This window comes from Actinomadura sp. NPDC049382, from assembly GCF_040677125.1.
GTDB classification, from domain to species: Bacteria; Actinomycetota; Actinomycetes; order Streptosporangiales; family Streptosporangiaceae; genus Spirillospora; species Spirillospora geliboluensis.
In genome coordinates this window covers 1-52,506 of the sequence record NZ_JBFARO010000017.1, presented here as the reverse complement: position 1 = coordinate 52,506, position 52,506 = coordinate 1, and the positions used below count along the sequence as shown (strand labels likewise).

Below are 52,506 nucleotides of genomic sequence, written 5' to 3'. Positions count from 1 at the left end.
GTCCGGGGCACCCTCGGCCTGGAGGTACCGGTAGCAGCGTGCCGCGTTCGCCTCGTACTGCGGGCCTTTCTTGACCGCGCTCTCATGGTGGAGCGCGTACACGCTGCCCATGTGGCGGACCGGCTCGGCGCCCAGAAGCGTCTTGTGCGCAGCCATCCATGCTGCGTCCTCGAAACCCCAGCCGAGGAACGTCTCATCCTGCCCGCCATGCGCCCACCAGGTGGCTGGTGTGGTGACGTACACGCCCGAGCAGGCGCCGTCCACGACGAGGTGGTTACACCGTTCGAGTGGGGTGCCTGTCTGGAATTGGCGGGTGCCGTCCACTCGGAGGGAGCGGTACTGGTCGTAGGGCAGGTGGACGAAGCGGGAGTAGCGGGCCTGCTCGATCGCTTCGAGGAGCGGGCCACGCTCGGGGAGGGTGTCAGCGTCGGCGAGGACCGCGACGTCGTAGCCGCCGGCCTCAGCGAGCCGGACCGCCTTGTTGCGGCACGCGGCGAGACAGAACGTGGCGTGGTCGGTGTCGACGTCCACCACGTCGGCGTCCGGGAGGAGATCCCGGTACCGGCGGACCGTGAGGTCGTGGGCGTAGACACGGTGAGGCTGCTCGCGCCACGGGATGCCGACGAGGACGCGGGTCATTGCGGCGGCCCGTAGTCGCCGCGGCGAGCAAAGCGGCGTAGGCCGAACCATGCGCCGAGAGGCGTGCGGTAGTTACACACGCCGATCATCCCGTTGCTAACGCCCCATCGTCCGTTCGTCTGGTGCTCGAAGCGGAGGTTGCCGATCTTGTAGTACCTGCCCGGCTGCATCGGAGTGTCACCCACTGCGATCACTGCTCCCCTGCCTCGTGGGTGGCCCACTCGACTGACCGGGCATGCTCCAACAGACCGAGAGTGTCCCAGCGCATCATGCCGTCAGCAGAGACCTGCACGAGGGCGCGTTCACCGTCGCCGTCAACGATCTCGGCGAGGACAACGAAGCGGTTCACGTACGTGGCAGTGCCCTCGTGGTCGCTGACGGCCTTGGAGATCGCGCCGTGGAGGTCGGACTGGAGGCTGGCGAAGTCGTCGTCCTGGGCGGTCACAGCAGTCCCGCCGAGCGGAGCTTCACGGCTGCGTCGATCTCGTCGGCCGTCACGTCCTCGACCGGGGCTCCGCAGCGTGGGCAGCCCGGCAGCAGGCGGATCGGCGTAGGAGAGCCCCACACGTGGAGTTCTTCGCCGTCGTCTGTCGGTTCGAGGTGGCCTTCGCGGGCGCACGCATCGGCTGCGGTCCGGCGGGCGGCTTCGCGTTCCTCGGCTCTGCGTTCCGCGTCCAGGCCCCGTTCGATGCGGCCGATGGTGGCGTAGTCCGGTACCCGTCTCGGCCGGTCAGCGATACGGCGCAGGAGCCGCTCAGTGAGGCTCATTGGCCTCCTGCCGGGCGGCAAGGAACCCGAAGCGGTCCCGCGTTGCCCTCGCGTCCGCGAGCGCGTTGTGGAGCCCTTCGTCCTGGCGTGGCAGGTCCAAGTCGGAGAGGCCGAGGCGGGCGGCTTCCTGCTGAATGTCGTTGGTGAACATCGGCAGGCCCTCCGGGAGCCGCACCATCGGGCCCCAGAGTTGGCAGAGGACCACGTGGTCGTAGGCGGCGTAGTCGGCCCACAGTTCGACGTTCGGGGCGGCGAGGAGGAACTCGCGGACCTCGTTGCGGATGACCCACTTGGGTTTCACGCGGGTGTCGTCGGTGTCGAGACACCCGTCGCTGACCTGAGCTGCGTTGATCTGCGGGGACGGCTTGTAGCCGCGCAGTGGGAGGTGCGGCCACACGTTCTGCTTCAGCCAGCGGTTGCGGAGGATCTTCTCCACGGGCATGTCGGAGTTGACGGCGTAGTACTCGCGGCCGTCCTCGCAGACGATCCCGATGGAGATCAGCTCGATGGTCTCGCCGTTCTCCAGAAACTCCGTGTCGTAGAAGTAACGGGTCACGACCGGTCCTCCGTCAGCTTCCGTATCAGTTCCTCGGGAGGACGGCGCGGCGGTCGACGCATGCCGCTGGTGATGACAGCACCCATGACCGCGATCAGTTCGTCCACGCGGCGGCGTTCGTAGTCGAGGTCGGCGCGGAGCGTTCGTGTGTCGGACGCTCCGCCGTAGTGGCGGGCGAGGGCTTCCAGCAGGGCGCGTGCCTCACTGTCGCCGAGTTGGAGCGTCGGCGCGAGGTCGCGGGGCGGCTCGTCCGGCAGATCCTCCCAGCGGTACACGCCGGCGCTGCCGTCCACCACCCGGAGGATTCGGCGGGACACGTCGTCCGCTACCTGGATGAGGGCGATCTCCAGGAACATGCCGGGGAGGTCTTCGCGGATGTAGGCGCGGATCACGAGCGGCCTCGCCGGAGTTCGTTCATGAAGCCGGGCGGCAGGTTGCCGCCGTGCAGCAGCGCGTACCTGAACCCTGCGTTGATGCGCTGCCAGTCCACCGCGTTGAGGATGTCCGCCAGGGAGGCTGGCTGCGTCTGTGCCGGGCTGACGTTGATGCTCGCGTGCTGGCGGGCAGCCCGAGTGAGTTCCGTTGCGTGGGCCCTGTTGTAGCCGAGGCTACGCAGCGCGGACAGCGCGCCGGCCTTGCTGAGTTCGCCGCGCCGCATCCTGCCCAGGACCGCTTCGGCCTGCTTGCGTCTGGCCTTGGCGATGATCTCGGTGACCTTGGCGCGGGTCTCCGGGGAGTCCGGCGCGGGAGGCATCCGGCGGAACTCGAAGCCGTTGAGTGTCTGGCGGATCAGGACTGTCTCGCCGAACTCCTCAACGACATCGTCGAGGGGGCGGTCGAGGAGTTCCGCAGCGACAGCAGCCGCACGGGCACACCAGACGCCGGGGAGGACGCGCGTGGTGAGCGGGTTGCTCTTGCTCCAGCCGTTCACGACCCGCTCCCCTGGGAGCCGGTGATGATGGCGCACACCATCTGCATCGCCTGCTGCTCGGTGAACCCGGCAGCGACGAACGACTCGTACGCCTCATGCAGCTGCGCGGCGCTCGCAGCGAGTTCCGTGACCGGGTCCGCAGGCATGTTGTCGCTCACCGCTGCCCCATCGCCTTGGACGCAGATGCGTGGGCTCGCTTCGCGGCCCGCTCGATCTCCTCGGTGTCGATCTCAGGCACGAACCGGATGACCACCTCGCCTACAGCCGAGGGCTCGTTGTCCAGGTCGGCTTGGATGACGAGGTCGTCCGGGAGGGGCGCGGCAGTCTGGACCATGTCGCGGACCTGTTCCTCGTCGAACCCGGCTTCGAGGAGTTCATCGCGGTACGCGGCGAGACGCTTCGCTGTGGTGCGTGCGTCGTCCACGGTGTTGAGCTTTTTCAGAGCGTCGAGGGGGCGGAACGAGCCGTCGTCCGTGGGTTCGGTCATGGCTGTGCCTTCCGGGTTGGAGTGGGTTGGGCCCGGCCTGTGTCCAGCGCCACCCACTCCACGGGAGCGGAACACAGACCGGGAGAACGGAGACTTTTCAGGGTTGACACTGAAAAGGCAGGTCAGGCAGAGGCGGCGGGCTCATCGATGCTCTCGGCCTCAATGGTGTCCGCTGCCTCTCGCAGGAACGCGACGAGGTTCCTCTGGAAGCCGGGCAGGTTCATATCCGCTGAGACTGGCAGCGGTCCGCCGTCCGCCGGACCGACCTTCACGTTGACGGGCACGTCGACCTCACCGTGGCCTATCTCGTATTCACCGCACGTGATAGTGATCGGCATCGTCTTGTTCACTTCCGCCATGCCGCGTCCGCCTTCAGTAGTTCGAGCCGACGCGGTGGTGGCCGATGTGCTCCACGCGGGGCGGGTCCGTGAGACGGCCCCAGTACGCCCCACGAGCCCGCCCATCCGCGAACAGGCCCTTCCCGAAGCGGGACTCGGACCAGTCGCCCTCCGGCCAGTCACGCGCGAACGTGGAGCGCGGGACCAGGCACGGGTTCCCGGTGAAACACGCGCGGTGCTCGATCCACCAGTGCGTCCCATCCGTGCACTCGGTGAAGACCTGGCCCTGCGCCTGCAACGCCCCGATCAGGCCGCCGTGGGCGTGCTCGTTCGCGAACCACGGCTGCCGCAGCAAAGCGATCTGCGTCAGGTACGGGTGGGAGTCGAGGACGCTGGCAAGGTCGTCCAGGTCCACGTCAGCGGTGAGGACAAAGTCCTCTTCCCAGAACACGAACTTGTCGGTGTCGAGGCCGCGGGCGACGTCCCACACCTTCTGCATCGCGCGCCAGTAGCCGCACGGGCCGTCACCGACCGGGATCACCGGGGCCGCGTACTGCTCGGTGAGCCAGGCCCGGTACACGTCGTCGCCGGAGTCGTCCACAATCAGGCCGTCGCCCACGCCGAGGAGGTGCTTCCCGACAGAGGAGATCGCTTTCGTGACGCATTCGGGGCGGCCGTTCGTCAACACGATCAGCGGGACGGTCACGGGGTCACCCCGATCCGTCAGGTCACTCGTGCCGTTCGAACTCGTAGATGTGGGCACCATCATCGGTGACCGAACCAGTCTCCCGGTACAGGGCGATCCGGAGGCTCTCCGGGTAGGTCGACGGGGTCAGGTCCGTGGTGAGGTCCACGATCGCGGGTTCGGGCACTTTCCAGAACCGGGGAAGGTCGCGAGAGCAGAACCGCTGCCCGTCCACGCTGCCGCCTCGCAGTTCGAGCAGGTATGGCTTGTCCGCCCACTCTTCCCGGTTGAGTTCGTGGAGGCTCGTCACTGTCGCCACCCCGGCTCGTAGTCAGGATGGTCCGAGTACGTAGCAGCGAGAGCCTCCACCGCAGCGAGGAGACCCGCCGCGAACCCGTCCTTGTGATCCGCGATCTTCGCCTGCGGTAGAGCAGACCACTTCACGTAGGCGTCCACGATGCTGCGCTTGGACTTGACGTCCTCCAGCACCCGCGCCGGGTCGTGACGTGCGATGTGCCGGGCGTCCGCCTCGTTCAGTTCGGTGACCTTCAGGTATTTGCCCTGTGAGTACAAGGCCCAACTCATGTCGTCGCGCCGGTCCTGCTGACGTACGCTCCAAGAGTCTTCGATCGCCGCCGCTGGCGAATAGGCCGTATCCCGCGCCGCCTGCTCGTCTTCGTCCAGCCGCGCCCGAAGAAAGGCCACGATTTCTGAGGGGCTGCTCACGCCTCTATTGTCCCAGATCGGGCAGGGTTTCACATGTTGATCGGCGGCGCGGCGAGCGCCCTCTTCATGCCCTCCGCCAAGCTCACCTGCGGGATGTACACCTCGTGCAGCAGGGTCGGGTCACCCACCCGGTACGCCACCCCAGCAGGACGGTCCGGCAGGTACTCGAAGCGCGGGTCGTAGCCAGCCTCGGCGCAGAACATCGCCGCGAGCTCCGCCATCGAGGTGCCGACCCCGGTGGAGATGTTCAGCGGCCCGTCATGCTCGGCGTCTACCGCGGCCAAGACCGCACCGACGACATCGTCCACGTGGACCCAGTCCCGGACCTGCTCGCCGGTCCCCCAGATCACGAACGGGTCCTCACGGCGCCTCGCACGGTCCCTGAACGCCCCGAACGGGAACGACGCGGACTGGTCCTCCCCGTAGCCGGAGAACGGGCGGACGACTGTCACAGCGCCGCCCAGGGCGCGGTACGCGGCGGCAAGCCGCTCACCGGTGAGTTTCACGTGCCCGTAGATCGCGTCCGGCTGCTCCGGCTCATGCAGGTCGATGTCGTCCTCACGCAGCGGCCGGGACCGCCTTGCGCAGTCCCGCTGTAGCTCGATCGGGTACGCGGCGCTCGAGCTGAAGTACACGACCCTGCCGGGGCGGGGGCGGGTGCGGGCTGCCCACTGGAACATCGCGCTGTCGAGCTCCAGTCCGCCGGCGCCGACCGTGAGCGCCCTGCCGTCGATCGCTGCGCGGTGCGGGGCGACTGCAGCGCAGTGGATCACCACATCGAACCGGCTGCGGTCGCGGCGGAACAGATCGAGCGCGTCCTGGCCGTCGCGGATATCGACCCCGACGACGACGTCGCCGCGGTCTTCGAGCGTCTCAACGAAGTGCCGGCCGAGAAACCCCGAGGAGCCGCTGACGAGAACCTTCACGCGGCCTCTCCGATCAGCGCGCGGAGCTTCGCGATGTCGGCAGGCATGTCGTGCTCGTACCAGTGCGCGTACACCAGCCGGTCCGCCTCACTCGCGTCGGCCGCGTTGACCTCGCGGTACCTGGCGTCGTCATCGGCCTTCCCGGCAAGCGGGTGGCAGTGCTCCACAACCACGTCCGGGAGATACCGGATCCGGCTGACCGCGTGACCAAGGTCGTACACCTGGTTGTCGGCCCACAAATGCTTCACCGGAGCCGGGACCATCGCGCCGAGCACCTGGACGATGTCGGACGTCTGCGCCCACTGCGTCGGAAGCCGCTCGCCAGCTAGGAGATCGTTGCCGTACACCCAGCCTGTGCCGAGGGTGCGGAGCGCCGCGAGGTAGTGCGCGTCGAACCCGAGGGTTCGGGGGCGGTGATCGTCTCCGAGGAAGCCGACCGCGAAGTGGTGTGGTGCGTGTTCGACCGCGACCTTGTTGAGGGTGGGGACCATGCGGAGCCGCGGCCCGACCGTCAACTCGATCCCACGCTCGCCGCACACCTGCTCGTAGCCGGGGAGGGCGGGGTCATCGTCGTCCGCTGCGACGAGCAGCCCGGACACGCCGGTAGTCGTAGCGGCCCATGCGTCGTGGAGGGCGGCGATGTTGTGGGGGCGTCCACGGGACGGGACGATGAACAGCAGGTCGACGTCGGGCACCCATCACCATCCCGATGTTGTGGCCGTGTCCTGGCCGGCGACACCCCTCAGCGATCGGCGGCCAGGACACGGGTTTGCGCGGTCCAAATGGGGGCTCCAGCACCGCGCGGGGGTGCGCACCACAGGGAGGGTGCGCGGGCACACCGGCGGGTCCTCTACTTGTGACCAGCGGCAGGGCCCGGGTGTGCGTCTAGGGGGGCGGCCGCTAGGCCGCGAGATCTGACTCTGCCTGCCGTCGTTCCTGCAGCCACAGCGGGCACGCAGCGGCGATCTCTGCGCGTTCCTCAGGCGTGGATGGGACGTCGTGGCCGTGGCGAAGTTCCCGTTCGATCACTCGCAGGTCGTCGAAGTCGTAATACATGACCTGGCCGACCTTGCCGAGGCGGCGGGCGCCGTAGTGCGTGACCCAGTACCGGATGGTGGAGGGGGATCTTTCCAGCCGGTCGGCGGCCTGCTTGGAGGTGACCGGTCGGACGCCGCGTTCCAGGGGCACGATCACCCCCTGAAACAGCAATGCCCCCGGGAGCTGACTGCTCCGGAGACATGATTCACACACGTTAAGGCTCCCTATGCTGGCGCAGGTCAGGCCGCTTCGCAAGTTAACGACGCCCGGAACGTCTTTCGCTCGGCTCCGGCGCTGGCATACCGTTCGGGCGTGGACGCTCGCACGTCAGCCGTTCTCACACTCGGCTTGTACTTCTCCCTCTACGGGCATGTCCGGCGACCAAGGTCGGATCGGCTACGCGACGAGGGCTGGGAGACGTACAAGAAAGGGTGGGAGATCAGGTTCCGGCTTCACCCAGAAGACCTCGGGTTCGTCCAGTCGCTGATCTCCCATGCCGGTTACCGGCCGGGTCGCCCGTTCCTGAAACGTTCAAGGATGATCCAGCCCGTTTACGGGGCTGAAGCGGCCCGGGAGATTCTGCGGGCGGCTGGGCAGTAGCGGGGCTTAGGGTTCTTCCGCGAGTTGCGCAAGAGCACGAGCAGCCATAGCGATGATGTCCCGCTGGTTCGAAGGCAGCTTCTCGATCTCCGCACGCGCCTTGTCGAACTCGCCTTGGAACGCCCACCCCATCGCTGCCTGCGCGGTCAGGATGAACCCGGACTTCTCAACGGCGGCTCCGATCTCGCGGGCGGCATGCTCCGCCGCTTCTTGGAGTTGCTTCGCCCAGTCGGGCATGTCATCGGCCACGGCTTCTCCTGTTCTTGCGGCGGCGCGCGTACTCGCGGCCGTTGACCTTGAGGGGTTTCGGGTTCCCTGCCGGGTTGCAGGCCCGGCAGGTGCGGCGGTGACGCCGGTAGTCCTCGCCGTAGATCAGCGGCGCAAGGCTGACATGCGCACTCCTCACGTTGGCGCTGAGCCGTATCCCGATGGCTTTGACCGTCGGGCGGAGGCCCATCCACGCGTCGATGATCCGTCGGCAGAGATCTGCCCACTCGTCGATCGTGTGGCATGTGACCCGGTCCACTGTGGCGCGTACGGGAAGGTCAGGTGGCGGACCCGGTGAGACGCGCATGGCGTCCTTGCTCACGGTGAAGTCACGACCGACCCAGCCGTCTATCGCCGCGTCGATCGCGGACAGGGTCTCGTCCGGGTCGTTCATGCTCGTCCTCCCGTGCCGTCGTGGAGCGCGCCGCCGCCGGCCAGGACCACGCGCTGCGGGTCGGCGCGGCGGCGTTCCCTGTCCGCCTTCCGCTGCTGCGCCTGCTCCTCCTCCACCATCAACGACCGGAGCCGAGACCCGAGGTACTGCTCCCGGCAGTGGAGACATTCGACGTGGTCGGCGAGGCCAGCCGAGCCGTCGTGGCGGCGGAGGTCGCGTTCCCCGCACGCCCAGCACGTGACGATGAGGTCGTGGTGGAGGGGTGTCTGTCCGAGGATCTTCAGGGCGCGGTGGTGGAGGTTCAGGATTTCGCGGCCAGCGTCCGCGCCCGACAGGGCGGTGTAGTACTGGATCCATTCCCCTGCCGGGTCCACCCACCCGGTCGCGTCGTCGGGGAGGTGCTCGGCTCTGGCGAGGTCCATGCTGCGGGTCATGTCCTGCGGGTCGAGACCAAGGAGGACATCGACGTGCGCGACGAGCATCCCGGACGCAGCCGTGACGGCGGTGCTGACGGATGGGGCGGTCAGGTCGGTGAGGCGGGCGACGGCGCGGACCCGTTCGTCCCACGACAGGACGATCTCCTCGACCTGCCGGAGCAGCGCGTCCACGGCGAGGTTGATGGGGACGGGCGCGGTTCGTCCGCCGCCGGACACGCGGGGCCCGTCCGTGCGGCCCTTGTCGCCGATCCGGTCCCTCAGGTCCCCGTACCGGGCGGGGAGGTCTTCGAGGCAGTCCCGGATCCGGTCCCGGCACGGGTCGCAGAAAGTGCGGTACGTCTGCGCGGGGACGATGACGCGTTCCCCGCCCGAGCCGGCGGCGGTGATGCGGGCTGCGCAGTGGTCCCCCCGAGCGCAGTCATGCAGCCCCTCATCCCCCGTGATGTGCTGGTCAATGCTCATGGTTCCCCCCATGTGTCCGTCCGGATGGGCAGTGCCCGGTCAGCCCTTCACCTCGGCGCGCTTGATGCTCGACCGCCACGTCGCCACGACCTTCACAACCGTGGTGCCGGGGATCTCAGCGCGCATCGCCTCCTGCACGAAAGCGGCCAACTCGTCCAAGGTCATGCCGTGCTTGGCGTCAGCGGCCTCGGCGCGCACGGTCTTCTCGGTCGTCACCGCATCGCTCAACTGAACTCCCCCTCGCTGAAGTCGTAGCCGTCGGCTACGAAGTCGTACTCGTTGTACTGGTCCCGGGGGCGGCGGATTTGCGCGTCCTCGGTGAGTTTGATCAGGTCGTCTCGGTCGACCCGCGCGCCGTACTCGTCGTAGACCTCGCCGAGAGTGAGGAGCCGCAGCCACGACGCGCGGTCCTGGACGGAGAAGCCGACACCGGTTGGCTGGTATTCGCGGTAGGCGCGGTGCAGGAACCGCCATCCGCCTGCGTTCTGACCGAGGTGGATCTCCTGTTCGCGGGCGCAGTGATCGCATGCCCGGTCGCAGGCCGACATGCGGAGGTAGTAGTTGGTGCTCACTGCTACTCCTCGCGTTGCGGGGTGAACGTGGTGTGGGTCCAGTCCGGGAACTCCGGTGACGGGTCGAACCGGCACACGAAGCCGTGATGCATAGCGATCAGATCCGCCTGGGTGGCGTTCGCTGAGTGGATCGTCACCTCATGCCGGGCCGGGCCAGCAGCGAGAGCGGCGTCGAGGAGGCCCATCTCGTAGCCGGCGGTGTAGGCGCCGTCGTCGTACGGGCCACCCTTGGAAGCGACCACCACGAACGGCATCAGCAGACTGTGCTCAGCGGGTTCTTCGGTCATCACTTGCCTCCTGTGAGTTCGTGGGTGACTGTGACGCCGGGCCCGCACACCGGGCACTGGGTAGACAACCCGGCAACGATCGGGGCATTTCGGATCGCGAGTTTGGCGTGACCGCACGACAGGCGCAGAGCAGTCAGACGGTCGTCGGAGATGGCCCTCGTCCAGCCCATCCCATCGTCGGCACCGAGCGCCTCACAGACGCGGCGGGCAGCGCCGTCTCGGGCGGACAGCGGGACGAACCGGTCGGCGGCGGCTAGGGCCTCAGTGATGGCGTTGAAGATCAGCGCGTGGCGGCGGTCGCTCATGGGGTCACCTTCGGCGTGGGTGGGGTGGGGTACCAGACGCGCCGCGAGTGCACGTACGCGGCCTGCCGCTCTACCTCGGCGGGGTACCGGGTGGCGAGGCTGCGCAGGATGAGGCGGCGCTCGTCGTCGGTGAGCCGGTCGAGGGCATCGCGGAGCGTGGTCACCGGGGCTCCTCAGCGGTGGGCGTGGACGTAGATGCAGCGCTTGCCGAGGCACAGCCCGGCGGCCCACTGGTCTCCCCAGCGCGTCGCCGTAATCGGCGTGAGGTGGAAGCGCCAGCGGCGGCGGTCGAGCCAGACGTTGCGGTGGCCGAACGGCTGGGCGTGGCCGATGAAGACGGCCTTCCAGTGCCATGCCTTGTCGCCGCGCCAGATGGTCTTGACGTGGCGGGTGGTGTCTCCGGTGCCGATCACGGGGTCTCCTTGGGCTGCTCGGCGTCGAGGGCGGCTTCCACGTCGGCGACTCGCACGGCTTTCTCGGCTTGTGGTCCGGCGAGGAGGGTCTTCCAAGCGAGGACGTGCTTGACGCGGCGCACGGCGGCTTCGGCTTGGTGGCGTGCCTCGCCGACCTGCTTCAGCTCCCGCTCGCGCTGTCTGACGATGGCTTCCCAGTCGATAGGGGCGGCCCGTTCCGCGCCGGGGGCTTCCTGTTCGGCGTCGAGGGCGGCGAGGACGTCCACGGTCCAGATCTGGTACTCGTTGGCCGGGCCGGGGCCGCGCCAGCAGAGCGCCCGGACGCGGCGGACGGCGGCCTCGGCGGCGAGCCTGCCCCGGCGCTCGGTGGCGATGGCGTCGCGGGCCTGGGCGAGGGCGCGCTCGGCCTCCTCAGCGCGCCGCTTGGCGATCTCCTCATACAGGTCCGCCGCGCGCCCGGCGTGCTCCCACCAGCCCTCCAGGTCGCCGTCGTCCGCCGCCAGCCAGGCGGCCGCGATCTCGCGAGAGAGCTCCTTGCGAGCCTCTGTGCGGCCCGTGGGGGCGCTGGGGCCCGTGGGGCCGTCACCGTGTGCGGGTCGGGGCGTCACGGGCGCTCCTCCGGGGGAAGCGCGGCCTTCAGGGCGGCGCTCGCGGCCTTGGTTTCGCGGTCGAGTTCCTCGAACAGCTCGCGGTTGGCCTCGTAGGCGTTCGGTTCACGCCCTTCTGTGGGCGTGGTCGGGTCAGGCATGGGTGGTCTCCATCCAGGAGTCGGGGTCGCAGTTCGGGGCGCACTGCCGGATCCCCCCACGCGGGTCCGGGACATCCCCGTCGTGGCGCGGGATCAGATGCACGTGCAGATGATCGATGGACCGTCCGGCGGCCTTGCCGTCGTTGATGCCGATCGTCCAAGCGTCCGGGGTGCCGTACTTCGCCTCAACGAGGTTGCGGGCGTAGGCGAGCACCCCGTACAACTCGGCGGACTCGTCCCCGTTCAGGCCGAAGAAGGACTCGACGTGCCGTTTCGTGACCACCTCGACGTGGCCCGGCGTGGCGGGGAAGGCGTCGACGCGGATCCACCAGGACGCGGACTCGCCGAGGATCTCGTGTACGGTCCGGTCACAGAACAGGCAGTCACGCACTGGTCTCCTCCTCGGTCGTCTCACGGGGCATCACACGGGCAGTGAGGGTTCCGTTCCGGACCTGCTGCCGCTCCGCGTCCGTCAACGGGCGCACCGGGCTACCCGCGTGCCCGCAGCAGCAGTCCGCTGTCTCGCAGCCGAGATGGTCCTTGTCCCGGCAGGATGTGCAGATCACCAGCGCTCCCTCGTGTCGAGCCAGTTGGTCAAGGTGTCGCGGAGCCTCTCCACCTGCGCCCGGTCAAGGACCACCTGCGCGTATCCCGGCTGCGGCCCCCCGTACGTGGTCTCGTCCTCAGCGACCGACAGGCGCACGAACTCCACAGGCGGGCCGTCGTCGGTGAGGGTGCCGCGCACCTGCGGGTGGCAGTGGTTCGGGATCGCGGCCACATCCACGCCCCCGCCGCGCGGGCCATCCTGGGACGGGTTGACGTGCGACCCCTGATAGACGAGCGGGGGCGGGTTCCCGCACGTGCATGCCTGCTCGGTGCGGCGGTAGAAGATGCCACCGGCGACCATCACCGCGCCGTCCGGCCAGTCGTCCCCGGCGGGCATGCGCTCGTACACGGCGCAGTGCGTGGCGTGGTCGTTGTCGTCGATGGTGAGCCACGTCGAGTAGATCGACATCAGAGGAGTCCTCCGATCGGTGTGACGTCGGTGGCGGAGAGCTTGCACAGCACCGGCCACGCGTACGGTTTCGGGCCGGTGCCGTGGTTCCTCGGCTGACGCGGCGGCCGGTTCGCGGCGAGCAGGAGGATCGCGGCGTGGCACAGGTCCGGTTCACCCGGCTCCGGGAGACGGCACCAGCACGCCAGGTCCCGGCCAGCGAGTTCGGTCCGCGCCCACTCCAGCAGGACCACGTCGTCGTACAGGTCCCGCTCGTACAGGGCGAGGGCTTCGAGGAGGGTGTGGACGGCGCCGCCGCACGCGCGGCACGGCTTACCCACCCGGTGAAGGTTCCGGTACTGGGACTGCTTCAGGCCCGGCGCGGCACGGCCGACATATACGGCGCCGGCGGGGACCGTGCCGTGGAACAGGTCCCCCTCGACTCTCACACGCCGCGGTCCAGGCATCACCTGCGGGCTCACGAGTCCGCTCCCGCCAGCACAGCGTCCGCCGTCCGGTCACCCGCACGAAGATTCGGCACCGTCACCCGTGCGAGCCGGACCGCCTTCTCCTCCGTGAACAGGTGCGACCGCTCCCACTCCACCGTCCGCTGGAACGGGCTCGGCTCGGGCGCCCACACGCCCTCCACCGACAGCACCTGGGCGCCTCGGCGGACCATCCACCGGCCCTGCTCATCGCACTCCACCGTCACCGTGAAATCCGCGGCGTGGTGATGGTCGGCCGGGAGGCACGACACCTCGTAGCGGGTCACACGGACCGTGGGCATCGGCATTCGCACGTCAGACATCCGCGGATCCCTTCGTCAACTCTCGGAGCTCCGCGAGGGCGGCGTCGCGTTCTCCACGCGGCACAAGCACCTCGCGTTGGCCGTAGGGGCGTCCGTTAGCGGCACCGACCACGCCTGCGTCCTCAAGCAGATCCAGCAGCCGTCCAGCCTTAACGAACCCGACCCGGACACGACGCTGGATCAGGTCAGCGCTCGCCCGCTGCCAATGGATCGCCATCCGAGCGGCGTCCAGGAAGAGGCTCCTGTCCGAGCCGACATCGACCTTCCTCAGATCTGTCATCGGTGCTTGTCTCCTTCGAGGGGTTGGTGGGCGTCGTCCACGCCCTGAGAAAGGGGGCTCATGCGGCCGTCCCGAACAGGTCGAGCTGCTCTCGTGGCGCGCGGCCGGTGTCACACGGGCGCAACTGGTCAGGGGCGCCGGGCTCGACGCCGTACAGCTCGCTGAGGCGTCCCCAGACGGCGTCCTGCCACGGCACCGCAGCAGCGACGCCGAGGACAGCGGCGCCCATCAGCGGCGGCACAGAGTCCGCGGCCTGCTGGAAACAGGAGGTGCGGGACCCATGCCACGGGTAGTCCCGGGGGAAGCCCTGCATGAGCCCGGCCTGCCACGGCTCCAAGTAGCCGCCGGGCTTACCCAGGTCGGTTCGGAACCACGACCGGGCCGTGTACGTCAGGCCCGGTGCCGGGGCGTCCGCCGAGAACTCGTTACCGCCAGGGGTCTTCCGGTCCCCGCGGGTGTTGACCCGCACCCCCGCCGGCCAGCCGAGCGCGGCAGCCATCGACACCCGCGGGAACGGCGTCAACATTTGCGAGGCGGGCTCCTCGATCGCGAGGTTCCTGCCGGTGCGCCACCACGACCGGATCGGCATGCCGGTGAAGTCGGGCGTGTACTGGCGTGCCGCTATCAGGAACCGGCGGGTCCGGCGGGTCGGGAGACCGAAGTCGTCCGCCCGCAGCGTGACCACATGGCAGGACTCCCAGTACTCCGTCGCAAGCGAGGCAGCGAAGTCCCACCAGATCCGTTCGACGGCCGGGACCTGCTCGGCCACGATCCATTCCAGGCCATCGATCTCCAGGGCGAGGCGGAGGGTTTCCAGGACCAGCGCGGACCGTTCGTCCGCCACCTCCCGATAGGTGGCCGTGTACGGGTCGTCACCGACCTTGGGCTGCATGAACAGGGTTTGGGCGCCGCCCAGCACAATGTCGAAGTCGGCGCGGCCCGTGCGTTTCCCCGAGTCGGCGTAGGTCGGGCACGGCGGCCCGGACACCCAGCCCGTCACGCCGTGATGCTGGTACGGGTTCACCGACCGGATGTCACCGTGCAGACGGGGATGGCCCGCGGCAGTGGCGGTCGCGCACGCGTCCCGGTTCAGCTCGATCCCAAGCGTCTCACCAAGGTCGAGCATGCGGGCGGCCTCGCTGAACCCGCCAGGGCCGGCGAACCCTTCCAGGACGCGGCTCATGCCGACACCTCCGCGGGCTCCGGGTCCGCGAGGTACATCTCGGCGGTCCGCAAAGCCGCGGCCCGCTCCCCCGCCCGCAGCCGGGCACCGGTGTCCTCCGCGGCGGCGACCCGCTCAAGCAGAGCCGCCGCACGCTGGTGCGCCGCGAAGTCCGGGCAGGCCGGGCCGTGGGTGAACCGGGCGATCGCCGCCGCGGCGCGCAGGTTGTTCGCCAGAGTGTCCGGGGCCGTGATCACGCGGCATCACCGCCCCGGCGGAAGCGGGCCGGGAACCTGCGCACCGGAATCCCCGCGGCCTTCGCGACCCGCAAGCAGTTCTCCGTGCCGTACGACCGGCCCAGCGGGAACCCCACCGCCACATCCGGGCGCGGCGTCATCGCGGTCATGAGCTGGTTCCGGCGCGGGCCGGCGCCCGGGCAGTAGTCCGCGAGGAGCCCAGGGTGGAACACATCACCGGGCGGCTTGCGGCGCCGGTGCGGACGAGGCGGGCAGTCCAGACCGCAGTGATCCCAGTCCGCGGGCACCGGGTCCACGACCAGCCGCCGGCCGCCACGCTCGAACCATTCCGCTTCGCTCTCGCAGAAGTCGTGCACGAGCTGGTCGGCGCCGCCGGGGCAGGCACCGTGCCGGATCAGGATCTCCCGCGCGTCCGTGGCGTAGATGACCTCGTACAAGCTCTCACCGATGAGGGCCGCGTCCGTGTGGTGGCGGGACCCGGTGGCGAGGATGCAGAACACGTCGCGGGTGGTCACGCCGCGTCCCGGATCAGGTCGGTCGCCGCAGCGTTCACCTGCTCCGGGTCGATCCCGAACCCGGTCAGCCACGAGTGCAGCCACTCACCGACCGAGCCGCCGTCCTCCCAGTCCGACCACAGGTCCCGGGCGACCTCCTCGGCCGTCTCCGGTGCGACGGTCTGTAGCGCCTTCAGCAGCTTCACGATCCCGAACAGGTTCACCATCAGGTTCGTCGCGGCGCGGGTCTCCTCGGCCGTCTCGGTGTCGAGCATCCGCTGCCAGTTCAGCTGCGCGACCACGGTCAGGTTCCGGGCCAGCGCGTCCGCCGTCACCTCCGACTCGTGGAGCGGGTACGGGGCGATCGTCTTCAGCAGGTTGGTGGTCATGAGATCTCCAGTTCGTTGAGGAAGCCGGGTCAGTACTCCAGGTCGTCCGGCTCCGGAAGTTGACGGGTCGGGGGCAGCGAGTACGAGCCCGCAACCCCGGAAATCACGAAGGCGATGAACGCGGCGGCGGCGAGGATCGCGGTCACGGTCGCCTCCCCGGCTTGTGGGAGTCGCAGCGCCACCCGCACGCGAAGAACCGCGCCCGGCCACCACACGCACCCTCACGGGCAGGGATCGGGCACACACCCGGCACCACCCGAATCACGGGCCTCTGCAGGGGCGTCATGCGATCTCCTCAAACAGCGAGTCCTGCCCATCCGGCACAGGAGGAGGCTTCGGGACACCCAGCGCCCGAGCACGCTCACCCGGATCGGTAGTCCGCCAGCGGGCGAGGCGCCCGTAGTCGTGCGACAGGTCGACAGAGATGCCGTGGCGGCCGTAGACATCGGCCACGAGGGCAGTGGTTCCTGTGCCGCCGAACGGGTCGAGCACGACCGCCGGGCAGGTCGGCGCAGTCGATTCGGGGCACGCGCAGGCGTAACCGACGATGCGGTCCGGCTTCGCGATGCGGGCTGCCCATTCGTCACGGCCGCCGTCCATGGTGGAGCGGCGCCGTGAGCCGTTGCGACTGTCGGGATTGTTGTCGCCGCCGAGCAGGCCAGGCTTGTCGACGACGGGCCGGCGTCCTTCACCGCATGCGGCACAGATGCCGGACGGCGACCAGCCGAGGACGATGCTCTGGATCAACGCTGGCGGAAATGCAGCGAAGTGCTCGGTGTCGAGATGCTCAGGGACCCGGAGCGGCTGAGTAGCGACCTCCCACACCGACCCCGGCAGAGCACCGAGCGGGTGCTGCCCGTGGTAGTCGCCCGTCCCAGTCCGAACGTGGTTGACGTTCCGCGCGTTGAAAGCGCTCCGGCCTGCCCTGCGCCGCGGCGCAGCGTGCGGCTTGCGGATCTCGTCGACAGCGCTGAAGTAGTACGGCTCCTTGGTCAGGTGCACCCAGTCCTCGTGGGAGCGCCGCACCCTGTCCGTCACCGACTCTGGCATCGCCGAAGGCTTGTCCCAGATGACAACCGCCCGGGCGATCAGGCCAAGGTCGTCCACCGCGCCGATCCGGTACCGCTCCGGCAACAGCATCAGTGACTTCTCCGGCATGTCCTTCGGCCGGACATAGCGCGGGCTGGCCGCGCGCCACGTGTACCCGTCCGACGAGCCCCGCCAGGCGCCGCGGGTGCGGTTGGCGTACTTGTCGCCGAGCAGCACGAACATCGACCCCGACGGCTTCAGAACACGCGCCCATTCGCGGGTGCAGTCCAGCAGCACCGCGATGTACTCCTGCGGTGTGGGCTCGGCGCCAACCTGCCCGTCGTAGTGGCGGCCGCCATCGGTGTAGGACCGGAGCCCCCAGTACGGCGGTGAGGTGACGATGAGGTCCACGGACTCGTCCGGGAGCGGCAAGCGCCGGGCGTCGGCACGGATGATCGAGGCGGTCACGCGGCACCACCCCGGACAGCCGCGACCACAACCAGCGGGCAGTCATGCGGGTCAGCGCAGTCATGGCGTGCACCGCAGAACAGACGGCCCTCGATCAGGTCCTCAATGTGGTACTGGCACACCGGCTGCGGAACCACGTGCTCGTGGACGCACCCTGCGAGCGGCGCCTCGACCGCTTGCCTCCGGCACGGCTCCGACGGGCTCTCGTAGGTGAGGCAGGTCTTGTGCATCATGCGGCGTCACCCGCCGCCAGCTCCTTGATCCGCCCCGACCGGCCCTCAGCCGCCGCACCGATCACCTGCGGCCAGTCCGTGAGCGCCAGCCAGTTCTTCGCCATCAGCCGGGACGTCCACAGCAGCAGTTCCCGCCACGTCCGCACGTGGCTGACGTCCACGTCGTAGCCGCCGGCGTCCGGGTCCGGGTTGCACCGGTCGTGGTACAGCCGCCACGGCACCATCTCCGGGAACGTCAGCAGCTCACCGATCCTGTGAACCGTGCCGGTCCCGTGGACCCGCTCCCACTCGGCTTTCGCCTCCCGGTACGCCTGGATCTCACCGAACCGGATCTCCAGACACCCGGCGCCGTCATCGATCCGGCCGCCGCACACGTCGCAGAGGAACTCCAACTCGACCGCGGTCATGACACAACTCCGTGAGGGGTCCAGTTGTCCCGTGCGGCCATGTCGTCGATGCGGGAGTAGTGGCCCTGGAACGCGAGCGTCGCCAGCCCCTTCGGGCCGTTCCGGTTCTTCTCGACGTACATGTCGATCTCCCCGGCGCGCGGCGACTCCGGGTCGTACACGTCATCGCGGTTCAGCATGATCACGATGTCGGAGTCCTGTTCGACGCTGCCGCTCTCCCGCAGGTCAGCGAGGATCGGCTTCTTGTCCGCGCGGCGCTCCACGTCCCGGTTCAGCTGCGACCCGACGATGATCGGGACCTCGAATTCCTTCGCCAGGAGCTTGAACCCGCGGGAGTACTGCGACACCTCCACCTGCCGGGACTCGACCTTCTTCGGCGACTCCATCAGCTGCAGGTAGTCGATGACCGTGAGCGCCGCCGGGCTGCCCGTGCGGCGCATCTGCCGCAGCGACGCCCGAACGTGCGGGATCCCCATGGCTGGGGTGTCGTCGATCACCAGCGTCTTCGCTGACTGCAGCCGGTCCAGCGAACGGGCGAGCCGCTCCCAGTCGTCCTCCGTCAGCAGCTCCGGCTCCAGCAGATGCTTCAGATTCACCTTCGCGTCATGCGACACCAGCCGCGCCATGAACTCGTCAGTGGACATCTCCAACGTCCCGACGAACACCGGCAGGCCGAGCTTCACCCCCACGTAGTGGGCGATGCACGCCATGGCCACGCTCTTCCCGACCCCCGGCCGCGCCGCGATCGTGATGAGCTGCCCCGGCCGGAACCGCGGCACCAGCCGCCCCAGGTCCGTCCACCCCGACGCCACCCCGCGCTGGTCCCCGCCGGCCTCCAGCGACTCCATGAACGGCATCGCCATGTCCGCGACCGACCGCGCCACCGACGGTGTCGACGTTGCGGTCGCTTCATCGAGGAGCTTGTTCGCGATGTCCGCGGCGTCGTCCGCGTCCGCCGCAGCCGACGCGTACGCGAGCTGCGTGATCCGCGGGCCGGCGACCGCGAGGCCGCGGAGCTTCGCGACGTTCCGCACCTGCGTGATGTACGACCCGACCGCGTTCACCATCGGGACCTGCTCCACAAGCCGGTGCAGGTACATGCCGTCCGGGACATGCTCGGGACCGTCGGCCTGCCTCGGCAGCTCCGCGCGGACCGTGACCGGGTTCACCGGCTCACCCCGCCCATACGTCGCAAGCAGCGCCCGGAAAATGATCTGGTGCGCGGGCCGGAAGAAGTCATCCACCCGCAGCATCTCGGCGACCTGCCCGGCAGCGTCCGGCGACAGCATCGCCGCACCCAGCGCGCACGCCTCCGCCTCAATGTCGTTCGGCGGAAGCTGCTCGAACCCGCCCTCGTCGTCGTGGGTCACCGGGACCTCCGACGGTCCGCGCCGTCGAGGATCACCACGGTCGCACCGTCAGCGAGCCGAGACGCGATCCGCTCCCCCAGCGTCGCCCGGAGCGACTGCGCGTTCGACGTCGTCACGACCGGGCGGCCGTTTGCCCACCGGTCATCCACGACACCGAGCAGGCACTCCAGCTCCCACTCGTTGACCCGCCCGGCGCCCAGGTCGTCGAGGCCGAGGACGTCGGCCTGCCGCATCTGGTCCAGGCGGGCCCGGTCCACCGGCGGCGCGATCGTGTCGCGCCACTCCGCCGAGGCGGCGAACATGATCCGGCCCTCGAACCCGGCCGCGACCGCCCGCTCCAGCACCTCCCACGCCGCCCACGTCTTGCCCGACCCGGTCGGGCCACCGAGCAGCAGGTTCCCCGCGGTGCCGGTCAGGAGCCGCGCACCCCACGCCGCAACGTCGGGGTGAAGGTCGCCCGTGTCACGGAGCCGCTGCGGGCGCTGCTGCTGGATCAGCGACAGGCGGTGCCGGCGGCGCTCTTCCAGCCACTCGGCATCGGCCTCAGCCTTGTACAGGCTCATATGTAGCTCTCCTTGTCGTAGGAGTCCCGGGGCGGCACGTAGGAGCCGGACGTGGGTGCCGGGGGGAGGTTGATTTCGTCGTTCCAGCGCTCGCTGTTCAGCCAGCCGCTGGCGTGCTTGATGTGTTTCTTCTCGCGGTTCTCGCGGGTGACGAGGTCGCGGTACCGCTCAGCCCCGGCGATGATCACGAAGGGGGCGGCCTTCTTGACGGCCTTCGCCCACGCCTTGCGCGCGTCGGCCTTGCTCGAACCGTTCGGGTAGATCGACCAGAACTTCACCCAGTCGGGGTCGTCGTCCGAACCGGGCGTCGGGAACTTGGGCGGGGCAGGCGGCGACGGCATGCCGGGGAGTGCGTCCGAGTCGGAACCGCCCTCTGAGCCCACCCCGTCCGTGTCCTTCGTCGGCGGAGCCGGTGAGGAAGAGTTCTTGGGGTCAGGGGTTTCAGGGGTATGGGGGTCCCTGTAACTACTACCGTTACCTTCCCCTATCCCCTGTGAACCCTCACCCGAAGGGTTCGTCTTAGGGTTGCCGGAAGGGTTAGTGGAACCCTTAGGCGGAGGGTTACCGGAACCCTTATCGAGCGCCCGTTCAAGATCCGCGATGAAGTCCGCCAGGACAGCCCTGACGTGCTTGGACTCGCTCTGCTCCACCGGGATCCGGTGAAGCTCGTAGAGCAGCTCCGCGAGGATCGTGGGCGACTCAACGAGGGTCGCTGCTTCCCGCGCCGACTTGAGCAGGTTCGGGATCTTCCAGATGCCGTCGTGCCGGATCAGCGACCGGATGAACACTTCCTCGGTGTCCTCGTCGACCACGATCAGCGGCCGGCCCGGCTCACCCGAGGCCCCTTCGGGGGACCCTTGCCCGAAGGGTTGCGCCAACCCTTCCAAGTCCTCCTGAACCTGAGCGGCCGTGAGCCCCTTCGCGGAACGTGCCCACCGCCGCATGCGGAGACTGAGCACTCCGCAGAAGCTCAAGTCCCGCTGCGACAGCAGGAAGAAGTACATGCGCTGCTCGCGCGGGGAAAGGGCGAGGAACGCCTCGTCGTTCCAGATGGAGGCGAAGATCCTCGCTTCGTTGCGGCCAGCCATCAGGTTGGGGATCCCTCCAGTGAGATCGCGGATGAAAATGTGAAGCCCATGCCATGCCTAGCCACGGCCTTGCCACGCCGAGCCCGAAAGTGCCGGGCCGTACCTGGCCTTGCCTTGCCTTGCCTTGCGTTGCTTTTGTGCTTGTCAGGCAGCCGCGTCTGGCTTCGCTGTGACCCCGTGACGCTCCAGAAGTTCGGTCAGCCGGTCGACGCGCTCGGAGATCTCCGCAACGTCAGCCGAAGTGTCGCGGCGGAGCGCCTTGATCTCGGCCTGTCGCTGCTCGTCCCGGGCCTCCAGCCGGCGGATCATGTCGGCGTGCTGGCGGAGGCTCATCTCCAGCCCGTCGATCCGCTTCCGCTCCTCGGGGGTGAGCTTCGATCGGTCGGCGCTGGCGGCCTTGGAGACGGCCTTGCGCATCTGCCTTCGGGACCGGTGGTGGTGACCGACCGCGAGGCGCTCGTGTTCGTTCGCAGCGGCGATCCGGTAGCCGGAGCCGCGGACGGTGGCGAGGGTCCTGTGGTCGGCCTTCTCCAGTTCGGTGATGCACCGGTAGATCGGTGACCGGTCCGAGCGGAAGTCCCGGCCGAGGATCTCGTCCAGGTCGTCGTAGGTCAGCACGGTCCCCTCATCGAGGGTGGACACGCGCTGGTAGATGAGCTGCCACTCGGGCAGATCACCCTTGGGTTCGAACGGCTTCACTGTTCCTCCCGATGGTTGTAGATCCCTGCCTCGCCCAACCCCGCTGGGCCATGCGGCGCCTTGCTCTGCCGAGCCGCACCCCGCCGAGGAGTGCCCCGCCGAGCCACACCCAGAAGGGGCGTGCGTGGGCGCCACGGACTCGAACCGTGGTGTCTGCCAGCCGCCCGTTGATCCCTCGCCTCGCCAAGCGGTGCCCCTCCCGGCCCCGCCAGACCACGCCGTACAACGCCATGCCAAAACCCGCCCGACCTCGCCCAGAGAGTGGGCGTCGCGGACTCGCACCGCGATGTCTGCTGGTCGCCCTCCATGCAGTGCCGATCCCAGCCGCACCCGGTCGAGCCACGCCTAGCCAATCCCGGCCTTTGACGGCCAAGCCGAACCGCGCCACGCCCGGAACTGCGCGAGCGCCGGGACCTCGAATCCCGGTGGTTGCCGATCGCCCGTTGATCCCTGCCTCGCCAGGCCCAACCTCGCCTGTCCGCGCCAAGCGGTGCCTGACCCGACCAAGCCCGTCCTGGCCGTGCGTGGGCGCCGGAGCCTCGCACTCCGGTGGCTGCTGGACACCCGGTTATCCCAAGCCCTGCCGTGGCGAAGCGAGCCATGCCCTGCCCCGTGACGCCGCGCCACTCCCAGCCATGCCGCTGGCTACCCCGGGGGCAGCGGAAGGCCGGGGCCCGAAGCCCCCGACCAACCGCCGTCACCGGCCCAAGCCCCGCCCGGCCTTGCCACGAAGTGCCGCGCACAGCCGAGCCATGCCGCTCCCAGCACTGCCGTGCCCTGCCCAGGGAAGCCAAGGTCAGAGCTCCTCGACCTCAGCGGCGAACCTGCCGAACATCGACCGGAAATCCCCGAGCCCCTCCATCTCCCCCGCGAGACGCGCGACCTCCTTGAACTCGTCCGGGTCGATCGCCTTCGGGTCGATCACGATCTCCGCCTCGATCGCCCACTCCCGGAAGATCGGACGGCACCGGTCGACCTTGTTCCGCTGCACCGTCACCGGGCGGATGTCGACGAACTGGGACTCGCCGCCGCCCCACAGGCCCTCGACCGTCCGTGGCCCGTCGTAGATCAGCGGGCATTGGAAGTCCGCGATGGACACGCCGCGCTCGATCTTCTTGCCGGCTTTGTTCAGCCGCGCCCCGCCGACCAGTGACCGGAAGAGGTTCTGGCCGGGGATGTACGGGCCGACCACGTCGTCGAAGTACAGGGACCCCTCGAACTCGACACGCGCGATCTCCATACGGTCCTCGTCGGTCTTGGTCCGCTTGGAGTTGAGCGCCTTCAGTCGCTTCGCGTACGGGTTGAGGGGCGACGCCAACTGCACGTTGTGCAGCAGCAGCGGCCTCGTACCAGTCGCCGTGAGTCGAACCTTCATGCGATGATTCCTCCTGTCGATGGAGCGGGACCCTGGACTTTCCGGGGTCCCGTTTTCAGTTGGTGAGCTCTCCGCCGTGCCCCTGCCTCGCCTTGCCAGGCCCCACCCCTGCCAGCCATGCACCGCCTTGGCTGATCGAGCTTGGACTCTTCGATTACACGACCCACCATAGCGACATCGGATCGCGATGTCATGTCGTCATCTAATGCGGCGATCAGGTATCGTGAACTAAGGACGGGGGGCGGGATCGGGATGTGACTTAGGGACTTCGCCATGCCAACATGGGGGTCGTGGACGTGAGCGCAGAGATCGTCAAGGAGGCCAGAGCCTTCAGGCGCGCGGATGCCGCGCTTGCGCGGCACCGTGAGCGGCTTGCCGAGCTGTTCCGGAAGGCTCGCGAGGAAGAGGGCATCGGGCCGGCTGACCTGGCCCGCCTGGTTGACTACCTCTACACGCCTGACCACATCAGCCGGATCACGCAGCCGAAGAAGCGCTGACATCACGCAACCTCCCGCTGCTTGATGAGGTCGGTGCGCTGCTTGCGTGCCTGCCGCCGCTCCGACACGCAGAACTTGCAGTACGGCACGAGCCCGTCCCCGCGGGTCCTGTCAGCGTGGAAGTCGTTCTTGCGCGACCGAACCTGTCGGCAGCCGGGGCAGTACTTCTCTGACCTGCACACGATCAATTCGCCGAACGGGATCTGGTCCCCCACGACCACGTCCACCGGCTGCTCCAGCGGCACGACCGTGAGCCGCAACCCGTTGGCGCGGAGATAAGCGTCGAACGCACCGAGCATCGGGGCCCGGCGGCCTGCCTCCCAGTTCCGAATGGTGGAGGCGGCCAGGCCGGTGTCGGCGTGGATGTCTTCGGCGGTGAGACCGAGCTCGATGCGGCGGCGGGCGGCTTCGAGGACGATCGGGTGCGGCGCGCTCATGCCGCGCCCTTTTCACGCCGACGGCGCATCACGTTCTTACGCGCCGCCGTCCGCTCCTCCGGGCCCATCCCGCCCCACACGCCGTGCTGGCGCGGCTCCCGGTACGCCTCCTCCAGGCACTCAGCCATCACGGGGCAGCCGGCGCAGACCTGCTTGGCTTTCCGCTCCCGGATGGCGCGGTCGCCGGCGCGTTCACCTTCGGTGCCGAAGAACAGGGTGAGGTCGGCACCACGGCAGTTCGCGGACTCCTGCCATGCCCAGTCCGACCTAGTGAACGCGGACCTTCCAAGGCGGGCGGCCTCCTGGCTGACGGTCATCACGCCACCTCCGTCGTCGCGTGGGGGAACTCGCGGACACGAAGGTCACTCGGCCAGTACTTGGGGTCGCCGCCCTTCGGGTCGCCCTGTGCGGCGACTCTCTGTCCGCCCCAAAAGCAGTCGCTCGCCCATACCGAGCCGAGCTGCTTCACGAACACGGGCACGTTCGCGTCCTGGCAGAGCGTCACGATGTTGCGGGCCCACTCGATTCGCATCGGCCGGGCACCGCCGCCGGACTCGCCGCCGACGATGGCCCAGTCGACTGACGCGAGTTCCAGGCCGTGGAGCGGCGCGAGGAGCGGCTCCAGCGACAGGAACCGCACTGCCGCTGGCACCTCACCAAGGTCGTCCACGCGGTGCATCTGGGTGTCGTCCTCCACTGACACGCCCATCCACACGTTCGGTGGCCACTCCAGTTCGTGCGCGATGCGCCGCAGCCGTGTCGACCTCTTCGTCAGCACCTGGTAGGTGTGCTGCGGCGTATCGGCCATCACGGTGAACACGCGGCGGATGAAGTCCTTGGGGACGCGGGCGTGGAACAGGTCCGACATGGAGTTCACGAAGACCGTGCGGGGCTTCCGCCACCGATACGGCAGGGTGAGCGCGTCATCGTGGACGGTGAGGCCGAACCCGGGGCCGGAGGTGCGGGGGTCGCCGTCGTTCTGGTACTTCGCCTGGCCCATGCCCTTGAGGCGCTTGGCCATCTTGAGGGCGTAGCAGTTGTCGCAGCCCTTGGAGATGCGGTCGCACCCGGTGGTCGGGTTCCACGTCTCTTGGGTCCACTGAATTCCGGTGCTCATGAGGGGTTCTCCTGGTTGAGGGGTTCGGTGGCGGCCACGAAGCTCTTGCAGCCGCAGCGGGTGGCCTTCGGGCCGGACGACACAGAGCAGCGGGTGCGCTGCCCCGTCTTGGAGATGTCGTGCAGCACCAGCACGTGGCCGCACATGCAGGGCTGGCCGGGCCGGGCAGGCGAGCGGTCACCCTCGGGGGCCGGTGCGCCTCCCGCCTGCCCGGTGCTGGTGGTCTCGCCCGCCGCGGTGAAGCCGGCACGCGGCGGGCGAGACGACTGGGGGCCGGTCACTACACGGCCTCACGCGACGGCACCTCACGGGCGGCGGCGTTGACGCCGTCCTCCAGGTACCGGATCACGTCCTGCGGACGGTGGCCCAGCTCAAGCATCGTCACGGCGGTGTCCTTCGTGGCGCGCAGCCGCAGCAGCGCCCGACGCAGGGCCACGTTCTCCTCACGGAGTCGTTCCAGATCGTTCACGATGGGCTCCACTGCGGAGAGGTGGACGGTGACGTAGTCGGGGTGCCGCTGGTCGACGGTGATGAGGACGGCTCCTCGGACGGCGAGGCCGTGCGGGCAGGTGTCGGCGACGCGGGCGGGCGCGAAGTGGCAGCCGGGGTCGGCGTCTGCTGCGACGAGGGCGTGGCAGTGGTCGGCGACGGGGACGGTGTCCGGGACCGGTGCCGGTCCGCTCTCGTCCGGGACGGACGCACCGACGGCGACCACACCGACGGCGCCGGCTCCACCGCTACGGGCTCCTCCGACACCGCCGACGGCACCGCGCTTGGCCCGGTGGGGGTGTGACCGCCGAGGGTGTACGTGGCGTACCCGACGGCGAGTGCTGCGATGAGGATCGCCACCACACCCGCGATGGGCAGGAACCGGGACCGGGCCGGGCGGCGATGCCGCGCACCAGTGACAGGCCCGAACGCGTCCACCGCCGTGACGTCGTCCGCTCGGAGCGCGGGGATGATGTCCGTCTGCTCGAACTCCGGGCCGCTCATGTCCGCTCCCCCTCGAAGTCGAGGACAGGCGCGATCGGTTTCGCGAGCCGGGTCTTGATGAGCTCGGCGGCTTGCGGGTCCCGCTCGATCAGCAGCGCGCGGAATCCCTCGGTGACGGCGGCCTCGGCGGTAGTGCCCGTGCCGGCGAACGGGTCGAGGACGACACCGTTCGGCGGGGTGACGAGCCGGACCAGCCACCGCATGAGGGCGACGGGTTTGACCGTGGGCCAGGCGGTTCCGTCCGGCAGCTTGGGGCGCTCGGACGCGGGGGCCTTGGCCTCGTAGCGGAAGGTCGGGAAGAACCGGGAAGCGCCGCCTGTGTCGCCGAAGCCGGGCTTCAGGTCATGCTGGGCATTGATCGGGCTGTATGCGCCATGTTGGCCACCTGCGCCACGGCTTCCGCCGAGGCTCGTGGTGATGCCGCTCTGCCGGTCCAGTTCGGCGACCGGGCAGCCGTCCACGCATCCTGATGCGCAGGCGTCCCCGACGACCTCGCCGTCCACCATGATGGGCGGATGACTGAGGACGACGTTCGTGGGCCAGCGGCCAGCCTGATGTGCCGAGTCCGTGCGGGCACCGGGCCAGTCGCCGTAGGCGTCACCGTTCCGGTTGGAGTCCAGACCGACTACGGAGGCGCACTTGTCTCGGTAGTCCTGCCCGGCTGCGGTGCGGCATCCGTCGATGTTCAACGCGCCGGTTCCGTGCTCCAGCACGTTGGCGGCGACCGTCCCCGCGAGGGGGCGGCGTGCCAGCCACCAGTGCTCGGCAGCGGGCTTGAGCGCCGTGCCCCAGCCGTCCCAACGGGCCGCCTCCTCGGTGGCGGGAGCGGTAACCGGCGCGCTCCATCTGTCACCGTAGCCGTGGCCGCCCTGATGCCCGTGCGGGACGAGGTGGCTGCCGTCGGTTCGCCGCCCGGCACCGTCTTGGGCGAAGTCGGCGGCGACGCCGATCACGGGCCGTTCGGCTCCGGCCGCCTTGTCGATGGCCTTCCCCACGTCGTGGCTCTTGGGAAATCCGCTCCCAAAGAGATGGGTCACACAGTCGCGGATCTCCAGCCCGGCGTCCTCCACGGCCATCGCGGTCCAGTGGGAGGTGCGGGGCAGCGCCCACACCAATGCGTGCCCGCCCGGCTTCAGCACCCGCACCGCTTCGGCGAGCCGGTCGGCGTGCCAAGCGATCCACCGGCCCCGGCCGCCGAGGTCACCGTCCCAGTCCCGGCCCATGAAGCTGATGCCTGCGGGCGGGTCGGTGACGACGGCGTCCACGGACGCGTCGGGCAGGGTTCGTAGGACGTCCAGGCAGTCACCCAGGTACAGGGCGACGGCGTCGTCTTCCCAGTAGGGGGCGGTCATGTGATCTCCCCCCGGTCACCGATCGGGCGGAGCTGAGCCGTAGGCGCGGACGGGTCGCCCTGCCGCAGAGCCCGGAGTTCCGAGCGTGCAGCGGCCAGGTCGTAGTCGCACTGCCGGACCTGCTCCCGCAGTCGCGCCACCTGCAGCCACCACCCAGCCCCGGCGATGTACGCCACCAGCAGGCAGGCGAGGACAACCGCAGCGGTCAGGGACCACCACACGACCGCAGCGACCAGGGCCAGCAGCCCCGCCAGGAGGACCGTGTTGAGACGGCGCGGGTGCCGGGCGGCGGTGTCCAGGGCCTGGTTCACCGGGCGAGGGATACGGACACTCATGCCGCATCGCCCCCGTCCCAGGAGTGGCGCAGCAGCCCCAGGTCGTAGGCCCACGTCGGCCCGAGCGTCACTGCGTCATGGCAGCAGCGGCAGAGCGGCACCATGTTCGACGGGTCGGTGATCGAGCCTCCGCGTGCACGGGTGAGGGGTTCGTGGACGTCGTCGGCGAGGCGCCCGCAGCCCGGTGCGGCGCAGCCTGGCGCGTCACCGAAGGTGGCGGTGACCACCTTGCGGCGCTCGCGGTTCTCGGCGCGGCGCTTCCTGCTCACCGGCGCCAGCGGCGTCACGCGCGCCAGGCTGGCGGCGGCCTCGATCGGGGCGTGCCGCTCGAGCGGCTTGCGCACGGTCAGCCGGGTGCGGCGCGGCAGGGGCTTGTTGCGCTTCATGACGCCTCACCCCCGCAAGCGCGCTCGAGCGGAGTCCCGTGGTTCGCGCACGCGGGACCGCACCACCGGCACAGGTCGCCCGGCTCCTCGTCGGCGTAGCGCAGGTGCTTGCAGCCAGGGCAGCGGACGGCCGCATACGGGTCCGCGGGAGGGGCGTAGGTCGCGTCGTGGGTACGGGCGGTCATGACTCGCCGCCCTCGATGGCCGGCTGGACCAGCGATGCGATCAGTTCGGTGAGTTCACCGTTCTGCCACGCCTTCGCGACCTGCTCGGCAGCGTCGTCCGTCAGGATCGTCATCGCGTACGGGTCGCCCTCCTGCACCCGCAGGCCGGGGACCTCCTCCCCCGTGGCAGGGTCGGCGGTACTGCCCGTCGCGCGGGCGAACGCAACCATCCGGGCGGCAAAGTCCGGGTTAACGCGGGTGACGGTGACCTGCTCGACCGCATCGGGGTGGGTCGCCAGGACCCATTCCAGGAACGCGTCCTGGTTCACGATGTCGGCGGTGAGCTTGCCCTTCGCGAGCGTCACCGACCCGATCTTTGTGCCATCAGGGAGGACCGCAGAGTTACGGTCCTTGACCTGCCAGCCGTCCCGGATCTCGGCGTCGGCGTTCTTCTTCGCCTTCCCGATCCGTGTGGACAGCACCTTCAGCAGCGCGAACGTCAGCGCGGTGTCGTCCTTGCTCACCGTGTCCCCCTCCCCGACAGGTCGAAGGCTTGGCGGGCGAGGACACCGATGGAACGGAGAACCTCGATCTGGTCCTTGATCGCCCACACGTACGACTCGGCGTCTTCGCGCTGCACCTTCGCGGTCTTGTAGATCCACAGCTCGGTGTCGAGCTGGGTGTTGATCCATGCGTCGCGTTCAGCGACGGTGACGTCTCCGGAGGCGCGGCCCACGTTCGGGCAGGCGTCCGACAGCAGCAGCCGGTCCCGTTCCCGCTGCCAGGTCTTCTTGGCGTCCAGTTCCCGGTTCCGGGTGTCCTTCAGCGCCTGCTGGGCGCGGGCGATCTCGTTCGACAGCCGGTTCAGGAACCGCTCCACCTCGGCGGGGGTGAGGTGCGCGTCCGGCTCCAGGAACACGAACCCGCTGCCGTTCACCGGGCCGGTCATGCCGGCCTCGTCCCGACGTCGTGCTGCTTGTTCTTGATCGCGCGGAGCAGGCCGTTGCCCTCGTTGACGTCGAGCTTCCCGGCCTTGAACGCGGCCATCACCTCACCGTTCAGGTCAGCGAGGTCTTCGAGCGTGTCCGCTGCCTTCAGCCGCGCCGTGAACTCGTCGGCCGCCGTCACCGGGCGGGGCGCCTGCCGCTCTTCCGGGGGCGGGGCGGGGCGTTCGGCCTCGGCCTGCTCCACCTCCTGGAGCCGGGCCGTGCCCAGCTGCCACACCTCGTCGTAGTGGTCCTGCTCGCAGAACCCGCCCTGCACCTTCGCCTCGAGCTCGTTGCCGAGGGTCCGGAGCTCCTCCGTGCTTGTGGCCTTGGCGATGCGAGACTTGATGCTCTCCAGCCACCGCGCGTTGGTGCGCTGCTCGGCCGGCGGCTGGGACTGGGGCGCGTCGCCGGTGTCGGTTTCCTTCCGCCACATGTCCAGGCCCACACCGAACCGCATCCCGGCGTTCCGCAGCCCATCACCGATCGCGACCTTCACCGCGTCCGGGCCGCGCTTCCCGCCGCCGTCGCCGTACCCGAGACGGGTGGTGCCGGCGATGGTGACGCGCATCCAGAAGCCACCGTTGGAGTCCATCTGCGGCGGGGCAGCGTCCATGACCTGCTTGACGATGTCCGGGTTGCCGGTCTCGATCGCGGCTCGGAGCAGGTCCTTGTCGACCTCGCGAGCAACCGGTTCCCAGCCCCAGCCGGGGTCGACCTCCAGGAACCGGTCGGTAATGTCGGCGTGCCCGACGTAGTCAATGTGGGTGTGCTGGACCGACAGCCAGTTCCCGCAGATGCGACAGCGTTCCTTGCGGTGGTTGTCGCAGTTCTTGGTGCGTGAGTCGCGGCACGCGCCGCACGTCAGCTTCGGCAGCTTCCCGATCTTCTCCGCCGGGAACGGTTCGCGAAGCTGCCTGGCGATGTCCTCATCCATGAACAGCGACCTCCTCCAGCTCGTCCTCGTCGCCCAGGGGAAGCGGGTCAGAGGTGTCGGTGCTCGCGGCGTCCTCGCCGTCGGTGGCGGGGGTGTCGTCGTCCTCGGTCTCGGTGCCGGGCTCGTCGTCCGCCGGGGCGTCAGGGTCCGCGGACCGCTCTCCGGCGGGCTCGTCCGCGACAGCGACCGGGTCCGGAGTTGCGGCATGGTCAGGGCCGGTGGGCTCCTCAACCGGGTCGCCATCCGGGGAGGTGCGGGGGTCTTCCATGTCGTCGGTGATCGCGGGGAACGTCTGCGTCTCGTCCAGGACGCAGCGACGCACTCCTTCCTCGATCGGCAGGACCGGGTCCGCCGGCGGCTCAGCGGCCGGCAGAGCGAGCTGCTGCGGTTCGGGGGTGATGTCCGCCCACACCGTCACCTGCACGCCGTCCACGGCACGGGACACCCGCATGTGCAGCCGGTCGTCGACCTGCTCCTGCACGAACGCGGCAGCCATCTCGGCGGCGTAGGCGAGGACGACGTTGCGGGCGGCGTCCGGGACCAGGCCCGGGTCAACCTGAGCGGTCGCACGGCCGGGCTCGTATCGCCAGTCGAGCGGGTACAGGCCGTCCGCTCCGGGCGGGAACAGCCACCCGATCAGCGTGCGGGCCTGCTCCGACGACACCACCCGAACCGGGGTCGGTTCCGATGCCCGCTCGACGGCAGGTTCCGGGGCGGGCGGCGACACCAGCGGCGCGGCAGTCAGGTCATGCCGGGCGCGGCCGATCCCGATCTGCCGCCACAGCGGCGTCCGCGCCGCGTGCTTCCCCCGGCGGGTCGGGGACTTCGGCAGGGTGAGCAGAGCCATCAGGCCACCTCCAGGTGGGGCGGAAGGGAGGGAGCTTCAGCAGCAGCGATCGCGGCGCGGGCACTGGCGATGTAGGCGCCCATCGCGTTGTCGTCGGGGTGCAGGGATGCCAGCCGGTCCAGGTAGGCGGAGAAGGCCGCCCGCGTTTCGGGGGTGGCGGTCAGGTCAGCGAACCGGTCGGCGACCATCGCGGTCCCGGTCGGCACCGACGCGGCCTCCGCGGCCTGCTCCTCGGCGAGGATGTGCGCGGCAGCCTCGCCGTAGAGGGCGCGGAGTCGCTGCCCGGTGCGGATCTCAGCGGGCGACAGGGCGGCGGTCACCTGGCCACCGCCCTACGGCGGAGGTTCAACAGCCACTCGTAGGCGGCCATCACCCGGTCCGCGATCGCGTGCCGGCGGTTCTCGTACCGGATGCTCACACCGCACCCCCTGCGATGGGGGCGGGGTGCCAGCCGGTGCCGTCATCGCTGACGAGGCGGGCGTCAGTGTTGCCGCAGAACAGCAGCCCCCGCAGGAACCTGCGTGCGGTCTGCTCGTCCACTGAGACGGTCACGTGGTCCGGGGACGGGGAACCCTCGAACTCCACACCCCACCGGACGGTGGGCTTCGGCGCGGTGGTGGGCTTGGACAAGGTGACAGTCATCGAGGCTCACCGCCGTCCCACAGGTCCGTGTCCATGGGTGCGCGGACACACAGGACGACGAACACGGCGGTGCAGAGGACGAAGAAGCCGATGATTCCGGCGATGAGATGACTCACTGGTCACCCTCCGTCCCGTCCGGGGCGGATGCGTCTCGCAGCTCGTAGGCGAGCGTCCTGGATTCGCTGGGCGACAGGTCGGCGTCGAGGTCGGCGCGGCGTATGAGGTAGGCGGCGGCCTTGCGCAGTTCCCCGGCGAGACGGGCCTGCTCGGCCGTGAGCTTCTCGATGCCGCGCGGGATCTGGTCGTAGGCGTCCATGCCCTCATCGGCGGCGCCGGGCATCAGGGCCAGCAGCATGGTGAAGAACTCGTCGACCGCGTTCATGGACTGCTGGTAGGTGTCGTGCCAGTGCTTCGCGCCGTGGCCGACGGACCGGTCGGCCTCCAGCTCGGCGCGAAGCCGCTCGGCCTCGGCGCGGGCGGTCCGCAAGAGGTAGTCGAGCGCCTCGCGGGCGTCGTCCCACTCGGTCTCGCGGTTCTGCAGGTCATCGAGGATCGCGCCCGCGTCGCCGAGGTCGATCAGCCGCTTGATCTCGCGGCGGGACGAGTGGTCCCAGTAGGTGTCAGCCATCGGCCTGGTCTCCGTCCTGCTCGCCCAGGGCAGACCGGAAGATCCCGGCGTCTCGGCAGACCTCGCAGCCGGGCTCAGCGTGATTGGGGTGCTTGGAGCAGAACACCTTCGGGTTGCCGCGCCTGAGTAGCCCGGCCAGGACGCGTACCTGCTCGGCGAGGCGGACCTGCTCGGCGCGGGCCTCGTCTGCCGTCTGGCGTGCCCGCTGCATCTCCGCGACCAGCTCACCGTGACGGGCACGCTCCTCAGCCAGCTCCGCGCGGATCTGCCCTGCCTCGATGCGGGCCTCGTCGCGCTCGCCCTCCAGCGTGATCGCCTCGCCCTGCAGAGCCTCGTAGTTCTTCAGGACCGTGGCCAGCTTGGTGCGGAGCCGCTCGACCTCGGCCAGCAGCGCGGGCACGTCCTTGGATGCGCGGGACAGCGCATGGAACAGCTGACCCGGCGTGCGGGTGTTGGTGACGGTCAGGCGGTGGCTGGCGGCGTCCACCCCGTCCCATGCCCGCCGAATCTCGGCGATCCGCTCGTCGCTCATCGGCTCGGGGGTCATCAGGGCGCTCACGACGCCACCGCCACACGCTCACGAGCGGCGTCGTACAGGCCGATGCCCCACTGGATCGCGTGGCAAGCCCACAGGTACTGCCAGGTGTAGTCGCGGAAGTTCCACTCCCACACCTCGTCGAAGCGCCAGCCCTTGTACTCGAAACGCTCAAGCTCGCCCCGAGCGCCGTCCTCCCAGGTGGTGTCGCCCCACTCGAACAGATTCCGGATCGCGCGTCCGATGCCCTTCGGGGCCTCGCGGTCGAGGATCGCCTGGGCGACGTGCTCCTTCACCTGCTGCTCGAACAGCTCCGAGCTGTAGTCCCGAACGCTGTCGCGACCGTCCGGCAGCTTCTCCGCCCAGTAGTCCGGGTTGATCTGGGACCCCCGGAAGAACTCGAACATGTCCGTGATGCGGGCGAACATGAAGCCGCCCATGTCGCCCTTGAAGGCGAGGTTGCCCGGCCAGGTGATCAGGTCGAACCAGTAGAAGCCGGTGCCGGGCTTCTGGAAGCGCAGGTGCCGGTACAGGCCGTCATCGTGCAGGACGGTCAGCTTGTGCTCGGCGACGTCCGGCAGGAACCTGTGAACGTCGTAGTCGGGGTAGCTCGGGTTACTCTTCTCCATAGCCGGGCCGACTTCCTTTCCTCTTCGTTGTGACTGGTGGTCGGGTTCGGTCAGGGCTCCTTCGCCGGGCGCAATCCGGTCGTAGGGGCCCGCTCTGCTATGCGGCCTCCCGCTCATCGCGGGCAGGCGCGAGACACCCGCCCATGAGCTGACGGAGCCGCAGGTACACGTCATCGGCCGGGGACAGTTCGGGGGCGGAGTCGGCGGCCCGCTGCGCGGCAGCCCAGATCCGGGCATCCGCGTCAGACATCCCAGGCGTCCACCACACGGGGCGCTGGCCGCTCATGCCGCTTCCTCAGCAGAGTCGACGACCTCGAAGAAGTCCTCGAAGGTCTTCTCCGGGAACTTCAGGAGGACCGCTGCGATGAACGCGGGCCCCGGCGGCTGGGGCTGCGTCGATCGGAGGAGCCGGCACACGGTTGCCGGGGAGGTGCCGACACCTTGAGCGATTTCCCTGTAGGTAGCCCAACCGCGGGCCTCCGCCGCGTCCTTGATCGCGGCAGTCTTCAGTCTGATCGCCGGGGGCATCGGACCTTGTCCTGTCGTTGCGAGCACACAACTAGGCTAGTTGCGTTCCAGCAACGAAACAAGAGCCTTGCCAAGATCCTTCAGAAACCCCGTGCTTTCACTGGTCGATCCGTACTGTTCGCCCACCAGTTCGAAGACAAACACCCGACGATCAAGGCATCTACCTGCGAAGTTCCAACCGTGAAACGTGCTTGCGCGCGAGCACGTAAGCTACGCTGACCCCCATGGCCGACGAGACCCCTCTCGCACTCTGGCTCCGCACAGAGATGCCACGCCGCGGCTACCCCATCGAAGGACCACGCGCCGGCGGCATCACCCGCCTCGCAGACGACGCCGGAATCTCCCGCGCCAGCATGTCCCGCATCGTCGCCGGCCGCGCCGACGCCTCCATCGAGGCACTCCGCAAAATCGGGCAAGTCCTCGGCTACACCCTCGGTGACATGCTCGTCTACGCCGGGTACGCCGAACCCGACGACCTCAACGTCATCGTCATCACCTCTACCGCCTCCGACGACACCGCGATCCCGCCGGCGGCAGTCCCTCCCACCGTCAGCCTCCCCGACCTGGAACCCTGGGAGCGGCACATCTGGCTCGCCCCAGACCTGACCACCCCGGAGAAGGAGGTCGCGATCCTCCTCATCCGGCTACGCCGCGGCACCCTCAACGACGATGCCGGGCTGCTGCGCCTCTACCATGCGCTAGGCAAGGTGGTAGAACACCGCCTAGGGATCGAGGATCCACCACAAGCGGTATGAGACGGCCTCCGTTTCAGCCGTCCGCACCCCCGTGAAAACACGGATAGTGAAGTAACAACTACATTACTCCGACGCTGCATTGCCAACCCGACACCATCCTGTAGCGTCTCATCACTACGGGGACCTGGCACACGCGCACAACTGCGCAACACGCGCAGCACAACGCACAGCGGAGGTGTGCCTGCATGTCCATCAGCGTCGATGACATCAGCATCCTGGATGCCCTCACTCGCTTGGACGCCGACGCCGCCCACTCAGGCGCACCAGTTGCCTACATCCACGCCATACGCACCGGCGCACCCGGCTCCCGCCACCGCATCACCGTCAACGGCGCACCAGCCCACATCACCATCGGCACCCCCGCCGGGGAGTCCGGACCGCCACGCGACGCAGCCGACTCCTTCACCCGTCTCCGCAACGCCATGCAGGCCGCCACCATCGACGGCATCCAACCGCAACTCCCACCCGAAATCAGCATGGTCACCTGGCGCCACAACGACCAGGAACTCCGCATCTGCGCACCCGGCGCAGCGCCCACCCTCCGCCGTGCCCGTGAACGCGTCCGCCGCCGCCTCACGGCGCTGTCCCCGCTGCCGCTCCTCGGCACCCTCACCCAGCCCCTCACAGGGTCCGCCACCGCCGTAGGGATCGCGCTCGCCCCCGTCGTGCCGCCCATGCACACCACCCCGCCGCCGGCGCCGGTGGTGCGGGAGCTCGGCGGTGAGATCGCCCGGCCGGAGCTGCCGTACATGCTGGGCCTGCACGTCACCGCTCCGGCCGCCCCGCGGTTCGCCCCCATCAAGCCGCCGGACGAGGCCACAGCCCCCGACAGCAGCCCCCGACCAACCGCCGACCCCGCCCCGCCGAACAGGGCCCCCGCCGCCACCCCCACGACAGGCACGTCCACTAGCCCCGCCCCGACGGGCAGCCCCCTGCCAGAAGCGTCCTCCATCAGTCCGGCGCCGGCCCCGCCGCAGACAGACCCGACCGCCGGAACGCCCCTCGACGTGCCTCAAAACCCGCCCTCGATCAGCAGCCCCGCCCCCGCGGCCCGCACCGCCCCCAGCACCAGCCACACGCCCCGAGGGCACGGCTACGGGCACCGGCACGGCAAGCACAAGCGCCCGTCACACAGACGCCACTGACCCGCCCGCACCCTCACCGGAGTCCTGGTGGCTGTTCGGCTGCCGCCACACAATCCGCACCGACTCATCCGGCTCATACCGCTTCCGCCCATGCAGCGGCAGAATCTCGATCTTCTCCGTGAGCGCCTGAATAATCTCCCGGCGCTGCGGGATCGATCGGCGTTCCCACTCCGCCGTCACCTGCTCCAACGTCCCCCCAACGAAGTCACGCAGCACCGGAGCCACCCGCGTCTCCTTCATCTTCCGCCGCGCCGCCTCGATCTGCGGGACCAGCCGACCCTCCAACTGCTCCAAGCTGTCCAGAGACAGAGTGAACTTCGCCGCCCGCTCCCGCGCGTCGTCCAGCAGCGTCTCCTTCTCCACGACCTCCCGGTTCAACGCGGCCAGCCGCTCATCCGCGCGCTCATCCTGACGCAGCAGCTCCGTCAGATCCGGACGGGACAGACGCAACAACATGCTCCGCTCCACGAACGCGTCCACATGGTCCACGCGCCTCGACACGCAGTAGCCCGTGGTCGAACCGAACCCCGTCCGGTTATCCGGGGCACACACGTACGTGGGTCTGGCGGTCGGGCCCATCCTGCGGACCACCCGCCCACACACGCCACACACCGCCAGACCAGCCAGCAGCCGCCGCACCGCACCGACCCGATGAGCATCCCGCCCAGCCCGCGTGAACCGCGAGACGCACGCTTGGAACTGCTCATGCGGCACCAGCGGCCCCCACACCGCCTGCACCCCTTCCAGCACCTGCCCGCGATGCACCCGCAACCCCACATACGCCGGGTTCATTGCGATCCCCCGCACGGTCGCGTACCGCCAGCCGTGCTTGCCCTTACGCGGTGTGGGGATGCCCCGCCGGTTCAGGTCCACGGTCATTCCCCGCAGAGAATCCCCCGACGACAGCCGCTCGAAGATCTCCCGCACCACACCCGCGGCCGTGTACACGTGCTCGTTGCCGTCGCAGTCGACAGTGACGTGTTCCTCCTCGTCGAACACCACCTTGACGAGCTTGCGTTTCCCGTTCGGCGCGACCTCGTAGATCCGCTTGTACCCGTACAGCATCCGCCCGGCCGGCAACCCCTTCTTCGCGGCTTTCCTCTTGTCGCGCCTCACCCGCTCCGACGTCTTCGCCGAGTCGTCGTGGCTGTCCATGCCTTCTTCGGCGAGGGTCTTGTAATCACGGCGCTTACGTGGATCGTACGTCCGGTCGTGGGAAGTGATGTGGATCAGGACACCTAGGTCGACGCACTGGTCGAGGAACCCGATCCAGTGGGCCAGGCGGCGGTCCCCACGCGACGGCTCCCACAGCACCACGATGTGGAACCGGCCCGTGGCGAGATCCTTGAGGAGCCGTTCCCAGTCCTCGCGTTCCTTCCGGCCGAACCACGAGGCGGACTTGTCGTTGTCGCAGTACGTCTCGCCGACCTCCCAGCCGGCGGCGTCGCAGTGCTCCTGGTTCTCGTCGTCTTGCTCTTCTACGGACCGTTGGTCGCCGCGGTCGTCGTTGCTGACTCGGGAGTACAGCGCAGCAACCAGCGGCGTCCCGGCCTTCAGCGCGGCGTGGGCGAGTCCGTCTGTGGTCACGATCCCCAAACTAGCGCCAAAGGGCCTTGACGAGAACGGAACGCGTCGACGAAGTAGGTGTGGTCGTCGCGGACGATCTCGGCGTACCGGGTGCCGAACGCGACCATCGCCTCGACGAACGCCGACTCGTCCGGGCCGATCACCGCGTTGATGGCGTCCTCGACCTGGAAGCCGACGAGGGTGTGGTCGGAGTCGGTGTCGGACACGCAGTGCACCTTGGCGGTGGCGCGGCCGAGGTCGTCCAGCACCGAGAGCATGTCCTCGGGCTCGGTGAGGCCGCCCCAGTCGAGGTCCTCCTCGTAGGGGGACAGCTCCTGCACGACGTAGCCGACGCCGCCGATCCGGGTGTGGCCGAGCCACGGGTCGCTGTTGGCCTGCAGCGCGCGGCGCGACACGGCGGTGCGGTGCCCGTGGTGCTGGAAGTAGGCGCGGATGCGCTCGTCGTGGACGACGCGGCTCGGCGCGGCGACGTTGCCCTGCTTCATCGACAGGACGACGTCGTTCTCCAGCGCCTGGGTGTTGCCCTCGACCAGGATGTTGTAGGCCGACAGGCCGGCCGAGCCGATGCCGAACCCGGACGCGCCGACGATGTCCTTGACCTGGTAGGTGAGGCTGCCGAACCGCTTCTCGGCGGGGATCGTGGTCAGGTACTCCTGGTAGGCGGCCTCGACCTCGGCGCGCTCGGCGTCGCCGAGGCGGCGGACGCCGGGCCGGTCCCTGAAGCGGCGCTCGGCGCCGTCGACGACCGTCATCTCCGCCAGCAGCCCGATGCGGGTGCCGCCCATCGCGGCGACGAGCACGTCCCGGACGTAGCCGTCGGTGGTGTCGAGGGTCAGCGCGAACTTCTCGTCGCCCTCGTGCTCGGCGAACCTGCGGACCTGGTCGACGTAGGCGCGCACGTAGGTCTCGATGAGCCGGCGGATGTCGGCGTCGGAGATCGCCTTCTGCCAGGCCAGCAGCGCCAGGCTCGCGACGAGCCGCTTGACGTCCCAGGTGAAGTGGCCGACGTAGGCCTCGTCGTAGTCGTTGACGTCGAAGACGAACACGCCGTCGTCGTTCATGTAGGTGCCGAAGTTCTGGGCGTGCAGGTCGCCCTGGATCCATACGCGGGAGGTGCGCTCGTCGGCCCACGGGTCGTCGTCGCCGGCGATGTCGGCGTAGAACAGGCAGGCGCTGCCCCGGTAGAACGCGAACGGGTCGGAGGCCATCTTGCGGAAGCGGCGGCGGAACTCGGCGGGGCTGCGCTCCATCAGGTCCGAGAACGCGTCGACCAGGACGTCGACGATCTGCGCCCGGCGCTCCTTGGGGTCGCGCCCGCGCAGCTCCTCGGTGATGCTCGCCATTCTCTCTCCCTCGATGATCGGGTGAGCCCCGCCGCTGCCGGGGCGTTCCCGGTCATTGTGCCGAATCCGGACCCGTCCGGGAGGTGAACAGCGCGCGCACCGCCGGTTCCGTCCGGACCAGGTCAAGGGCGGTCTCGGCGTGCCCGGGGACGTACCCGTTCCCGATGAGCATCGTGACGTCGGCGGCGAGGCCCTCGGCGCCGAGCGCGGCGGCCGGGAAGGAGGTCGCCATGGAGAAGAACACGACGGTGCCGCCGGACGCGGTGGCGAGGATCGCGCCGTGCTCGCAGCCGGGGACGTCCACGCACACGACGGTGACGTCGACCGGCTCGCCGATGGCGGCGGCGACGGCGACGGGGTCGCGGGCGTCGGCGCGCACGACGGTGTCGGCGAGCCCGGACGCGGTGAGGCGCTCCTCCTCCTCGGCGGTGGGCACGAGCCCGATCACGCGGGCCGCGCCGGCGCGGCGCGCGGCGGCCAGCGCCAGGCAGCCGGACTTGCCGGCGGCGCCGAGCACCGCGACCGCCGGGGCGCTGCGGGCGGCGACGACCCGGGCGGTGAGGGCGGGGGCGCCGCAGACGTCCATGACGGCGAGCGCGAGCGGGACCGGCAGGTCGCCGGGCAGGACGGCGGCTATGGAGCGGGCGAACAGGATCGCGTGGCCGCGGGCGGGCACCTGCTCCGACAGCCCGTCCCAGCCGGCGAGGCCGTCGGTGACGGCGAGGGGGGTGAGGGTGAGGGAGACGAGGGTGGCGACGCGGTCGCCGGGCTCCAGGCCGAGCGGCGACTCCGGGCCTGCCTCCTCGACGACGCCGACGAGCATGCCGCCCGACCCGGTGACGGGGTTGTGCATCTTGCCGCGCTCGCCGATGATCCGCAGCACCTCGGCGCGGATCGCGGCGGGGTCGCCGCCGTGCGCGGTGTGCAGCTGCCGGTAGGACGCGGCGTCCAGGTTGAGCCGCTCGACGCCGATGCGGACCTCGTCGGGCCGGATCCGCGGGTCGGTGTCGAGGCGGTGCGCCGCCTGCGGCAGCACGCCCGCGGGCTCCAGCACCCGGTGCAGCCCCACCGCCGTGCCGCCGCCCGTGCCCGTGCCCCCGCCCGTGAGGGCCGTCCCGCCGTCGGTCATCGCCGTCCCGCCTCTCTTCCGAAAACGCCCGGTGTAGCGCAAGATGTTCAGGGCACCACTAGTTTCGACGAAAGTCTTCCCGTAACGTCGGGCCCATACAAGAGTTTTGCGCGATCAATGTGAGGCTAGGAGGCGGTCGACGATGACCACTGCCCTGCACCCGGACGCGGCCGCGGCCGGCGCCCGCGCGTCCGACGGGACCGCACGCCAGCCGTACGCCTACCGGCGCCGGCCCCTGGAGGAGCCCGACTGGCGGCGCCTGCCCGGCTGGCGGGACGTCACCGAGGACGAGTGGGAGTCGGCGCAGTGGCAGCGGGCCCACTGCGTGAAGAACGTGCGGCAGCTCCGCCAGCTCATGGGGGACCGGCTGGACGAGTCGTTCTACGCCGACCTGGAGCGCGACCAGGCCGAGCGCGCGACGATGTCGATGCTGCTGCCGCCGCAGATGCTCAACACGATGGACTCCTCCTCCACCGACGCCTTCTACGCCGACCCCGTGCGGCGCTACATGCTCCCGGTGTTCAGCGACCGGCGCACCGACTGGCCGTCGCACCCGCTGGCGACCCGCGACTCGCTGCACGAGGCCGAGATGTGGGCGGTCGAGGGCCTCACCCACCGCTACCCCACCAAGGTGCTGGCCGAGCTCCTGCCGACCTGCCCGCAGTACTGCGGGCACTGCACCCGCATGGACCTCGTCGGCAACTCCACGCCGAACGTCGACAAGCACAAGTTCACGATCAAGCCGCCGGACCGGCTCGGCGCGATGCTCGACTACCTGCGCCGCACCCCCGGCGTCCGCGACGTGGTCGTGTCCGGCGGCGACGTCGCCAACATGCCCTGGCCGCGGCTGGAGTCGTTCGTCGCGTCCCTGATGGAGATCGACAGCATCCGCGACATCCGGCTGGCCAGCAAGGCGCTCATGGGCCTGCCGCAGCACTGGCTGCAGGACGACGTCCGCGCCGGCATGGAGCGGCTGGCCGCCACCGCGCACCGGCGCGGCGTGCAGATCGCGATCCACACCCACGTCAACGCCGCCCAGTCGGTGACGCCGCTGGTCGCCCGGGCGGCCCGCGCGATGCTCGACACCGGCATCCGCGACGTCCGCAACCAGGGCGTGCTGCTGCGGGGCGTCAACGACACGCCGGAGGCGCTGCTCGACCTGTCGTTCGCGCTGCTCGACGAGGCCGGGATCATGCCGTACTACCTGTACATGTGCGACATGATCCCGCACAGCGAGCACTGGCGGCTCGCCGTCTGGGAGGCGCAGGAGCTGCAGCACGCGATCATGGGCTACCTGCCCGGCTTCGCCACCCCGCGCATCGTCTGCGACGTCCCCTACGTCGGCAAGCGGTGGGTGCACCAGCTCGCCGACTACGACCGCGAGCGCGGCGTCTCCTACTGGACGAAGAACTACCGCACCGGCCTGGAGCTGTCCGACCCGGACGCGCTGACCCGCCGCTACGAGTACTACGACCCGATCGACACCCTGCCCGAGGCGGGCCGGGCGTGGTGGCGGGAACGCTCCACCGCCGCGTGAGGTGCCGCGACCGCGTGAGGTGCCGCGACGCGCGACCAACCCGGCGCCTTTACGTTGTAGATCATAAGCGCCGGGCCGTATCCTCGGACGGATGACCACCGTGCCGGCCGCCGCCGACCTGACCGCCGCCGACCTGGCGGACGCCCCCTACCCGCACCTCGCGCGGCTGCGGGAGCGCGACCCCGTCGCCCTCGTCCCCGCCCTGGGCGGCCGGCTGGTGACCTCCCGCGAGCTGGCCCTGCGGGTGCTGCGCGACGCCGCGACCTTCACCGTGGACGACCCGCGCTTCTCCACCGCGCAGGTCGTCGGGCCCAGCATGCTGTCACTGGACGGCCCCGCCCACACCCGGCACCGCGACCCGTTCGCGCGGCCGTTCCGCCCGGCGCGGACCCGCGAGCGGTTCACCGCGTTCGTCGAGGCCGAGGCGGCCCGGCTGGTGGACGGTCTCGCCCCGGACGGGCGGGCCGAGCTGCGCGGCGCGCTCGCCGGGCCGCTGGCCGTCGCGGTCGTCACCGAGGCGCTCGGCCTGGAGGGCGTGGACGCGGCGACCGTCCGGTCCTGGTACGGGGCGTTCGTGGACGCGGTGTCGGCCATCACCGCGGGCGGCACCGCCCCGATGGCCGCGGCCGAGGCGTACCGGCTGCTCACCGCGGCCGTCGAGGAGGCGATCACCGCGTCCCGGCCCGGGTCGCTGCTGGCCGAGGCCGCCCGCGACGAGGCCGGGCTCGCCACGGCCGAGGTCGTGGCGAACGCGGCGATCCTGATGTTCGGCGGCATCGACACCACCGAGGGCATGATCGCCAACGCGGCGCTGCACCTGCTCGGGCACCCCGTGCAGCTCCGGCTCGTCCTGGACGACCCGGCCCTGCTCCCCGCGGCGATCGAGGAGTCGCTGCGGCTGGAGCCCGCCGCGGCCGTCGTCGACCGGTACGCCGTCCGCGACACCGAACTCGGCGGGACGGCGATCCGCGCGGGCGAGCTGGTGCGGGTGTCGATCACCGCCGCCAACCGCGACCCGGCGGTCTTCCCCGACCCCGACCGCTTCGACGTGCGGCGCGCCAACGCCGCCGAGCACCTGGCGTTCGCGCACGGCCCGCACTTCTGCTTCGGCGCCCACCTGGCCAGGCTGGAGACCCGGACGGCGCTCGGCGCGCTGCTCGGGCGGCTGCCGGGGCTGCGCCTGGACCCCGGCCGCCCGGCCCGCCCGCACGGGCTGGTGTTCCGCAAGCCGCCGCGGCTGGACGTCCGCTGGGACCGCTGAAGGCCAGTTCAGGCCCCTTTTCCCCGGCATGAAGGGCCGCCGGATATGGGAGCATGTCGCCCATGATCGTGGAACGCCGGGTCGAACTCCGGTTCGGAGCGGAAAGCCGGGAAGCCGGGACGCACACCAACCTGTCCGCCGTACGGCAGGACGGCCGCTGCCTGTGGGTGGCGGGCGACGAGACCGCCACCATCGAGCGGCTCACCGCCGTGCTGGACGGCGACGGCCGCGTGACCGGCTACGACGGGCAGGCCACGGTCGCGCTCGCCGACCTGGTGCCGCTGCCCGCCGGCCCCGACGAGGAGGCCGACATCGAGGGCCTGGCGCGGGCCAACGGCTGGCTGTGGGCCATCGGGTCGCACAGCCTCAAGCGCAAGAAGGTCAAGCCGGGGCAGAGCGCGGCGAAGGCCCGCAAGCGGCTGGCCACCGTCGTCCGCGAGGACAACCGCTTCATCCTGGCGCGCCTCCCCCTGGTCACCGGCGAGGACGGGCTGCCCGCCGTCGTCCGCGAGGACGGCGGCCGCACCGCCGCCGTGCTCGGGCTGGACAAGGACTCCCTCACCGACCTGCTGGAGGACGACCCCCACCTCGCGCCGTTCCTGGGCATCCCGAGCAAGGACAACGGCATCGACATCGAGGGCATCGCCGCGCACGGCGACCGGCTCTACATCGGGCTGCGCGGCCCGGTGCTGCGCGGCTGGGCGGTGCTGGTGGAGATCCGCCCCGGCACCGACCCCCGCGACCCGCGCAAGCTGCGCCCGCTGCCCCTCGGCGACGGCGACGGGGACGAAGACGGCGACGGGGACCTGTACCGGACGCACTTCCTCGACCTCGGCGGCCTCGGCATCCGGGACCTGTGCCCGCACGGCGACGACCTCCTCGTCCTCACCGGGCCGAGCATGGACCTCGACGGCCCCGTGCGGGTCGTGCGCTGGCGTGGCGCGGCCCGCGCGGACGCCGCCGGGATCGTCCCGGCCGAGGAGCTGGAGACGCTGGGCGACCTGCCCTACGGCGACGGCGACGACCACGCCGAGGGCATCGCCGTGCTGGACGAGCCCGGCACCCGCGTCCTGGTCGTCTACGACAGCCCGGCCCCCGCACGCCTCACCGCGGGCGGCGGCGTCCTCGCCGACGTGGTCGCGCTACCCGAATAAGCGCTCGCTTGCCTCATCTGCTTGGATGGCCCTGCAACCGGCAGGAGTCGAAGGGGCAGGACGAGAGCATGATCGAGTGGTCCGAGGAAGACCTGATGATCCGGGACGCGGTGCGCGGCTGGATCGACGCCGAGGTCCGGCCCAACCTGGACGCGCTGGAGTCGGGCGAGCTGCCGCCCTACGACCTGCTCCGCGGTCTGTACAAGACGTTCGGGATGGACGAGATGGCGCGCTCGTCCTTCCACGCCCGCATCGCCAAGGAGCGTGCGGGCGAGGCGCGGGAGTCCGGCGAGGAGGACCGGCCCGGCGGCGGGAGCGCCGCGATGACGATGATCCCGGTCATCGAGCTGTGCAAGGTCGCGCCCGGCCTGGTGTCGGCGATGGGGGTCGGGCTCGGCCTCGCCGCCGGGACGATCATGAAGCGCGGCACCCCCGAGCAGAAGGAGCGCTGGGCGCTGCCGCTGCTCACCATGGAGAAGGTCGGCGCCTGGGCGATTACCGAGCCCAACTCCGGCTCGGACGCCTTCGGCGGCATGCAGGCCACCGCCAGGAAGGTCGGCGACGAGTACGTCATCAACGGCAGCAAGACCTTCATCACCAACGGCCCCTACGCCGACACCATCGTCTTCTACTGCAAGCTCGACGACGGGCGGGAGGCGCGCGACCGGGAGATCCTGACGTTCGTCCTCGACCGGGGCATGGAGGGCCTGGAGCAGAGCAAGCCGCTGCGCAAGATGGGCCTGCACTCCTCCCCCACCGGCGAGCTGTTCCTCAACGACGTCCGCGCCGGCGCCGACCGCCTGCTCACCTCCGGCTCGCAGGGCGGCAAGGAGTCGGCCAAGCAGAACTTCGTCACCGAGCGCGCCGGCGTCGCCGCGATGGCGCTCGGCGTCATCGAGGAGTGCCTGAAGCTGTCGGTCGAGTACGCCAAGACCCGCGAGCTGTGGGGGCAGCGGATCGGCGACTTCCAGCTCATCCAGCTGAAGCTGGCCAAGATGGAGGTCGCGCGGCTCAACGTCCAGAACCTGGTGTTCCGGCACATCGAGATGCAGCGGGCCGGGCGGCCGATGACGCTCGCCGAGGCGTCCGCGATGAAGCTGTACGCCGCGCAGGCCGCCAGCGAGGTCGCGCAGGAGGCGGTGCAGCTGTTCGGCGGCAACGGCTACATGAGCGAGTACCGCGTCGAGCAGCTCGCCCGCGACGCCAAGTCGTTCCAGATCTACGCGGGCACCGACGAGATCCAGGTGACGCACATCGCCCGCGACCTGCTGTCGCGCTGACCCCGCGCGTCCGGCACCGGAAAGACGGCGCCCGCCGCGAACTTCCGCGGCGGGCCGGCCATCGAAAAGGTGGGGGGCGGGTGAGGGCGATCGCCCGTCCCCCTGGGCCGACGGCCCTTTCTGGACAGCCGACGATGGGGACTGGATACTCACAGCCATGGACGGTCAGGGCTCATTCCCGGTGAGAGCGTCCGACACGCAGCGGGACCGGGCCCTGCGCGTCCTGAGCGACCGCGTGGCCGAGGGCCGGATGTCGGACGAGACGTTCGAGCGCCGCGTCGACCAGGTGCTGCGGGCGCGCAGCCAGGCCGAGCTGGCCGACATCGTGCACGACCTCCCCCCGCAGAACCGCGTCATCGACCGGCTGACCGGGCTCGTGTCGTCGGTGTCGCAGGTGACCGCGCGGATCGAGGCGGCCTGGCGGGCGCCGCGGCTGCCGCGGTTCATGCTGCCGCCCGCGGAGCTGAAGCGGATCGTCGTCGGCCGCGCCCCCGCCTGCCAGTTCATCCTCACCGACCTCACCGTCTCGCGGTTCCACGCCGAGATCTACCGGGCCGGGGACGGCTGGATGATCTCCGACCTCGGGTCGATGAACGGCACCCGGGTGAACGGCTGGCGGCTGACCGGCCCGGTCCGGCTGCGGCCCGGCGACGAGGTCGGGTTCGGCAACGCCAGCTTCGTCGCCACCGCCCCCTGACACCCCCGCTCCCCGCCCCTCCCCGCCCCTCCCTCTCTTCCGTCCGGGACCGGCCGGGGTCTTGACGTCTTCGTTAAGAGTCCTTACTTTCTCTCTCCAAGTTAGGAAACCTTCTTAACTCGGAGGAGCCGCCGTGCCCAGCCCGTCCGTCCCGGGGACCCCCAGCCTGCTGCGGGCCATCAACGACCGCGCCGCACTGGAGGCGCTGCTCGCCCGGGGCCCGCTGACCCGGCCGCAGATCTCCGACCTCACCGGGCTGTCCAAGCCGACCTCCTCGCAGCTGCTCGCCCGGCTGGAGGCGGCCGGACTCGTCGTCCGGGACGGGATCCGGGAGGGCCTGCCCGGCCGCACCGCCGAGCTGTACCGGATCAACGGCGCCGCCGCCCACGTCGCCGGCGTCGACGTCACCCCGGCGCGGATCCGGGCCTCCGTCGCCGACCTGGCCGGGACCGTCGTCGGCGAGCACACCCTCGCCACCCCCGCGCGCACCGGCGTGGACGCCGTCGCCCGCACCGCCGAGGCGCTCGACGGCGCCGCCGCCGCGGCCGGGCTGGCCCGCACGGCGCTGGCCCGCGCCGTCATCGGCATCCAGGGCGCCGTCGACCCCGCCACCGGGCGGCTCGGCTACGCCGCGCACATCCCCGGCTGGCACATCCCCGACCTCGTCGCCGTGCTCGGCCGCGGCCTCGGCGTGCCCGTGGCCGTCGAGAACGACGTCAACCTCGCCGCGCTGGCCGAGCAGGCCCGCGGCCAGGCGGCGCCGGAGGCGGGCGGCGCCCGCGACTTCGTGCTGCTGTGGGTCGCCGACGGCGTCGGCATGGCCGTCGTGCTCAACGGCGCGCTGCACCGCGGCGCGACCGGCGGCGCCGGCGAGATCGGCTACATGCCCGCCGTGGGCGCCCCGCTGATGCGCGGCGTCCGCCGCACCCACACCGGCGGCGTGCACAGCCTCACCGGCGGCAGCGCCGTGCTGAAGCTGATGCGCGAGCACGGCTTCCGCGGACGCGACGCCGCCACCGCGCTCGGCCGCGCCGCCGCCGACGTCGAGACGGGCCCCGCCACCGGCAAGCGCACCGCCAGCGACGCGGGCGCGCGCGCGGAACGCGCCCTCACCGAACTCGCGACCCGTCTCGGCGCCACCCTCGCCACCGTCGTGGCCGTCATCGACCCCGCACTCGTCGTCCTCACCGGCGACGTCCTGCGCGCCGGAGGGGAACCGCTCCGCGCGCGCGTCGAACAGCACCTGCACAGCCTGACGATCCCGCGTCCCCGGGTGCGGCTCAGCACCGTCGAGGGCAACCCCGTCCTGGCCGGGGCGCTCCAGCAGGCACTCACGGAGACCCGAGACGAGGTCTTCTCCACCACCGTCCCCTGACCCCCCGTACCGCACGCCCTCCCCCACCCCCAAGGAGGACCGCAGTGCCCACCACCATCCCACGCCGCCTCACCGCAGCCTTCGCCGCCGTGTTCCTCGCCGCCGGCTGCACCGCCGGCGGCGATTCCTCCAGCGGCCCCGGGGCCGAAGCGAAGCAGACCATCGAGGTCTGGCACGGCTGGAGCGCCCCGCACGAGGTCAAGGCGTTCGAGGACGCCGTCGCCGGCTTCAACAAGGCCCACCCCAACATCACCGTCAAACTCGTCAAGGGCCAGACCGACGACCGCATCACCAACGCCATCCGCGGCGGCAACCCGCCCGACGTCGTGTCGTCCTTCACCACCGACAGCGTCGGCCAGTGGTGCCAGAGCGGCGCCTGGCAGAACCTCGCCCCCTACATCGCCAAGTCCAAGCTGGACCTGAACCAGTTCCCCAAGGCCGTGCAGCAGTACACCCAGTACAAGGGCGTCCGGTGCGCGATGCCGCTGCTGGCCGACGCCTACGGGCTCTACTACAACAAGAAGCTGATGAAGGGCGAGCAGCCGCCCAAGACGATGAGCGAGCTGACCGCGCTGGCCAAGAAGCTCACCGTCCGCGCCCCCGACGGCACCATCAAGGTCGCCGGGTTCATGCCGTCCGCCCAGTACTACGAGCACCAGACCCAGCACCTCGCGCCCCAGTTCGGCGTGACGTGGCTGACCCCCGGCGGCACGTCGAACTTCGCCGCCGACCCCGCCGTCACCGCCTACCTGGAGTGGAGCAAGAGCCTCCTCGACTGGTACGGCTACGACAACGTCAAGAAGTTCCTGCGCTCGATGGGCCAGGAGTTCGAGTCGTCCAACCCCTTCCAGAAGGGGAAGGTCGCGATGGCCGTCGACGGCGAGTGGCGCACCAAGTTCATCCAGGAGGAGGCGCCGGGGCTCGACTACGGCACCGCGCCCGCGCCCGTCTCCGACGACCGCGCCGCCGGCTACGGCGGCGGGTTCCTCACCGGCACCGTCGTCGGCATCCCGCGCGGCGCCGAGCACGCGCAGGCCGCCTGGGAGTTCGTGCGGTACCTCACGACCGACACCGGCGCGCTCGTCACGTTCGCCAACGCGCTCGGCAACGTGCCGTCCACGATCCCGGCGCTGTCGTCGCCGCAGCTGAGGCTGCCGGAGCAGTTCCGCACGTTCCTCGACGTGTTCAAGAACCCCAACAGCACCACGGCCCCGCCGACGGCGAACGGCAACGACTACATCGTGCGGTTCCAGAAGTTCGTCCAGGACGAGTGGGAGCCCGGCAAGGTCCGCGACCTGCCCGCCGCGCTCAAGCGGCTCGACGGCGAGGTCGACGGGTCCCTCAAGCTCGCCGGGGGCTGACCCGTGGCCCCCGGCTCGCTGCGCCTCCCGCTCCCGGGGGCGCGGACCGGGACGGCGGCGGCGCGGGCGCGCCGCCGCCGGCGCCTCCGCGTCCTGGCGTTCCTGTCCCCCTGGCTGGCGGGGTTCGGGCTGTTCTTCGCCTACCCGCTCGCCGCCACCGTCTACTTCTCCTTCACCCGCTACGACCTGTTCACCCTGGAGTACACCGGCCTCGACAACTACGCCTACCTGCTGCACGACAGGGAGGCGTGGACCGCGATGCGGAACACGCTGTGGCTTGTGGCCGTCCTCGTCCCCCTGCGGGTGCTGTTCGGGCTCGGCGTCGCCCAGCTCCTCACCCGGATCAGGCGCGGCGGGAACCTGCTGCGCGCCGTCCTCTACCTGCCGTACCTGATCCCGCCGGTGTCGGCCACGGTCGCGTTCGTGTTCCTGCTCAACCCCGGCACCGGCCCCTTCCCAGCCCTCACCGAGCGGCTCGGGTTCACCCTGCCGGACTTCTTCAACGACGCCGCCTGGGCCAAGCCCGGCCTCACGCTGCTCGCCCTGTGGGCGGTCGGCGACGTGATGATCATCATGCTGGCGGCGCTGCTGAACGTGCCCGCGTCGCTGTACGAGGCCGCCGCCATCGACGGCGCCGGCGCCTGGTCGCGGTTCCGGCACATCACGCTGCCGTCCATCTCCCCCGTGCTGGCGTTCTCCGCCGTCACCGGCGTCATCGAGGCGCTGCAGTACTTCACCCAGCCGATGGTGGCGGGCAAGGTCGCCTCCGGGCGCGCCGACCTGCCCGGCACCCAGTACGCGCCCGGCTACCCCGACGGATCCACGCTGACGTTCCCGCAGTGGCTCTACGACCAGGGGTTCCGGCAGTTCAACATGGGCTACGCGTGCGTGCTCGCGCTGGTCATGTTCGCCACCGCGATGGTGTTCACGCTCTTCCTGCTGCGCCGGTTCCGCGCGTTCACCGGGGAGGAGGCCGGATGACCCGCGGAGGCCGGGCGCGCCGCGTCCTGCAGTGGGTCGCCGTGCACGCCGTCGCCGTCGCGCTCGCCGTGATGTTCCTGGCGCCGCCGGCGTTCATGCTGCTGACCGCGGTGATGTCCGACCGGCAGGCGCTCAGCGGCGACCTGTGGCCGGACGGCTGGCACCTCGCGAACTTCGCCGACGTGTTCAGCGGCGACATGGTCCGCTGGACGGTCAACAGCACCGTGTACGCGGCCCTGTCGACGGTGTTCATGCTGGTGTCCAGCGTCCCGGTGGCGTACGCGCTGGCGCGGTTCCGGTTCCGCGGCCGCAACGCCGCGTTCGTCGTGGTGATCGCGGCGATGATGCTGCCGCCGCAGGTCACCATGGTGCCGCTGTACATCGTGTGGGCGCGGCTCGGGCTCACCGGCACGCTGTGGCCGCTGATCATCCCGCAGCTGTTCGGCGACGCGTTCTCCATCTTCCTGCTGCGCCAGTTCCTCGTGACGATCCCCCGCGAGTACGCCGACGCCGCCCGCGTGGACGGCTGCGGGGAGCTGCGCACGATGCTGCGGGTCGTGCTGCCGATGGCGAAGCCGGCACTGGCGGCGGTCGCGCTGTTCCAGTTCTTCTACTGCTGGAACGACTACTTCCGGCCGCTGGTGTACGCCGACCCCGACCACTGGACGCTCGCGATCGGCGTCGCCACGTTCCGCGCCGCCCACCACGTGGAGTGGAACCTCACCATGGCGGCGACGCTGCTGACGATCCTGCCGGTGCTCGTGGTGTTCATGCTCGCCCAGCGGGTGTTCATCCAGGGTGTGACGTTGACGGGAGTGAAGGGTTGAAGCTGACGGTCATCGGGGGCGGGTCCACCTACACCCCCGAACTGGTCGAGGGGATCGCGGTGGCGCACGCGGCGCTGCCGGTGTCGGAGCTGGTGCTCGCCGACCCCGACGCGCGGCGGCTGGAGCTCGTCGGCGGCCTCACGCGGCGGATGCTGGCCCGCGCCGGGCATCCGGCGCGGGTCGTCACCGCCGAGGTCGCCGCCGCCGGCGACCTCGACGCGGCGGTGGCGGACGCGGCGGTCGTCCTGCTGCAGCTGCGGGTCGGCGGGCAGGCCGCCCGGCACGTCGACGAGACGCTGCCGCTGGCGTGCGGCTGCGTCGGGCAGGAGACGACCGGCGCCGGCGGCCTGGCCAAGGCGCTGCGCACCGTCCCGGTCGTGCTGGACATCGCCGCGCGCGTCGCCGCCCGCGCCCCCGACGCGTGGATCATCGACTTCACCAACCCGGTCGGCATCGTCACCCGCGCGCTGCTGGACGCCGGGCACCGCGCCGTCGGGCTGTGCAACGTCGCGATCGGGTTCCAGCGGCGCGCTGCGGCGCTGCTCGGCGTCGAGCCCGGCCGGATCGGCCTCGGCCACGCCGGGCTGAACCACCTCACCTGGGTGCGGTCGGTGCGGCGGGACGGGCGGGAGGTCCTGCCGGAGCTGCTCGACCGGCACCCGGACGCGCTCGCCGCGATCTCCGGGCTGCCCGCGCCGTTCCTGCGCGGTCTCGGCGCCGTCCCGTCCTACTACCTGCGCTACTTCTACGACCACGACCGCGTGGTCGAGGAGCAGCGCGGCGCGCGGTCGCGGGCCGAGGAGGTCGCGGCGCTCGAGCGCGACCTCCTCGCCCAGTACGCCGACCCGAAGCTGGACGCCAAGCCCGCCCGGCTCGCCGAGCGCGGCGGCGCGTTCTACTCCGAGGCCGCGGTGCGGCTCGCGGTGTCGCTGCTGGCCGGGCGCGGCGACGTGCAGGTCGTCAACGTCCGCAACCACGGGACGCTGCCGTTCCTGGACGACCGCGCCGTCATCGAGGTGCCGGCGCGGATCACCGCGTCCGGCGCGGTGCCGCTGCCCGTCCCGGCCGTCGAGCCGCTGTTCGCGGGGCTGATCGCGCACGTGTCGGGCTACGAGGAGCTGGCCCTGGACGCGGCGCTGCGCGGCGGCGTCGACCGGGTCGCGGCCGCGCTGCTCGCGCACCCCCTCGTCGGGCAGCGCGAGCCGGCCGAGCGGCTCGCCCGCGACCTGGTCGCCGCCAACCGCGCGCACCTGCCGTGGGCGGCGTGATGGCCGCCCGCGGCGGCCATCGCGCCCCGGGCGTGCTCGTCGCCGTGGACGGCGGCAACAGCAAGACCGACGCGGCGGTGCTGGGCGCCGGCGGGGAGCTGCTCGCCACCGCGCGCGGCGGCGGGTTCCACCCGCAGGCGGGCGGGCTCGACGCGGCGCTGGACGCGCTGGACGCGGTGGTCGCCGCCGCGCTGCGCGACGCGGGCGCCCGCCCCGGCGACGTCGCGCACCTCGCCGCCTACATGGCCAACGTCGACCTGCCGGACGAGGAGGAGCGGCTGGAGAAGCTGCTGCTGGCCCGCGGCGCCGCGCCGGGCGTCACGGTCGGCAACGACACGTTCGCGCTGCTGCGCACGGCCGCCACCGAGGGGTGGGGCGTCGCCGTGGTGTGCGGGGCCGGGATCAACTGCGCGGGCGTCGCCCCGGACGGCCGCACCGCCCGGTTCCCCTCCCTCGGCGACCACACCGGCGACTGGGGCGGCGGCGCCGCGCTCGGCCGGGCATCGACTCCTGCTCGGCGACCCAGCTGGCCAGGAGGCGCAGCTTCTCCGCTTCTCCGCGGAGTCGCCGCCGGGTTCGGCGCCGTAGGCGACCACGG

The 52,506-nt window shown here is 70.4% G+C and carries 77 protein-coding genes (1 of these 77 only partly in view); 14 read left to right on the top strand and 63 right to left on the bottom strand.

What is annotated here, in order from left to right; translation table 11 throughout:
• The 42 genes from AB0K34_RS13805 to AB0K34_RS13600 form a co-directional block, all read right to left on the bottom strand.
• Window positions 1-639: the 5' portion of a hypothetical protein gene (locus tag AB0K34_RS13805; RefSeq protein WP_364548295.1), read on the bottom strand. Its footprint begins 48 nt before the window's first position; only the first 639 of its 687 coding nucleotides appear in the window; it begins with the start codon at window positions 637-639; its stop codon lies beyond the left edge, outside the window.
• A 190-nt stretch (window positions 640-829) separates the two neighbouring features.
• The gene (locus AB0K34_RS13800) at window positions 830-1,084 is read right to left on the bottom strand and encodes a hypothetical protein (protein ID WP_364548292.1); all 255 of its coding nucleotides are present in this window, start codon (window positions 1,082-1,084) and stop codon (window positions 830-832) included.
• Entirely contained in the window at window positions 1,081-1,407 is a 327-nt protein-coding gene (locus tag AB0K34_RS13795) for a hypothetical protein (protein ID WP_364548290.1), read from the bottom strand. Before AB0K34_RS13795 ends, AB0K34_RS13800 begins: the two co-directional genes overlap by 4 nt.
• The gene (locus AB0K34_RS13790; protein ID WP_364548287.1) at window positions 1,394-1,963 is read right to left on the bottom strand and encodes a hypothetical protein; all 570 of its coding nucleotides are present in this window, start codon (window positions 1,961-1,963) and stop codon (window positions 1,394-1,396) included. The genes AB0K34_RS13795 and AB0K34_RS13790 overlap by 14 nt, the downstream gene beginning before the upstream one ends.
• On the bottom strand, window positions 1,960-2,355 hold the full coding sequence (locus AB0K34_RS13785) for a hypothetical protein (protein WP_364548284.1): 396 nt from the start codon (window positions 2,353-2,355) through the stop codon (window positions 1,960-1,962). The genes AB0K34_RS13790 and AB0K34_RS13785 overlap by 4 nt, the downstream gene beginning before the upstream one ends.
• Entirely contained in the window at window positions 2,352-2,894 is a 543-nt protein-coding gene (locus AB0K34_RS13780; RefSeq protein ID WP_364548281.1) for a hypothetical protein, read from the bottom strand. Before AB0K34_RS13780 ends, AB0K34_RS13785 begins: the two co-directional genes overlap by 4 nt.
• On the bottom strand, window positions 2,891-3,052 hold the full coding sequence (locus AB0K34_RS13775; RefSeq protein ID WP_364548278.1) for a hypothetical protein: 162 nt from the start codon (window positions 3,050-3,052) through the stop codon (window positions 2,891-2,893). Before AB0K34_RS13775 ends, AB0K34_RS13780 begins: the two co-directional genes overlap by 4 nt.
• Window positions 3,049-3,381 carry a hypothetical protein gene (locus AB0K34_RS13770; protein ID WP_364548275.1) on the bottom strand — a complete coding sequence of 111 codons (333 nt, stop codon included), beginning with the start codon at window positions 3,379-3,381 and terminating at the stop codon, window positions 3,049-3,051. The genes AB0K34_RS13775 and AB0K34_RS13770 overlap by 4 nt, the downstream gene beginning before the upstream one ends.
• A gap of 122 nt (window positions 3,382-3,503) precedes the next feature.
• Complete coding sequence (locus AB0K34_RS13765; protein ID WP_364548272.1) at window positions 3,504-3,740, bottom strand: hypothetical protein; 237 nt, start codon at window positions 3,738-3,740, stop codon at window positions 3,504-3,506.
• A gap of 13 nt (window positions 3,741-3,753) precedes the next feature.
• Window positions 3,754-4,425 (bottom strand): hypothetical protein, encoded by a 672-nt coding sequence (locus tag AB0K34_RS13760; protein WP_364548269.1) that lies wholly within the window; start codon window positions 4,423-4,425, stop codon window positions 3,754-3,756.
• Between the two features lie 22 nt (window positions 4,426-4,447).
• Entirely contained in the window at window positions 4,448-4,714 is a 267-nt protein-coding gene (locus tag AB0K34_RS13755; RefSeq protein WP_364548266.1) for a hypothetical protein, read from the bottom strand.
• The gene (locus tag AB0K34_RS13750) at window positions 4,711-5,130 is read right to left on the bottom strand and encodes a DUF6221 family protein (protein WP_364548263.1); all 420 of its coding nucleotides are present in this window, start codon (window positions 5,128-5,130) and stop codon (window positions 4,711-4,713) included. Before AB0K34_RS13750 ends, AB0K34_RS13755 begins: the two co-directional genes overlap by 4 nt.
• A gap of 29 nt (window positions 5,131-5,159) precedes the next feature.
• Window positions 5,160-6,056, bottom strand: coding sequence for an NAD(P)-dependent oxidoreductase (locus tag AB0K34_RS13745; RefSeq protein ID WP_364548260.1), 897 nt, complete (start codon window positions 6,054-6,056; stop codon window positions 5,160-5,162).
• Entirely contained in the window at window positions 6,053-6,751 is a 699-nt protein-coding gene (locus AB0K34_RS13740) for a hypothetical protein (RefSeq protein ID WP_364548257.1), read from the bottom strand. The genes AB0K34_RS13745 and AB0K34_RS13740 overlap by 4 nt, the downstream gene beginning before the upstream one ends.
• 205 nt (window positions 6,752-6,956) lie before the next feature.
• Window positions 6,957-7,250, bottom strand: coding sequence for a hypothetical protein (locus tag AB0K34_RS13735; protein ID WP_364548254.1), 294 nt, complete (start codon window positions 7,248-7,250; stop codon window positions 6,957-6,959).
• Window positions 7,251-7,700: 450 nt separating this feature from the next.
• Window positions 7,701-7,943 (bottom strand): hypothetical protein, encoded by a 243-nt coding sequence (locus AB0K34_RS13730; RefSeq protein WP_364548251.1) that lies wholly within the window; start codon window positions 7,941-7,943, stop codon window positions 7,701-7,703.
• Entirely contained in the window at window positions 7,933-8,355 is a 423-nt protein-coding gene (locus tag AB0K34_RS13725; protein WP_364548249.1) for a hypothetical protein, read from the bottom strand. Before AB0K34_RS13725 ends, AB0K34_RS13730 begins: the two co-directional genes overlap by 11 nt.
• Window positions 8,352-9,254: a hypothetical protein gene (locus AB0K34_RS13720; protein ID WP_364548246.1), complete on the bottom strand. Its 903-nt coding sequence runs from the start codon at window positions 9,252-9,254 to the stop codon at window positions 8,352-8,354. Before AB0K34_RS13720 ends, AB0K34_RS13725 begins: the two co-directional genes overlap by 4 nt.
• Before the next feature lie 39 nt (window positions 9,255-9,293).
• Window positions 9,294-9,482 carry a hypothetical protein gene (locus AB0K34_RS13715; RefSeq protein ID WP_364548243.1) on the bottom strand — a complete coding sequence of 63 codons (189 nt, stop codon included), beginning with the start codon at window positions 9,480-9,482 and terminating at the stop codon, window positions 9,294-9,296.
• Window positions 9,479-9,826 (bottom strand): hypothetical protein, encoded by a 348-nt coding sequence (locus tag AB0K34_RS13710; RefSeq protein ID WP_364548240.1) that lies wholly within the window; start codon window positions 9,824-9,826, stop codon window positions 9,479-9,481. The genes AB0K34_RS13715 and AB0K34_RS13710 overlap by 4 nt, the downstream gene beginning before the upstream one ends.
• A 2-nt stretch (window positions 9,827-9,828) precedes the next feature.
• Window positions 9,829-10,113, bottom strand: a complete 285-nt coding sequence (locus tag AB0K34_RS13705) for a hypothetical protein (protein WP_364548237.1) — start codon at window positions 10,111-10,113, stop codon at window positions 9,829-9,831.
• Window positions 10,113-10,418: a hypothetical protein gene (locus AB0K34_RS13700; RefSeq protein ID WP_364548234.1), complete on the bottom strand. Its 306-nt coding sequence runs from the start codon at window positions 10,416-10,418 to the stop codon at window positions 10,113-10,115. Before AB0K34_RS13700 ends, AB0K34_RS13705 begins: the two co-directional genes overlap by 1 nt.
• Window positions 10,415-10,582 carry a hypothetical protein gene (locus AB0K34_RS13695; protein WP_364548231.1) on the bottom strand — a complete coding sequence of 56 codons (168 nt, stop codon included), beginning with the start codon at window positions 10,580-10,582 and terminating at the stop codon, window positions 10,415-10,417. Before AB0K34_RS13695 ends, AB0K34_RS13700 begins: the two co-directional genes overlap by 4 nt.
• A 9-nt stretch (window positions 10,583-10,591) precedes the next feature.
• Entirely contained in the window at window positions 10,592-10,831 is a 240-nt protein-coding gene (locus AB0K34_RS13690) for a hypothetical protein (protein WP_364548228.1), read from the bottom strand.
• The gene (locus tag AB0K34_RS13685; protein ID WP_364548226.1) at window positions 10,828-11,439 is read right to left on the bottom strand and encodes a hypothetical protein; all 612 of its coding nucleotides are present in this window, start codon (window positions 11,437-11,439) and stop codon (window positions 10,828-10,830) included. Before AB0K34_RS13685 ends, AB0K34_RS13690 begins: the two co-directional genes overlap by 4 nt.
• On the bottom strand, window positions 11,436-11,579 hold the full coding sequence (locus AB0K34_RS13680) for a hypothetical protein (protein ID WP_364548223.1): 144 nt from the start codon (window positions 11,577-11,579) through the stop codon (window positions 11,436-11,438). Before AB0K34_RS13680 ends, AB0K34_RS13685 begins: the two co-directional genes overlap by 4 nt.
• The gene (locus AB0K34_RS13675; RefSeq protein WP_364548220.1) at window positions 11,572-11,970 is read right to left on the bottom strand and encodes an HIT domain-containing protein; all 399 of its coding nucleotides are present in this window, start codon (window positions 11,968-11,970) and stop codon (window positions 11,572-11,574) included. The genes AB0K34_RS13680 and AB0K34_RS13675 overlap by 8 nt, the downstream gene beginning before the upstream one ends.
• 171 nt (window positions 11,971-12,141) lie before the next feature.
• The gene (locus AB0K34_RS13670) at window positions 12,142-12,594 is read right to left on the bottom strand and encodes a hypothetical protein (RefSeq protein WP_364548217.1); all 453 of its coding nucleotides are present in this window, start codon (window positions 12,592-12,594) and stop codon (window positions 12,142-12,144) included.
• Window positions 12,594-13,022 (bottom strand): DUF4326 domain-containing protein, encoded by a 429-nt coding sequence (locus AB0K34_RS13665; RefSeq protein ID WP_364548214.1) that lies wholly within the window; start codon window positions 13,020-13,022, stop codon window positions 12,594-12,596. The genes AB0K34_RS13670 and AB0K34_RS13665 overlap by 1 nt, the downstream gene beginning before the upstream one ends.
• A gap of 29 nt (window positions 13,023-13,051) precedes the next feature.
• The gene (locus AB0K34_RS13660) at window positions 13,052-13,381 is read right to left on the bottom strand and encodes a hypothetical protein (RefSeq protein ID WP_364548211.1); all 330 of its coding nucleotides are present in this window, start codon (window positions 13,379-13,381) and stop codon (window positions 13,052-13,054) included.
• Window positions 13,374-13,661 (bottom strand): DNA translocase FtsK, encoded by a 288-nt coding sequence (locus tag AB0K34_RS13655; protein ID WP_364548209.1) that lies wholly within the window; start codon window positions 13,659-13,661, stop codon window positions 13,374-13,376. Before AB0K34_RS13655 ends, AB0K34_RS13660 begins: the two co-directional genes overlap by 8 nt.
• Before the next feature lie 58 nt (window positions 13,662-13,719).
• Window positions 13,720-14,844 carry a hypothetical protein gene (locus tag AB0K34_RS13650; protein WP_364548206.1) on the bottom strand — a complete coding sequence of 375 codons (1,125 nt, stop codon included), beginning with the start codon at window positions 14,842-14,844 and terminating at the stop codon, window positions 13,720-13,722.
• Window positions 14,841-15,080: a hypothetical protein gene (locus AB0K34_RS13645; protein ID WP_364548203.1), complete on the bottom strand. Its 240-nt coding sequence runs from the start codon at window positions 15,078-15,080 to the stop codon at window positions 14,841-14,843. Before AB0K34_RS13645 ends, AB0K34_RS13650 begins: the two co-directional genes overlap by 4 nt.
• Window positions 15,077-15,595, bottom strand: coding sequence for a hypothetical protein (locus AB0K34_RS13640; protein WP_364548201.1), 519 nt, complete (start codon window positions 15,593-15,595; stop codon window positions 15,077-15,079). The genes AB0K34_RS13645 and AB0K34_RS13640 overlap by 4 nt, the downstream gene beginning before the upstream one ends.
• On the bottom strand, window positions 15,592-15,963 hold the full coding sequence (locus AB0K34_RS13635) for a hypothetical protein (protein WP_364548198.1): 372 nt from the start codon (window positions 15,961-15,963) through the stop codon (window positions 15,592-15,594). The genes AB0K34_RS13640 and AB0K34_RS13635 overlap by 4 nt, the downstream gene beginning before the upstream one ends.
• 282 nt (window positions 15,964-16,245) lie before the next feature.
• Window positions 16,246-17,460 carry a site-specific DNA-methyltransferase gene (locus AB0K34_RS13630; protein ID WP_364548195.1) on the bottom strand — a complete coding sequence of 405 codons (1,215 nt, stop codon included), beginning with the start codon at window positions 17,458-17,460 and terminating at the stop codon, window positions 16,246-16,248.
• A 229-nt stretch (window positions 17,461-17,689) separates the two neighbouring features.
• Complete coding sequence (locus AB0K34_RS13625) at window positions 17,690-18,100, bottom strand: hypothetical protein (protein ID WP_364548192.1); 411 nt, start codon at window positions 18,098-18,100, stop codon at window positions 17,690-17,692.
• Window positions 18,097-19,470, bottom strand: coding sequence for a replicative DNA helicase (locus AB0K34_RS13620; protein WP_364548189.1), 1,374 nt, complete (start codon window positions 19,468-19,470; stop codon window positions 18,097-18,099). Before AB0K34_RS13620 ends, AB0K34_RS13625 begins: the two co-directional genes overlap by 4 nt.
• Window positions 19,467-20,033, bottom strand: a complete 567-nt coding sequence (locus tag AB0K34_RS13615; protein WP_364548186.1) for an ATP-binding protein — start codon at window positions 20,031-20,033, stop codon at window positions 19,467-19,469. Before AB0K34_RS13615 ends, AB0K34_RS13620 begins: the two co-directional genes overlap by 4 nt.
• Window positions 20,030-21,121, bottom strand: coding sequence for a hypothetical protein (locus AB0K34_RS13610; RefSeq protein WP_364548183.1), 1,092 nt, complete (start codon window positions 21,119-21,121; stop codon window positions 20,030-20,032). The genes AB0K34_RS13615 and AB0K34_RS13610 overlap by 4 nt, the downstream gene beginning before the upstream one ends.
• Before the next feature lie 144 nt (window positions 21,122-21,265).
• A complete protein-coding gene (locus tag AB0K34_RS13605) occupies window positions 21,266-21,820 on the bottom strand; it encodes a hypothetical protein (RefSeq protein WP_364548180.1) in 555 nt (184 codons plus the stop codon).
• Between the two features lie 796 nt (window positions 21,821-22,616).
• Entirely contained in the window at window positions 22,617-23,195 is a 579-nt protein-coding gene (locus AB0K34_RS13600; RefSeq protein ID WP_364548177.1) for a hypothetical protein, read from the bottom strand.
• A gap of 290 nt (window positions 23,196-23,485) precedes the next feature.
• On the opposite strand from AB0K34_RS13600, the gene AB0K34_RS13595 reads away from it, so the two are divergent.
• Window positions 23,486-23,692 (top strand): hypothetical protein, encoded by a 207-nt coding sequence (locus AB0K34_RS13595; protein WP_364548174.1) that lies wholly within the window; start codon window positions 23,486-23,488, stop codon window positions 23,690-23,692.
• A gap of 2 nt (window positions 23,693-23,694) precedes the next feature.
• On the opposite strand, the gene AB0K34_RS13590 is transcribed toward AB0K34_RS13595, so the two are convergent.
• The 18 genes from AB0K34_RS13590 to AB0K34_RS13505 form a co-directional block, all read right to left on the bottom strand.
• Entirely contained in the window at window positions 23,695-24,129 is a 435-nt protein-coding gene (locus AB0K34_RS13590; RefSeq protein WP_364548171.1) for a helix-turn-helix transcriptional regulator, read from the bottom strand.
• A complete protein-coding gene (locus AB0K34_RS13585; RefSeq protein ID WP_364548168.1) occupies window positions 24,126-24,446 on the bottom strand; it encodes a WhiB family transcriptional regulator in 321 nt (106 codons plus the stop codon). Before AB0K34_RS13585 ends, AB0K34_RS13590 begins: the two co-directional genes overlap by 4 nt.
• A complete protein-coding gene (locus tag AB0K34_RS13580; RefSeq protein ID WP_364548165.1) occupies window positions 24,446-25,246 on the bottom strand; it encodes a phage Gp37/Gp68 family protein in 801 nt (266 codons plus the stop codon). Before AB0K34_RS13580 ends, AB0K34_RS13585 begins: the two co-directional genes overlap by 1 nt.
• Window positions 25,243-25,527 carry a hypothetical protein gene (locus AB0K34_RS13575; RefSeq protein WP_364548163.1) on the bottom strand — a complete coding sequence of 95 codons (285 nt, stop codon included), beginning with the start codon at window positions 25,525-25,527 and terminating at the stop codon, window positions 25,243-25,245. The genes AB0K34_RS13580 and AB0K34_RS13575 overlap by 4 nt, the downstream gene beginning before the upstream one ends.
• Complete coding sequence (locus AB0K34_RS13570) at window positions 25,527-25,961, bottom strand: hypothetical protein (RefSeq protein ID WP_364548161.1); 435 nt, start codon at window positions 25,959-25,961, stop codon at window positions 25,527-25,529. The genes AB0K34_RS13575 and AB0K34_RS13570 overlap by 1 nt, the downstream gene beginning before the upstream one ends.
• A 274-nt stretch (window positions 25,962-26,235) precedes the next feature.
• Entirely contained in the window at window positions 26,236-27,591 is a 1,356-nt protein-coding gene (locus AB0K34_RS13565) for a site-specific DNA-methyltransferase (RefSeq protein ID WP_364548159.1), read from the bottom strand.
• The gene (locus AB0K34_RS13560) at window positions 27,588-27,902 is read right to left on the bottom strand and encodes a hypothetical protein (RefSeq protein WP_364548156.1); all 315 of its coding nucleotides are present in this window, start codon (window positions 27,900-27,902) and stop codon (window positions 27,588-27,590) included. Before AB0K34_RS13560 ends, AB0K34_RS13565 begins: the two co-directional genes overlap by 4 nt.
• 20 nt (window positions 27,903-27,922) lie before the next feature.
• Complete coding sequence (locus tag AB0K34_RS13555; RefSeq protein ID WP_364548153.1) at window positions 27,923-28,312, bottom strand: hypothetical protein; 390 nt, start codon at window positions 28,310-28,312, stop codon at window positions 27,923-27,925.
• A 181-nt stretch (window positions 28,313-28,493) separates the two neighbouring features.
• Complete coding sequence (locus AB0K34_RS13550; RefSeq protein ID WP_364548151.1) at window positions 28,494-29,000, bottom strand: hypothetical protein; 507 nt, start codon at window positions 28,998-29,000, stop codon at window positions 28,494-28,496.
• The gene (locus tag AB0K34_RS13545; RefSeq protein ID WP_364548148.1) at window positions 28,997-29,425 is read right to left on the bottom strand and encodes a hypothetical protein; all 429 of its coding nucleotides are present in this window, start codon (window positions 29,423-29,425) and stop codon (window positions 28,997-28,999) included. Before AB0K34_RS13545 ends, AB0K34_RS13550 begins: the two co-directional genes overlap by 4 nt.
• Complete coding sequence (locus AB0K34_RS13540; protein ID WP_364548146.1) at window positions 29,422-30,399, bottom strand: hypothetical protein; 978 nt, start codon at window positions 30,397-30,399, stop codon at window positions 29,422-29,424. Before AB0K34_RS13540 ends, AB0K34_RS13545 begins: the two co-directional genes overlap by 4 nt.
• A complete protein-coding gene (locus AB0K34_RS13535; RefSeq protein WP_364548143.1) occupies window positions 30,392-31,246 on the bottom strand; it encodes a hypothetical protein in 855 nt (284 codons plus the stop codon). The genes AB0K34_RS13540 and AB0K34_RS13535 overlap by 8 nt, the downstream gene beginning before the upstream one ends.
• On the bottom strand, window positions 31,246-31,566 hold the full coding sequence (locus AB0K34_RS13530) for a hypothetical protein (protein ID WP_364548140.1): 321 nt from the start codon (window positions 31,564-31,566) through the stop codon (window positions 31,246-31,248). Before AB0K34_RS13530 ends, AB0K34_RS13535 begins: the two co-directional genes overlap by 1 nt.
• Before the next feature lie 94 nt (window positions 31,567-31,660).
• A complete protein-coding gene (locus AB0K34_RS13525) occupies window positions 31,661-31,888 on the bottom strand; it encodes a hypothetical protein (protein WP_364548137.1) in 228 nt (75 codons plus the stop codon).
• 112 nt (window positions 31,889-32,000) lie between these two features.
• A complete protein-coding gene (locus tag AB0K34_RS13520) occupies window positions 32,001-32,516 on the bottom strand; it encodes a hypothetical protein (RefSeq protein WP_364548134.1) in 516 nt (171 codons plus the stop codon).
• Window positions 32,509-33,075, bottom strand: coding sequence for a hypothetical protein (locus tag AB0K34_RS13515; protein WP_364548131.1), 567 nt, complete (start codon window positions 33,073-33,075; stop codon window positions 32,509-32,511). Before AB0K34_RS13515 ends, AB0K34_RS13520 begins: the two co-directional genes overlap by 8 nt.
• The gene (locus tag AB0K34_RS13510; protein ID WP_364548129.1) at window positions 33,072-33,680 is read right to left on the bottom strand and encodes a hypothetical protein; all 609 of its coding nucleotides are present in this window, start codon (window positions 33,678-33,680) and stop codon (window positions 33,072-33,074) included. The genes AB0K34_RS13515 and AB0K34_RS13510 overlap by 4 nt, the downstream gene beginning before the upstream one ends.
• Window positions 33,681-33,962: 282 nt before the next feature.
• Complete coding sequence (locus AB0K34_RS13505) at window positions 33,963-34,208, bottom strand: hypothetical protein (protein WP_364548126.1); 246 nt, start codon at window positions 34,206-34,208, stop codon at window positions 33,963-33,965.
• Between the two features lie 224 nt (window positions 34,209-34,432).
• On the opposite strand from AB0K34_RS13505, the gene AB0K34_RS13500 reads away from it, so the two are divergent.
• Window positions 34,433-34,963 carry a helix-turn-helix transcriptional regulator gene (locus AB0K34_RS13500; protein ID WP_364548123.1) on the top strand — a complete coding sequence of 177 codons (531 nt, stop codon included), beginning with the start codon at window positions 34,433-34,435 and terminating at the stop codon, window positions 34,961-34,963.
• Between the two features lie 185 nt (window positions 34,964-35,148).
• Window positions 35,149-36,108: a hypothetical protein gene (locus AB0K34_RS13495; protein ID WP_364548120.1), complete on the top strand. Its 960-nt coding sequence runs from the start codon at window positions 35,149-35,151 to the stop codon at window positions 36,106-36,108.
• Here AB0K34_RS13495 and AB0K34_RS13490 read toward each other — a convergent pair.
• The 3 genes from AB0K34_RS13490 to AB0K34_RS13480 are packed head-to-tail and all read right to left on the bottom strand — an operon-like array spanning window position 36,091 to window position 40,167.
• Window positions 36,091-37,695, bottom strand: coding sequence for a recombinase family protein (locus AB0K34_RS13490; protein WP_364548117.1), 1,605 nt, complete (start codon window positions 37,693-37,695; stop codon window positions 36,091-36,093). The genes AB0K34_RS13495 and AB0K34_RS13490 overlap by 18 nt on opposite strands.
• Window positions 37,692-39,038: a DUF2252 domain-containing protein gene (locus tag AB0K34_RS13485; RefSeq protein WP_364548114.1), complete on the bottom strand. Its 1,347-nt coding sequence runs from the start codon at window positions 39,036-39,038 to the stop codon at window positions 37,692-37,694. The genes AB0K34_RS13490 and AB0K34_RS13485 overlap by 4 nt, the downstream gene beginning before the upstream one ends.
• Window positions 39,039-39,090: 52 nt before the next feature.
• On the bottom strand, window positions 39,091-40,167 hold the full coding sequence (locus AB0K34_RS13480; RefSeq protein WP_138640194.1) for a zinc-binding dehydrogenase: 1,077 nt from the start codon (window positions 40,165-40,167) through the stop codon (window positions 39,091-39,093).
• Window positions 40,168-40,309: 142 nt separating this feature from the next.
• Here AB0K34_RS13480 and AB0K34_RS13475 point away from each other — a divergent pair, with 142 nt between their 5' ends.
• The 11 genes from AB0K34_RS13475 to AB0K34_RS13425 all read left to right on the top strand — a co-directional run.
• Window positions 40,310-41,704: a lysine 2,3-aminomutase gene (locus tag AB0K34_RS13475; RefSeq protein ID WP_138640193.1), complete on the top strand. Its 1,395-nt coding sequence runs from the start codon at window positions 40,310-40,312 to the stop codon at window positions 41,702-41,704.
• 91 nt (window positions 41,705-41,795) lie between these two features.
• Window positions 41,796-42,965 (top strand): cytochrome P450, encoded by a 1,170-nt coding sequence (locus AB0K34_RS13470; RefSeq protein ID WP_301176302.1) that lies wholly within the window; start codon window positions 41,796-41,798, stop codon window positions 42,963-42,965.
• Between the two features lie 62 nt (window positions 42,966-43,027).
• Window positions 43,028-44,119: a DUF3616 domain-containing protein gene (locus AB0K34_RS13465; protein WP_138640191.1), complete on the top strand. Its 1,092-nt coding sequence runs from the start codon at window positions 43,028-43,030 to the stop codon at window positions 44,117-44,119.
• 68 nt (window positions 44,120-44,187) lie between these two features.
• The gene (locus AB0K34_RS13460; RefSeq protein ID WP_138640190.1) at window positions 44,188-45,399 is read left to right on the top strand and encodes an acyl-CoA dehydrogenase family protein; all 1,212 of its coding nucleotides are present in this window, start codon (window positions 44,188-44,190) and stop codon (window positions 45,397-45,399) included.
• Window positions 45,400-45,580: 181 nt separating this feature from the next.
• Window positions 45,581-46,096, top strand: coding sequence for a DUF1707 and FHA domain-containing protein (locus AB0K34_RS13455; RefSeq protein WP_356948770.1), 516 nt, complete (start codon window positions 45,581-45,583; stop codon window positions 46,094-46,096).
• A 133-nt stretch (window positions 46,097-46,229) separates the two neighbouring features.
• Window positions 46,230-47,471, top strand: coding sequence for an ROK family transcriptional regulator (locus AB0K34_RS13450; RefSeq protein ID WP_301176301.1), 1,242 nt, complete (start codon window positions 46,230-46,232; stop codon window positions 47,469-47,471).
• Between the two features lie 44 nt (window positions 47,472-47,515).
• Window positions 47,516-48,832 (top strand): ABC transporter substrate-binding protein, encoded by a 1,317-nt coding sequence (locus AB0K34_RS13445; protein ID WP_364548106.1) that lies wholly within the window; start codon window positions 47,516-47,518, stop codon window positions 48,830-48,832.
• 3 nt (window positions 48,833-48,835) lie between these two features.
• A complete protein-coding gene (locus AB0K34_RS13440) occupies window positions 48,836-49,813 on the top strand; it encodes a sugar ABC transporter permease (RefSeq protein WP_240808092.1) in 978 nt (325 codons plus the stop codon).
• Window positions 49,810-50,640 (top strand): carbohydrate ABC transporter permease, encoded by an 831-nt coding sequence (locus AB0K34_RS13435; RefSeq protein ID WP_138638688.1) that lies wholly within the window; start codon window positions 49,810-49,812, stop codon window positions 50,638-50,640. Before AB0K34_RS13440 ends, AB0K34_RS13435 begins: the two co-directional genes overlap by 4 nt.
• The gene (locus tag AB0K34_RS13430) at window positions 50,637-51,908 is read left to right on the top strand and encodes a 6-phospho-beta-glucosidase (RefSeq protein WP_138638687.1); all 1,272 of its coding nucleotides are present in this window, start codon (window positions 50,637-50,639) and stop codon (window positions 51,906-51,908) included. The genes AB0K34_RS13435 and AB0K34_RS13430 overlap by 4 nt, the downstream gene beginning before the upstream one ends.
• Window positions 51,908-52,506, top strand: a 599-nt coding sequence (locus tag AB0K34_RS13425; RefSeq protein ID WP_364548101.1) for a BadF/BadG/BcrA/BcrD ATPase family protein, incomplete at its 3' end; no start/stop codon positions are given. The genes AB0K34_RS13430 and AB0K34_RS13425, both read left to right, overlap by 1 nt.

What these genes read in the sequence shown, in the direction of transcription:
- AB0K34_RS13795 (WP_364548290.1), bottom strand. Translation starts at nt 1,407, where the DNA reads ATGAGCCTCACTGAGCGGCTCCTGCGCCGTATCGCTGACCGGCCGAGA.
- AB0K34_RS13770 (WP_364548275.1), bottom strand. Translation starts at nt 3,381, where the DNA reads ATGACCGAACCCACGGACGACGGCTCGTTCCGCCCCCTCGACGCTCTG.
- AB0K34_RS13765 (WP_364548272.1), bottom strand. Translation starts at nt 3,740, where the DNA reads ATGGCGGAAGTGAACAAGACGATGCCGATCACTATCACGTGCGGTGAA.
- AB0K34_RS13725 (WP_364548249.1), bottom strand. Translation starts at nt 8,355, where the DNA reads ATGAACGACCCGGACGAGACCCTGTCCGCGATCGACGCGGCGATAGAC.
- AB0K34_RS13720 (WP_364548246.1), bottom strand. Translation starts at nt 9,254, where the DNA reads ATGAGCATTGACCAGCACATCACGGGGGATGAGGGGCTGCATGACTGC.
- AB0K34_RS13705 (WP_364548237.1), bottom strand. Translation starts at nt 10,113, where the DNA reads ATGACCGAAGAACCCGCTGAGCACAGTCTGCTGATGCCGTTCGTGGTG.
- AB0K34_RS13700 (WP_364548234.1), bottom strand. Translation starts at nt 10,418, where the DNA reads ATGAGCGACCGCCGCCACGCGCTGATCTTCAACGCCATCACTGAGGCC.
- AB0K34_RS13680 (WP_364548223.1), bottom strand. Translation starts at nt 11,579, where the DNA reads ATGCCTGACCCGACCACGCCCACAGAAGGGCGTGAACCGAACGCCTAC.
- AB0K34_RS13670 (WP_364548217.1), bottom strand. Translation starts at nt 12,594, where the DNA reads ATGTCGATCTACTCGACGTGGCTCACCATCGACGACAACGACCACGCC.
- AB0K34_RS13660 (WP_364548211.1), bottom strand. Translation starts at nt 13,381, where the DNA reads ATGTCTGACGTGCGAATGCCGATGCCCACGGTCCGTGTGACCCGCTAC.
- AB0K34_RS13655 (WP_364548209.1), bottom strand. Translation starts at nt 13,661, where the DNA reads ATGACAGATCTGAGGAAGGTCGATGTCGGCTCGGACAGGAGCCTCTTC.
- AB0K34_RS13650 (WP_364548206.1), bottom strand. Translation starts at nt 14,844, where the DNA reads ATGAGCCGCGTCCTGGAAGGGTTCGCCGGCCCTGGCGGGTTCAGCGAG.
- AB0K34_RS13635 (WP_364548198.1), bottom strand. Translation starts at nt 15,963, where the DNA reads ATGACCACCAACCTGCTGAAGACGATCGCCCCGTACCCGCTCCACGAG.
- AB0K34_RS13625 (WP_364548192.1), bottom strand. Translation starts at nt 18,100, where the DNA reads ATGACCGCGGTCGAGTTGGAGTTCCTCTGCGACGTGTGCGGCGGCCGG.
- AB0K34_RS13615 (WP_364548186.1), bottom strand. Translation starts at nt 20,033, where the DNA reads ATGAGCCTGTACAAGGCTGAGGCCGATGCCGAGTGGCTGGAAGAGCGC.
- AB0K34_RS13610 (WP_364548183.1), bottom strand. Translation starts at nt 21,121, where the DNA reads ATGGCTGGCCGCAACGAAGCGAGGATCTTCGCCTCCATCTGGAACGAC.
- AB0K34_RS13600 (WP_364548177.1), bottom strand. Translation starts at nt 23,195, where the DNA reads ATGAAGGTTCGACTCACGGCGACTGGTACGAGGCCGCTGCTGCTGCAC.
- AB0K34_RS13590 (WP_364548171.1), bottom strand. Translation starts at nt 24,129, where the DNA reads ATGAGCGCGCCGCACCCGATCGTCCTCGAAGCCGCCCGCCGCCGCATC.
- AB0K34_RS13585 (WP_364548168.1), bottom strand. Translation starts at nt 24,446, where the DNA reads ATGACCGTCAGCCAGGAGGCCGCCCGCCTTGGAAGGTCCGCGTTCACT.
- AB0K34_RS13580 (WP_364548165.1), bottom strand. Translation starts at nt 25,246, where the DNA reads ATGAGCACCGGAATTCAGTGGACCCAAGAGACGTGGAACCCGACCACC.
- AB0K34_RS13565 (WP_364548159.1), bottom strand. Translation starts at nt 27,591, where the DNA reads ATGACCGCCCCCTACTGGGAAGACGACGCCGTCGCCCTGTACCTGGGT.
- AB0K34_RS13555 (WP_364548153.1), bottom strand. Translation starts at nt 28,312, where the DNA reads ATGAAGCGCAACAAGCCCCTGCCGCGCCGCACCCGGCTGACCGTGCGC.
- AB0K34_RS13545 (WP_364548148.1), bottom strand. Translation starts at nt 29,425, where the DNA reads ATGACCGGCCCGGTGAACGGCAGCGGGTTCGTGTTCCTGGAGCCGGAC.
- AB0K34_RS13540 (WP_364548146.1), bottom strand. Translation starts at nt 30,399, where the DNA reads ATGGATGAGGACATCGCCAGGCAGCTTCGCGAACCGTTCCCGGCGGAG.
- AB0K34_RS13535 (WP_364548143.1), bottom strand. Translation starts at nt 31,246, where the DNA reads ATGGCTCTGCTCACCCTGCCGAAGTCCCCGACCCGCCGGGGGAAGCAC.
- AB0K34_RS13525 (WP_364548137.1), bottom strand. Translation starts at nt 31,888, where the DNA reads ATGACTGTCACCTTGTCCAAGCCCACCACCGCGCCGAAGCCCACCGTC.
- AB0K34_RS13520 (WP_364548134.1), bottom strand. Translation starts at nt 32,516, where the DNA reads ATGGCTGACACCTACTGGGACCACTCGTCCCGCCGCGAGATCAAGCGG.
- AB0K34_RS13510 (WP_364548129.1), bottom strand. Translation starts at nt 33,680, where the DNA reads ATGGAGAAGAGTAACCCGAGCTACCCCGACTACGACGTTCACAGGTTC.
- AB0K34_RS13505 (WP_364548126.1), bottom strand. Translation starts at nt 34,208, where the DNA reads ATGCCCCCGGCGATCAGACTGAAGACTGCCGCGATCAAGGACGCGGCG.
- AB0K34_RS13500 (WP_364548123.1), top strand. Translation starts at nt 34,433, where the DNA reads ATGGCCGACGAGACCCCTCTCGCACTCTGGCTCCGCACAGAGATGCCA.
- AB0K34_RS13495 (WP_364548120.1), top strand. Translation starts at nt 35,149, where the DNA reads ATGTCCATCAGCGTCGATGACATCAGCATCCTGGATGCCCTCACTCGC.
- AB0K34_RS13485 (WP_364548114.1), bottom strand. Translation starts at nt 39,038, where the DNA reads ATGGCGAGCATCACCGAGGAGCTGCGCGGGCGCGACCCCAAGGAGCGC.
- AB0K34_RS13480 (WP_138640194.1), bottom strand. Translation starts at nt 40,167, where the DNA reads ATGACCGACGGCGGGACGGCCCTCACGGGCGGGGGCACGGGCACGGGC.
- AB0K34_RS13475 (WP_138640193.1), top strand. Translation starts at nt 40,310, where the DNA reads ATGACCACTGCCCTGCACCCGGACGCGGCCGCGGCCGGCGCCCGCGCG.
- AB0K34_RS13470 (WP_301176302.1), top strand. Translation starts at nt 41,796, where the DNA reads ATGACCACCGTGCCGGCCGCCGCCGACCTGACCGCCGCCGACCTGGCG.
- AB0K34_RS13465 (WP_138640191.1), top strand. Translation starts at nt 43,028, where the DNA reads ATGATCGTGGAACGCCGGGTCGAACTCCGGTTCGGAGCGGAAAGCCGG.
- AB0K34_RS13460 (WP_138640190.1), top strand. Translation starts at nt 44,188, where the DNA reads ATGATCGAGTGGTCCGAGGAAGACCTGATGATCCGGGACGCGGTGCGC.
- AB0K34_RS13435 (WP_138638688.1), top strand. Translation starts at nt 49,810, where the DNA reads ATGACCCGCGGAGGCCGGGCGCGCCGCGTCCTGCAGTGGGTCGCCGTG.